49 protein-coding genes and 2 pseudogenes (1 of these 51 only partly in view) are annotated in these 57671 nt (G+C 73.2%); 24 read left to right on the forward strand and 27 right to left on the reverse strand.

Features of this window, described 5'->3' with window-relative positions; translation table 11 throughout:
• Positions 1-497 precede the first annotated feature (497 nt).
• Entirely contained in the window at positions 498-1013 is a 516-nt protein-coding gene (locus STBA_RS34295; protein WP_077062883.1) for a hypothetical protein, read from the forward strand.
• 30 nt (positions 1014-1043) lie between these two features.
• Here STBA_RS34295 and STBA_RS34300 read toward each other — a convergent pair whose 3' ends face one another.
• The 3 genes from STBA_RS34300 to STBA_RS34310 all read right to left on the reverse strand — a co-directional run bounded on the left by STBA_RS34300 (position 1044) and on the right by STBA_RS34310 (position 4981).
• A complete protein-coding gene (locus tag STBA_RS34300; RefSeq protein WP_077062884.1) occupies positions 1044-3083 on the reverse strand; it encodes a serine/threonine-protein kinase in 2040 nt (679 codons plus the stop codon).
• Positions 3084-3493: 410 nt separating this feature from the next.
• Positions 3494-4339, reverse strand: a complete 846-nt coding sequence (locus tag STBA_RS34305) for a hypothetical protein (protein ID WP_077062885.1) — start codon at positions 4337-4339, stop codon at positions 3494-3496.
• A 66-nt stretch (positions 4340-4405) separates the two neighbouring features.
• Positions 4406-4981, reverse strand: a complete 576-nt coding sequence (locus tag STBA_RS34310; RefSeq protein ID WP_216356006.1) for a TetR/AcrR family transcriptional regulator — start codon at positions 4979-4981, stop codon at positions 4406-4408.
• 222 nt (positions 4982-5203) lie between these two features.
• Between STBA_RS34310 and STBA_RS34315 the strand changes: the two genes are divergently transcribed.
• The gene (locus STBA_RS34315) at positions 5204-6340 is read left to right on the forward strand and encodes a choice-of-anchor M domain-containing protein (protein WP_143659608.1); all 1137 of its coding nucleotides are present in this window, start codon (positions 5204-5206) and stop codon (positions 6338-6340) included.
• Between the two features lie 45 nt (positions 6341-6385).
• On the opposite strand, the gene STBA_RS34320 is transcribed toward STBA_RS34315, so the two are convergent.
• From STBA_RS34320 to STBA_RS34375, 12 genes and pseudogenes are all read right to left on the reverse strand, one after another.
• On the reverse strand, positions 6386-7072 hold the full coding sequence (locus STBA_RS34320; protein WP_077062888.1) for a GntR family transcriptional regulator: 687 nt from the start codon (positions 7070-7072) through the stop codon (positions 6386-6388).
• Positions 7073-7126: 54 nt separating this feature from the next.
• Positions 7127-7408 (reverse strand): annotated as a pseudogene (locus STBA_RS34325) (proline racemase family protein); the annotation flags it as partial.
• A 95-nt stretch (positions 7409-7503) separates the two neighbouring features.
• Positions 7504-8415, reverse strand: coding sequence for a dihydrodipicolinate synthase family protein (locus STBA_RS34330; RefSeq protein ID WP_077062889.1), 912 nt, complete (start codon positions 8413-8415; stop codon positions 7504-7506).
• Between the two features lie 62 nt (positions 8416-8477).
• Positions 8478-9935 carry an aminopeptidase P family protein gene (locus STBA_RS34335; RefSeq protein WP_077062890.1) on the reverse strand — a complete coding sequence of 486 codons (1458 nt, stop codon included), beginning with the start codon at positions 9933-9935 and terminating at the stop codon, positions 8478-8480.
• Positions 9932-11221 (reverse strand): alpha/beta fold hydrolase, encoded by a 1290-nt coding sequence (locus STBA_RS34340; RefSeq protein ID WP_077062891.1) that lies wholly within the window; start codon positions 11219-11221, stop codon positions 9932-9934. Before STBA_RS34340 ends, STBA_RS34335 begins: the two co-directional genes overlap by 4 nt.
• Positions 11218-12102, reverse strand: a complete 885-nt coding sequence (locus STBA_RS34345; RefSeq protein WP_077062892.1) for an ATP-binding cassette domain-containing protein — start codon at positions 12100-12102, stop codon at positions 11218-11220. Before STBA_RS34345 ends, STBA_RS34340 begins: the two co-directional genes overlap by 4 nt.
• Entirely contained in the window at positions 12099-12983 is an 885-nt protein-coding gene (locus STBA_RS34350; protein WP_077062893.1) for an ABC transporter ATP-binding protein, read from the reverse strand. Before STBA_RS34350 ends, STBA_RS34345 begins: the two co-directional genes overlap by 4 nt.
• Positions 12980-13975, reverse strand: a complete 996-nt coding sequence (locus tag STBA_RS34355) for an ABC transporter permease (protein ID WP_077062894.1) — start codon at positions 13973-13975, stop codon at positions 12980-12982. The genes STBA_RS34350 and STBA_RS34355 overlap by 4 nt, the downstream gene beginning before the upstream one ends.
• The gene (locus tag STBA_RS34360; RefSeq protein ID WP_077062895.1) at positions 13975-14937 is read right to left on the reverse strand and encodes an ABC transporter permease; all 963 of its coding nucleotides are present in this window, start codon (positions 14935-14937) and stop codon (positions 13975-13977) included. The genes STBA_RS34355 and STBA_RS34360 overlap by 1 nt, the downstream gene beginning before the upstream one ends.
• 3 nt (positions 14938-14940) lie before the next feature.
• The gene (locus STBA_RS34365; RefSeq protein WP_077062896.1) at positions 14941-16662 is read right to left on the reverse strand and encodes an ABC transporter substrate-binding protein; all 1722 of its coding nucleotides are present in this window, start codon (positions 16660-16662) and stop codon (positions 14941-14943) included.
• A 38-nt stretch (positions 16663-16700) separates the two neighbouring features.
• Positions 16701-18647: a beta-L-arabinofuranosidase domain-containing protein gene (locus STBA_RS34370; protein WP_077062897.1), complete on the reverse strand. Its 1947-nt coding sequence runs from the start codon at positions 18645-18647 to the stop codon at positions 16701-16703.
• Between the two features lie 161 nt (positions 18648-18808).
• Positions 18809-19237, reverse strand: coding sequence for an arsenate reductase ArsC (locus STBA_RS34375; RefSeq protein WP_077062898.1), 429 nt, complete (start codon positions 19235-19237; stop codon positions 18809-18811).
• Positions 19238-19317: 80 nt separating this feature from the next.
• On the opposite strand from STBA_RS34375, the gene STBA_RS34380 reads away from it, so the two are divergent.
• Positions 19318-19632, forward strand: coding sequence for a metalloregulator ArsR/SmtB family transcription factor (locus STBA_RS34380; protein WP_077062899.1), 315 nt, complete (start codon positions 19318-19320; stop codon positions 19630-19632).
• Complete coding sequence (arsB, locus tag STBA_RS34385) at positions 19629-20747, forward strand: ACR3 family arsenite efflux transporter (protein ID WP_077062900.1); 1119 nt, start codon at positions 19629-19631, stop codon at positions 20745-20747. The genes STBA_RS34380 and arsB overlap by 4 nt, the downstream gene beginning before the upstream one ends.
• Before the next feature lie 15 nt (positions 20748-20762).
• Here arsB and STBA_RS34390 read toward each other — a convergent pair whose 3' ends face one another.
• Positions 20763-21125 (reverse strand): metalloregulator ArsR/SmtB family transcription factor, encoded by a 363-nt coding sequence (locus STBA_RS34390; protein WP_077062901.1) that lies wholly within the window; start codon positions 21123-21125, stop codon positions 20763-20765.
• A gap of 156 nt (positions 21126-21281) precedes the next feature.
• Here STBA_RS34390 and STBA_RS34395 point away from each other — a divergent pair, with 156 nt between their 5' ends.
• The gene (locus STBA_RS34395; protein WP_077062902.1) at positions 21282-22679 is read left to right on the forward strand and encodes an NAD(P)-binding domain-containing protein; all 1398 of its coding nucleotides are present in this window, start codon (positions 21282-21284) and stop codon (positions 22677-22679) included.
• Between the two features lie 74 nt (positions 22680-22753).
• Positions 22754-23596, forward strand: a complete 843-nt coding sequence (locus STBA_RS34400; RefSeq protein ID WP_077062903.1) for an aldo/keto reductase — start codon at positions 22754-22756, stop codon at positions 23594-23596.
• Between the two features lie 183 nt (positions 23597-23779).
• Here the strand turns inward: STBA_RS34400 and STBA_RS34405 are convergent, their stop codons facing one another.
• The 3 genes from STBA_RS34405 to STBA_RS34415 form a co-directional block, all read right to left on the reverse strand.
• Positions 23780-25123 (reverse strand): OFA family MFS transporter, encoded by a 1344-nt coding sequence (locus STBA_RS34405; protein WP_077062904.1) that lies wholly within the window; start codon positions 25121-25123, stop codon positions 23780-23782.
• Positions 25124-25248: 125 nt separating this feature from the next.
• Positions 25249-25632 (reverse strand): hypothetical protein, encoded by a 384-nt coding sequence (locus STBA_RS34410; RefSeq protein ID WP_077062905.1) that lies wholly within the window; start codon positions 25630-25632, stop codon positions 25249-25251.
• A 66-nt stretch (positions 25633-25698) separates the two neighbouring features.
• Positions 25699-25950 carry a GntR family transcriptional regulator gene (locus tag STBA_RS34415; RefSeq protein ID WP_077062906.1) on the reverse strand — a complete coding sequence of 84 codons (252 nt, stop codon included), beginning with the start codon at positions 25948-25950 and terminating at the stop codon, positions 25699-25701.
• A gap of 52 nt (positions 25951-26002) precedes the next feature.
• Here STBA_RS34415 and STBA_RS34420 point away from each other — a divergent pair, with 52 nt between their 5' ends.
• The 5 genes and pseudogenes from STBA_RS34420 to STBA_RS34440 all read left to right on the forward strand — a co-directional run bounded on the left by STBA_RS34420 (position 26003) and on the right by STBA_RS34440 (position 30419).
• Positions 26003-26728 (forward strand): hypothetical protein, encoded by a 726-nt coding sequence (locus STBA_RS34420; RefSeq protein ID WP_077062907.1) that lies wholly within the window; start codon positions 26003-26005, stop codon positions 26726-26728.
• A 319-nt stretch (positions 26729-27047) separates the two neighbouring features.
• Positions 27048-27677, forward strand: a pseudogene (locus STBA_RS34425) (lytic polysaccharide monooxygenase); the annotation flags it as partial.
• Positions 27678-28217: 540 nt separating this feature from the next.
• Complete coding sequence (locus tag STBA_RS34430; protein ID WP_077062908.1) at positions 28218-29405, forward strand: glycoside hydrolase family 64 protein; 1188 nt, start codon at positions 28218-28220, stop codon at positions 29403-29405.
• A gap of 178 nt (positions 29406-29583) precedes the next feature.
• Positions 29584-29901, forward strand: coding sequence for a metalloregulator ArsR/SmtB family transcription factor (locus tag STBA_RS34435; protein WP_077062909.1), 318 nt, complete (start codon positions 29584-29586; stop codon positions 29899-29901).
• Positions 29902-29903: 2 nt separating this feature from the next.
• Positions 29904-30419: an SRPBCC family protein gene (locus STBA_RS34440; RefSeq protein WP_171987846.1), complete on the forward strand. Its 516-nt coding sequence runs from the start codon at positions 29904-29906 to the stop codon at positions 30417-30419.
• A 40-nt stretch (positions 30420-30459) separates the two neighbouring features.
• Here STBA_RS34440 and STBA_RS38180 read toward each other — a convergent pair whose 3' ends face one another.
• Positions 30460-30609 carry a hypothetical protein gene (locus STBA_RS38180; protein WP_171987847.1) on the reverse strand — a complete coding sequence of 50 codons (150 nt, stop codon included), beginning with the start codon at positions 30607-30609 and terminating at the stop codon, positions 30460-30462.
• A 53-nt stretch (positions 30610-30662) separates the two neighbouring features.
• Between STBA_RS38180 and STBA_RS34445 the strand changes: the two genes are divergently transcribed.
• Together STBA_RS34445 and STBA_RS34450 are read left to right on the forward strand one after the other, a co-directional pair.
• Complete coding sequence (locus tag STBA_RS34445; RefSeq protein ID WP_077062910.1) at positions 30663-31211, forward strand: GNAT family N-acetyltransferase; 549 nt, start codon at positions 30663-30665, stop codon at positions 31209-31211.
• A gap of 156 nt (positions 31212-31367) precedes the next feature.
• Positions 31368-32780 (forward strand): glycoside hydrolase family 6 protein, encoded by a 1413-nt coding sequence (locus tag STBA_RS34450; protein ID WP_077062911.1) that lies wholly within the window; start codon positions 31368-31370, stop codon positions 32778-32780.
• Between the two features lie 43 nt (positions 32781-32823).
• On the opposite strand, the gene STBA_RS34455 is transcribed toward STBA_RS34450, so the two are convergent.
• On the reverse strand, positions 32824-33501 hold the full coding sequence (locus STBA_RS34455; RefSeq protein WP_077062912.1) for an NAD(P)-binding domain-containing protein: 678 nt from the start codon (positions 33499-33501) through the stop codon (positions 32824-32826).
• Between the two features lie 119 nt (positions 33502-33620).
• On the opposite strand from STBA_RS34455, the gene STBA_RS34460 reads away from it, so the two are divergent.
• Entirely contained in the window at positions 33621-34205 is a 585-nt protein-coding gene (locus STBA_RS34460; protein WP_077062913.1) for a helix-turn-helix domain-containing protein, read from the forward strand.
• A gap of 90 nt (positions 34206-34295) precedes the next feature.
• Here STBA_RS34460 and STBA_RS34465 read toward each other — a convergent pair whose 3' ends face one another.
• Positions 34296-36872 (reverse strand): polysaccharide lyase family 8 super-sandwich domain-containing protein, encoded by a 2577-nt coding sequence (locus tag STBA_RS34465; RefSeq protein WP_077062914.1) that lies wholly within the window; start codon positions 36870-36872, stop codon positions 34296-34298.
• Between the two features lie 294 nt (positions 36873-37166).
• Between STBA_RS34465 and STBA_RS34470 the strand changes: the two genes are divergently transcribed.
• Complete coding sequence (locus tag STBA_RS34470) at positions 37167-37937, forward strand: hypothetical protein (RefSeq protein WP_143659609.1); 771 nt, start codon at positions 37167-37169, stop codon at positions 37935-37937.
• A gap of 37 nt (positions 37938-37974) precedes the next feature.
• Here the strand turns inward: STBA_RS34470 and STBA_RS34475 are convergent, their stop codons facing one another.
• Together STBA_RS34475 and STBA_RS34480 are read right to left on the reverse strand one after the other, a co-directional pair.
• Positions 37975-38406 carry a protein-tyrosine phosphatase family protein gene (locus STBA_RS34475; RefSeq protein WP_077062916.1) on the reverse strand — a complete coding sequence of 144 codons (432 nt, stop codon included), beginning with the start codon at positions 38404-38406 and terminating at the stop codon, positions 37975-37977.
• A gap of 37 nt (positions 38407-38443) precedes the next feature.
• On the reverse strand, positions 38444-39211 hold the full coding sequence (locus STBA_RS34480) for an SDR family oxidoreductase (RefSeq protein ID WP_077062917.1): 768 nt from the start codon (positions 39209-39211) through the stop codon (positions 38444-38446).
• Between the two features lie 54 nt (positions 39212-39265).
• Between STBA_RS34480 and STBA_RS34485 the strand changes: the two genes are divergently transcribed.
• Entirely contained in the window at positions 39266-39625 is a 360-nt protein-coding gene (locus tag STBA_RS34485) for a metalloregulator ArsR/SmtB family transcription factor (RefSeq protein ID WP_216356008.1), read from the forward strand.
• A 122-nt stretch (positions 39626-39747) separates the two neighbouring features.
• Here the strand turns inward: STBA_RS34485 and STBA_RS34490 are convergent, their stop codons facing one another.
• On the reverse strand, positions 39748-40800 hold the full coding sequence (locus STBA_RS34490; protein WP_077062918.1) for a porin PorA family protein: 1053 nt from the start codon (positions 40798-40800) through the stop codon (positions 39748-39750).
• Positions 40801-41228: 428 nt separating this feature from the next.
• On the opposite strand from STBA_RS34490, the gene STBA_RS34495 reads away from it, so the two are divergent.
• The 6 genes from STBA_RS34495 (at position 41229) to STBA_RS34520 (ending at position 49296) form a co-directional block, all read left to right on the forward strand.
• Positions 41229-42296 (forward strand): LacI family DNA-binding transcriptional regulator, encoded by a 1068-nt coding sequence (locus tag STBA_RS34495; RefSeq protein ID WP_253195190.1) that lies wholly within the window; start codon positions 41229-41231, stop codon positions 42294-42296.
• A gap of 53 nt (positions 42297-42349) precedes the next feature.
• The gene (locus tag STBA_RS34500; RefSeq protein WP_077062920.1) at positions 42350-43978 is read left to right on the forward strand and encodes an FAD-dependent oxidoreductase; all 1629 of its coding nucleotides are present in this window, start codon (positions 42350-42352) and stop codon (positions 43976-43978) included.
• 132 nt (positions 43979-44110) lie between these two features.
• On the forward strand, positions 44111-46252 hold the full coding sequence (locus STBA_RS34505; RefSeq protein ID WP_077062921.1) for a hydantoinase/oxoprolinase family protein: 2142 nt from the start codon (positions 44111-44113) through the stop codon (positions 46250-46252).
• Positions 46249-46902: a hypothetical protein gene (locus STBA_RS34510; protein ID WP_253195191.1), complete on the forward strand. Its 654-nt coding sequence runs from the start codon at positions 46249-46251 to the stop codon at positions 46900-46902. The genes STBA_RS34505 and STBA_RS34510 overlap by 4 nt, the downstream gene beginning before the upstream one ends.
• 8 nt (positions 46903-46910) lie before the next feature.
• The gene (locus STBA_RS34515; protein ID WP_077062922.1) at positions 46911-48200 is read left to right on the forward strand and encodes a TRAP transporter large permease subunit; all 1290 of its coding nucleotides are present in this window, start codon (positions 46911-46913) and stop codon (positions 48198-48200) included.
• Between the two features lie 106 nt (positions 48201-48306).
• Positions 48307-49296 (forward strand): hypothetical protein, encoded by a 990-nt coding sequence (locus STBA_RS34520; RefSeq protein ID WP_077062923.1) that lies wholly within the window; start codon positions 48307-48309, stop codon positions 49294-49296.
• 61 nt (positions 49297-49357) lie between these two features.
• Here the strand turns inward: STBA_RS34520 and STBA_RS34525 are convergent, their stop codons facing one another.
• The gene (locus STBA_RS34525) at positions 49358-52237 is read right to left on the reverse strand and encodes a LuxR C-terminal-related transcriptional regulator (RefSeq protein WP_366510916.1); all 2880 of its coding nucleotides are present in this window, start codon (positions 52235-52237) and stop codon (positions 49358-49360) included.
• A gap of 196 nt (positions 52238-52433) precedes the next feature.
• Positions 52434-54047, reverse strand: coding sequence for an ABC transporter ATP-binding protein (locus STBA_RS34530; RefSeq protein ID WP_077062925.1), 1614 nt, complete (start codon positions 54045-54047; stop codon positions 52434-52436).
• A 283-nt stretch (positions 54048-54330) separates the two neighbouring features.
• Here STBA_RS34530 and STBA_RS34535 point away from each other — a divergent pair, with 283 nt between their 5' ends.
• Together STBA_RS34535 and STBA_RS34540 are read left to right on the forward strand one after the other, a co-directional pair.
• Complete coding sequence (locus STBA_RS34535; RefSeq protein ID WP_077062926.1) at positions 54331-55791, forward strand: NAD(P)/FAD-dependent oxidoreductase; 1461 nt, start codon at positions 54331-54333, stop codon at positions 55789-55791.
• Positions 55788-57671, forward strand: the 5' portion of a protein-coding gene (locus tag STBA_RS34540; RefSeq protein ID WP_077062927.1) for a ferritin-like domain-containing protein. The gene runs 1410 nt beyond the window's last position; the window shows 1884 of its 3294 coding nt (coding positions 1-1884); the start codon lies at positions 55788-55790; its stop codon lies beyond the right edge, outside the window. Before STBA_RS34535 ends, STBA_RS34540 begins: the two co-directional genes overlap by 4 nt.

A 57671-nucleotide genomic window follows, 5' to 3' on the forward strand; every position in this document is an offset into this window, starting at 1 on the left:
CGGTCGTCGTGGGGGGCCTGCCCCGGATGGGCCTTCGGGGCAGGTCTGTTGATGCCGAACAGTGTTGGACCGGCCCGACGAGTTGTCAATAACTTCCGCAAGTATTCCGGAAGTTCGCATCCCGGTGCTGCCGCTCGGAGGTGATGTTGTCCCTGGTGAGTGGCCCAAGTCCCATCGTGCGGGCGGGGGTAAGGTGCGGGAACGTCGGTATCGGGCGCGGTTGCCTGAATGTAAGGCCGAAAATTATCGGAGTCATTCCGGTTGGCTGTGTGCGGATGGCCGCATGGGCCGGGCCGGTGGGAGCGTCGTTCGCCATGTTTCTGCCGGGACGGGCGGGGGTGTCCGGTTCAGGAGTATGGGGGCGCTGCTCGGCGCCGCCGCGCCGTTCTCAGGAAATTCTCAGCCCGGCCCCAGAGTGCTCTCAGAGTCGCCGCCCATGCTGCCGGTGCCGCCCGGCGCGGGTCGGCGAAGCACACCGAGCACACGAGGTAACGGACATGGCCTCCGCCGCCGAACGCGCACTGGGCAGACTCCTGAGCAAGCACCGCACGGACCACAGGCGGCGGGGCCGGATCGCCCTGCGGGACCTGGCTCTCGGCGCGGCCGGTGCGGCGGCGGCCGGGGGCATGGTGTCCGCGGGGCTCCCCGGCCCTGCCGCCGTTCCGGTGCTCGCCGCGGCCCTGCTCGCACTGTGGCGCGGCGCCGCGCGCGGCCACCACCACCGGCGCCGTGGCACCGAGGCGTTCCTGGTGCGCGAACGGGGCCTGGCCCACCGCCGCGCCGGGGCCGTGCGGACCATTCCCTGGCAGGACATCGACGCGGTGACGGTGCGCCGTGGCACCGCGCTGCGCCGCCTGCTCGCCTCGGACGTCACGTGCACCATCAGAACCGCCCGCGGTGAGGTGCTGCGGGTCACCTCGTTCACGCACGAGGCGCAGGCCCTGGCGCGGGCGGTCGCCGACCGGGCCGGGCAGCAGCGGCCCGTCACCTCGGTGAACGCCGCGGGCACCTGAGGCCCGCGGGTCCGTCTCCGTGCGCCCGGTTCAGTCGGTGCCCAGGTTCACCGTCGGCTCGTCGATAGCCGCGGCGGGAAAGTGCCACCGCTCCAGCAACTCCTCGTAGGTGCCGTCCTCCAGCAGCGCGCCCACCGCCGCGCGCAGGGCATCGCGCAGCTCCTCCTGCCCACGGGGGACCGCGATGCCACGGGCACTCCTTTTCTCCTGGGCGAGGACGGCCCGCAGCCCGGTTTCCGGGTGCTCGCCCGCGTAGTAGGCCGCCTGGGAGTAGAGCAGCACCGCCGCTTCCGCCTCCCCGTCCCGGATCGCCGCCGCCATGTTGTCCCGGCTGGCGAAGGGAACGACCTCGACCGGGTCGGGGCACGCCTCGGTGTTGTCCGCCACCACGCCCTCCATCATGTCGCCCTCGTAGGTGGTGACGGACAGGCCGCACAGCTCGCTCATGTGGCCCGAGTAGGCCGGGTCGTCGCTCATGACGCCCCAGCCGTCCATGAAGTGATTGACGAAGTCCACTTCCAGCTCTTCGCGATCGTCGGGCCTGTCGACGAATCCGGACATCGCGATGTGCGCGCCGGTATCGCGGCCGTGCCGGACAGCCGCCTCGGCAGCGTCGGTCTCGTCATCGGTCAGCACGAAGGTCATCTCCACGCCGAGCTGCTCCCCGATCGCGTGGGCGAGGTCCACCTCGAAACCGGTCAGGTTCTCCTCGCCCTCCTCCGCGTAGATGACGGGCCACGCTTCGGAGGAGCTGTGCACCGTGATTCCGCCCGCGTCCCACACCTCCTGCGGGACCAGGTGAGCCAGCGGCGCGTCCGACCCCTCCCCGCCGCCGCCGGTGTCCTGGGGGGAGTCGTCCTCCGGCGGGGCCTCCGCCCCGTCGCCCCCGTTCGTCACGACGAGCGGGATCACCACCGCGAGGGCCAACGCCCCGGCCAACGCCCCAATGACATAGGGGAGTCGGCGCCGCCCGGGCCCGGACGGCGCGGGCGGCGTCGACACGTCCCGGCCGAACTGCGGCGGCGGTGTCGAGCGTTCGAACTCGCGTGAGGCGTACGTGGTCTGGCTCCCGTGCACCGCCGGTGCGTAGGGCGACGGTCGTGGGAACGACGGCGTCCCTGGCGTGTCGAGGTCCCACGCCGGGTGCGGCCCGTCCGCCTGCGGCCCGTCCAGCGCCAGCAGATCCGCCGCGTCCCGCCCCAGCCGCGCCGTGAGCCCCGGCGGCAGCCAGAACTCGGCGCCCGCCCGCTCCTCCGCCAGCGGCGCGATCTCCGCCAGGGAGGGCCGCTCCTGCGCGTCCTTCGCCAGGCAGCGGGTCACGAGCTCCCGCAGCGCGCCACTCAACCGGCCGTTCTCCGGGCCCAGTTGAGGAGCCTCGTACATCACCCGGTACAGGATCGTGTGCATCTGCGCCCCGTCCCAGGAGAACGGGTCGAAGCCGGTCGCCGCATACGCGAGCACCGCGCCCAGCGCGAACACGTCCGCCGCGCCGGTCAGTTCCTCGCCCCTGATCTGCTCCGGCGGCATGTACCCGGGCGAGCCGATCATCGCCCCGGTCCGCGTCACCACGCTGGCGTCCACGGCCCGGGCGATGCCGAAGTCGATGACCTTCGGCCCCTCCAGCGTCACCATCACGTTCGACGGTTTCAGGTCACGGTGAATCAGCCCGCTGCCGTGGATCTCCGTCAGCGCCCGGGCGAGACCCAGCGCCAGCGCCCACACCGAGTGCTCCGCCAGCGGCCCGTTCAGTGAGTCCACCACCTGCCGCAGCGGCGGCCCGACCACGTACCCCGTGGCGACCCAGGGAACGGCCGACTCGGTGTCGCTGTCCAGTACCGGCGCCGTCCACATCCCGCTGACCCGCCGCGCCGCCTCGACCTCCGCACGGAACCGCCGTCTGAAGTCCGGTTCTCTGGCCAGCTCTCCGTGCACGATCTTGACCGCGACCATTCGCCCGCTGTGCGAACGCCCCAGGAAGACCTGCCCCATCCCGCCCGCACCCAGCCGCCCAAGCAGCCGGTACGGGCCGATGGCCGGTGGGTCCTCCGGGGTCAGCGCCTCGACTGTCATCGTCAATGCCCCATTCAGCGGCCGCGTCAGCGGCCGCCTCGTCAAGGGCCGCCTGGCCGATGTGCCACGCGGCCAGCAGCTCGCCGTCCCTGCCGTCGTGCGCCGGGCCCCGGGCCGCTCGGCGGCCGGTGTCCTCCCGCGCGGCGCCGCCCGGGCCGCCAGGCCGCAGCTCCTGCACAGCCGCCTCCTCAACACCGTAGCCGTCGTCGTCGACCGTCACGGGGACCCGCCATGGGCCCGGACGCCAGCGATCCTAGCGGCCGAACTACAGACCGCAGGCGGGTCGGTACAAAGCCGTGACCAGCAAGTGTCACGATCCCCGCTCCGCGGCCTCCGGCGGCGTCGCGACCCCGCCGCCGAAGGCCGCTGCCCGGTTCCGCGGCGGCTGTGGCCGTGGCCCGGGCGGCTCGTCAGTCCTTGATGACCTCGATCAGGCTGGCGAAGCTGTCGCGGCCGTGGCCGGCGTCGGTGCCTCGCCGGGTCAGGGTCCGGATCAGCAGGGGGAGGGCGGGGTCAAGGCCGCCGGCCTCGGTGGCCGTGACGAGGTGGTCCATCAGCGGCGCGTCGAGGTCGAGCCACTCCTCGTCCCCCGGGTAGACGCCGTCGTCGACCTGACCGGCGTAGTCGGCGATGACCTCGCTGACGGTGGTGGCGAGCCAGTGGGTGAGCAGCGGGGACACGGTCCTGGCTCGCACTCCGGCGGTGCCGAGCAGGGCGGCCGTCTGGAGGAAACCGAGCAGGGTCGCCCAGGCCAGATTGAGCAGCGCGACGTCGTACAGGGAGGCGGTGGCGGCGTCGGGGCCCAGATAGGTCGCGCCTCCGAGGCGTCGCAGCCGCTCCTCGTGCTGCCGGAACGCCTCGCCCGAGCCGCTGTAGACGAGCACCGTATCCGGGTGTCCGACGTGCTCCGGGTGGGCCATCAGGGCGCCGTGGAGGTACGGGTTGCCGCGCTCGGCCGCCACGGCGGACGCCTCGCGGGCCTGCTCGCCCGTGCCGGAGGTGAAGTTGACGAGGGGGCAGGATGCCGCGAGCGGCGACGCGGCCAGGTGTCGCAGGGCCCGGGCGGCTTCCGCGGGGTCCTCGGCGCACAGCAGGACGAACGAGGCCGAGGCCAGCACCGCGTCGTCATCGCGGTCGGGGTGCCACGCGGTCACGGGGCGGCGCGGCTCCGCGAGGGCACCGGCCAGGGCGGCGCCCCGCGGGCTTGATCCGGTGATGGCGATGGTCGAACCGGGGGAGTGGTCAGGCGAGTTCAAGGCGTCTCCGTCCTCAGGGGGTAGGCACGGAGAGGACCCTACATGATGTAACTTACGTTTTGTAGGTTACGGTCGCGCCGCCCGTCCCAGCGCTGCCGCCGCCGCCGACACGGCCGCCGTCCGCGAAAGGCGTTCCTCCGCCGCGGCCTGCGCGAGCGCCTCGGTGGCGCCGAGCGCGCCGATCAGCGGTGCCGGGCCGGGCGCCTGGCCCGTGGGGGTGAAGGGGGCGAGCGCCCTGCCGAACGTGTCGACGTAGAACTCCCGCGAGGCGCGCCGGAAGTCGCTCGTCTCCCGGCTCCCCGACAGCGCGGCGCTGATCCGTTCGCACTCGGGCCCGGCGGCCAGTACGCCGTCCACGTACGCCGCGGCGAGGATCGCCGCCACATCCTCCAGTGTCTCGGCGCGCTCGCGCACGGCGTCGCGGATGGCCTGCCCGAGTTGTTCGTCGTAGGCCCGGTAGAGAGCGAGGAGCAGCCCGCCGCGCGTCGTGAAGTGCTCGTAGGTGACCGGGCGCGAGACCCCGGCCCGCTCGGCCAGGCTGACCAGGGTCAGTGCGTCGGTGCCCTCGGTGCGAACGATGTCATGGGCCGTGTCCAGGAGTTGGCGGCGTCGCTCCTCGCGCGTCATCCGCTGGGCTGCCATGCGGGTGGGCTCCTTCGGGTGGCTGCGGGGCGTCGTCGCCGGATCTTACGTGCTCCGCGGGAGGTGCGGCTCCAGCACGGCATGCGCCATAGACATGGAAATCATTTTCATATACGGTCCTGTCGTCACATCGGCGGTTCATACCCAGGACGGCCGTGCCGGGGCGGGGTCCACGAGGCAGCGGCCGCCCCCGGCACGGTCCTCGTGTCGAGGAGTCGATTCATGCGAGAGCACGCGAGGCGTGCCGGACGTACTGGACGTGCCGGACGTGCTCTGGTCGGTGCGGTGGCCGCCTGCCTGGCCGTGCCGGTCCTCGTCACCCCGGCGCGGGCCGGTGAGGAGCCGGTGCGGGAGCGGGCCGTGCTCACCGGTGGCCACCTGGATCTGGCGGCGCGGCTGGACGGCGGTGCGCTGGAGTTCCACCTCAAGGACGGCACCGTGCCGGGCCGGACGGTATGGCGGGAGCCGAACGATGTCATCCTGCACTTCGACGCCCGGCACGAGTGGGAGATACCGGAAACCGCGCCCGGAGTGGTGCCGGAGCAACTCGGGCGCGCCGGTGACACGGTATGGGTCGACCACAGCGTGACCTACGGTGACGGGCTGCTGTGGCCCGGCTGGAACACGGAGGAGGTGGCCGCCGAGGCGGTCCGTTCCCCGGTCACCGCCACGTTCACCGGCATCGACGGTCCCGAGGGCTTCTTCCTCGGCCAGTGGCGGGACGACCCGGAACGCGGGACGGTCGTCGGCATCGACATCGACTCCACCCGGCCGGAGCCCGGAAGCGTCGAGTTGCGGCCGGGGGTGCACGCGCATCCCCTGTGGTTCTTCACCGAGGAGGGGGTGTACCGGATTCGTCTGGAGATGAGCGCCGTGCTGGCCTCGGGCGAACGCGTGGACGACGCCGCCACGTTCACCGCCGTGGTGGGCGACATCGATCCCGCCGACGTCGAACTGCCCGGACCGGAAACGCCGGACGAGCCCGCACCACCAGAGCTTCCCGAACCGCCCGAGGAGCCGGAGGAACCCGAGGAGCCGGAGGAACCCGAGAAGCCGGAAGAAGCGGAGGAGCCCGGGGAGTCCGAGGAGCCGGAGGAGCCCGGAGTCCCGCGGGAGCCGGACGGCACCGGCGGCCCCGGGCAGACCGGTGGGGCGGGGAGTCCGGAGGCTCCCGCCGGGGCCGACGGCTCCACCGCGGCGGGCCGGGGGCCCGGGACACCGAACCCCGCCGGCGGCCAGGCCGCCCACGACGCGCTCGCCGCCACCGGCGCCGCCGCCGTTCCCGCCCTCGCGACCGCCGCGCTCCTCGCCGCGGCGGCGGGCACCCTGCTCATCCGGCTCGCCCGCCACGCCCGCTGACCACGGCACGCGCTCGGCCGTGCGCGCGGCCGGCCGGGGGCGTGGTCATGGCTTCGGCGAGGTCCCCTTGCCCGCCCATTTGCCCCGCACGTGCCCGATGTGACGTTCCATCAGCGCCTGCGCGCCGACCGCGTCGCCCGCTTCGACGAGGTCGAGCAGCTCGTGGTGTTCGCGGGCCGACTCCTCCAGGCGGCCGGATTCCAGCAGCGGGGTGAGCCCGAGGAGGCGGGTGCGGGCGCGCAGGTCGGACACGATGAGGGAGAGCTGGCGGTTGCCGGCGTAGGCGATCAGCGCCAGGTGGAATTCCCGGTCCGCGTGGATGTAGGCGACCAGGTCGTTGCCACGTACGGCCGTGACGATGGCCTCCGCCAGCTCGCGCAGCCGGGGGAAGTCCTCGGGCGGGACGAGGGGAACGATGTCGCGCACCGTGGGTGGTTCGAGCAGCAGCCGGATGTGGGTGGTCTGGTCCAGCTCCTCCTCCGGCACGGTCCTGACCTGGTACCCCTTGTTGGGCAGGGGCTCGACCATGCCCTCGCGTACGAGGTCGAGCATCGCCTCGCGCACCGGGGTGGCCGAGACGCCGAACATCGTGCCGAGCGTGGGCGCCGAGTACACGGCGCCCGGCCTCATCTCGCCCGAGATGACCGCCGCCCGCAGCGCGTCCGCGACTATCTCCCGCAGCCGCTCGCGCTTCGTCAGCGGCTGTAGTCCAGCGATCGGCGCTGTTTCCATCTTGCCCTCCGCAAGTACGTGGTGGTGCTTCCCGACGTCGTGCCGCAGCCGTTCCTACAGCAGGAAGCCCGTGGGGAACGGGTCGGTCGGGTCGAGGAGGTGCTGACCCGTCGCGGTGATCCACGCCCGGCCGGTGATGGCGGGCACCACGGCCCGGGCACCGGCGACGGTGGTCTCCGCGATGAGCCGGCCGGTGAACCGCGTGCCGATGAACGACTCGTTGACGAAGTCGCTGCGCAGCGGAAGCTCCCCGCGGGCGTGCAACTGCGCCATTCTGGCACTGGTTCCGGTGCCGCACGGCGAGCGGTCGAACCAGCCGGGGTGGTGGATGGCCATGGTGTCGCCCGGCAGCACGCCGACGCCGCCGGTCACGACGCGCGTCGGCATGCCCTCCGTATGCGAGTCGACCACGTGCAGGACGCGGCTGCTTTTCACCGGTACCCCCGGGCGAGTACCGCCTCGGTGTCGCGCACGATGCGTTCCGCGGTCCCGGGCGGCAGCGGGCCGCGCGGGGGCCGGCAGGCGCCGCCGCGCCGTCCGGCGACGTCCATCGACAGCTTGATGGCCTGCACGAATTCGGTTTTGGAGTCCCACCGCAGCAACGGGTGCAGGTCGCGGTAGAGCGGCAGGGCGCGGGCGACGTCCGCGGGGTCGCCCGAGGTCGCCAGCCGGTACAGCTCGACGGTGGTGGCCGGAACGACGTTGGGGTAGCCGGCGATCCAGCCGACCGCGCCGGCGAGGCCCAGTTCCAGCAGCACGTCGTCGGCGCCGACGATCAGGTCGAGGCCGGGGGCCAGCTCGCGCAGCTCGTAGGCCCGGCGCACATCGCCGGAGAACTCCTTCACTCCGACGATCAGTTCCTCCTCGTGGAGGCGGGCCAGCAGCGCGGGCGTGAGGTCGACCTTGGTGTCGATGGGGTTGTTGTAGGCGACGACGGGCAGGCCGACCGCCGCGACCTCGCGGTAGTGCTGCACGACCGACTCGGTGTCGGCGCGGTAGGTGTTGGGCGGCAGGAGCAGCACGGAGGTGGCGCCCGCCCGCATGGCCTGCTCCGCCCAGCGGGCGGCCTCCAGGGCGCCGTAGGCGGCGACGCCCGGCATGACGCCGAATCCCTCGGGTGCGGCGGCGACCGCCGTCTCCACGACGGCGGCGCGCTCGGCGTCGGTGAGCGTCTGGTACTCGCCGAGGGAGCCGTTGGGGCACACGCCGTCGCAGCCGTTCTCGGCGAGGAAGCGGACGTGTGCGGCGTACGCGTCGTGGTCGACGGCCCGGTCCGCGGTGAACGGCAGGGCGGCGGCGACGTAGACACCGCGCCAGACCGTCGGCGGGGCGGTGGTGGGCATGGGACTCCTGTCGGGTCGTGGAGCAACGCTCGTGGGGGACTGGGCCGTTGGGCGGTGCAATATCACATGATACTGTGCGGACGCCCGGTCAGCCCTGCCACCCAGGTCTCCAGCTCGCGGGCGGCGATCGGCAGCGCCGAGGACAGCACGTCCGAGCCCTCCCCGGTGACGAGCAGGTCATCCTCGAGACGGATGCCGATACCGCGCAGTTCCGGCGGCACGGTCAGGTCGTGGGCGTGGAAGTAGAGACCGGGCTCGACCGTGAGGACCATGCCGGTCTCCAGCGTGGCCCCCTGGTACGCCTCGTAGTCGGCGGAGGCGCAGTCGTGGACGTCGAGTCCCAGGTGGTGCCCGATACCGCACACGAGATAACGCCGGTGCTGCTGGCCCGCGGGGGACAGCGCCTCGTCCACGGACACGGGCAGCAGGCCCCAGTCGTGCAGGCCGCGGGCGATCACCTCCATCGCGGCGAAGTGGAAGTCGGAGTACCGGCGGCCGGGGCCCACCCGGGCCATCCCGGCCCGGTGCGCCGCCTCCACCAGGTCGTGGACCTGCCGCTGGGTCTCGGTGAACCGGCCGCCGGGCGGAACGGTGCGCGTGATGTCCGCCGTGTAGAGCGAACGTGTCTCCACGCCCATGTCGAGCAGCAGCGGCTCGTCGGGCAGCACGGGCCCGTCGCACCGCACCCAGTGCAGGGTCGGGGCATGCGGGCCGGAGCCGACGATCGTCGCGTACCCGGGGCCGTTGCCCACGGTGCGGGCGTGCCGGTCGAAGGTGCCCTGGAGCCAGCGCTCGCCGCCGCGCGCGACCGCGGCCGGGATCTCCGCGACCACGGCGGCGAAGCCGTCCACCGTGTGATCGACCGCGTGCCGCAACTGTTCGATCTCCCAGTCGTCCTTCACCATCCGCAGCCCGGACAGCTCCGCGGCGAGCCGCGGTTCGCCGTGCAGGCCGTGCCGCCGGACCAGTCCTGGGTCCGTGCCCGGCGTCGCCCAGGCACCGGCCGCCCCGGACAGCGCCTCGTCGAGCGCGGACAGCGGCCTGACCGCGATGCCCAGCGCGCGCGACCACGCGGCCGGGTCAGGGGAGGCGCCCACCCACAGCTCACCGTGGGCGGCGTCGGAGAAAAAGCCGGGGTCGCCCGGCCGGGCGGGGGGCGGCACGAACAGCGTCGCCTCGTGGTCCCCGTCCGGCCCGCCCCCGGCCCTGAGCACCAGGACGGCGTCCTCGACGGCGCAACCGGTGAGCCAGACGAAGTCGCTGTCCGCGCGGAAGTCGTAGGCGGTGTCGTTGCTGCGCACCGGCGCCCGGCCCGCGCCGGCGACCACGGTGCGCGCCCCCGTGCGTGCCGCCAGGCGCCTGCGGTGGGCGGCCGCGGCCGCGGCGGCCCCCGCGGGCAGCGGAACGGGTACCTCCACCGGCGCCCACCCCCGGGCGATGCCGTCCGTGAACGCGGGGACATCGGCCGGGCGCGGCGGCCGGGTGCCGGCGTACGGCGGCTGCGGAACGGACTGGCTCATCGTCGTTCCCCTCCCTCGTCGCGCACCATGTCCAGGAGCCGGGAGAGCACCCGGCCGCCGGCGATGCCGTCGTGTTCGTACTCGTTGGTGACCCAGACCTGCGCGTTGCCCAGCAGGTCGGCGGTCGCCAGTTGCAGGCCCGCGTCCACGTACATGTCGTCGTGGTAGACGGCGGCGGCGAGCGGCACCTCGTTCGCCGCCAGCCGGTCGAGGTCGTACAGGGGGCTCCACCGCTCCCTGGCCGCGAGCAGCTCGACGGCCGGGCGGAACGGGCGCAGTGCGCGGATCTCCTCGGTCATCCACGGGTAGGCCATCTCGCCGGTGAAGAACAGCGGCCTGGCGTCCTCGGCGAACTCCGGATGCCGGGCCCGCTCCCGCTGGGCCGCCCAGCCGGTCGGCCCATTGTCGACGTGGCCGTAGATCGACTCCTGCATCATCCAGAACAGCGGGTTCTCCGCCGCACAGGTGCGGGTCCACACGCGCGCAAGGAAGGCGTCCGACAGCCTCCCCGGCGCGGCGAACGCCTCGTCGAGCAGCCAGTGCAGGCGCTGCGCGCCTGGCTTCATTCCCAGGTCGACACCGAGCATCTGGAAACGGCGCACCGTCAGCCGGTCGCCGTCCGGGAGCCGCACGTCCCGCTCGGCGAGCAGGTCGGCCACCGCCGCGGTCCGCGCCACGTCCTGGGGGTAACGCCGCTGGAAGGCGCGGTTCTTGCGCGCCACCCGCGGATACGTGCGCCGGTACACCTCGCCCGCGTCCGGCGGCAGGCCGGGCAGCCCGCCGGTGACGTAGCAGGCGGTCAGCGCCTCCGGCGCCCTGGACAGGTAGGTGAGGGTGAGGAAGCCGCCGTAGCTCTGCCCCAGCGTCGCCCAACGCCGCCCGCCGTACACCGTTTTGCGCACATGCTCGGCATCGGCCACGATCGCGTCGGCCCGGAAGTGGCTCAGGTGGTCGGCGCCGCGCTCCGCCGAGCCGAGCTCGGTCATCACGGCGCCGTCCACCGGGCTGCTGCGGCCGGTGCCGCGCTGGTCGAGCAGCATTACGCGATAGTGGGCGAGTGCTTCCCCCAGCCAGCCGGAGGTGTCCAGCGGTCGGGGCCCGTGCCCGCCAGGACCGCCCTGGAGGAACAGCAGCAGCGGCAGGTCCTCGCTCCGGCGGGCGGGGTCGCCCACCTCGCGGACGAACACCTCGACGCGGCGTTCGTCCGGCGCCTCCCACACCAGCGGCACCGTCACCCGGTGCTCGCGTATCCACGCGCCGGGCAGCGCGTACTCGGTGACCGTCACGTCGTCTCCCGTTTTCCGTCGGCGGTTTCCCGTGTCCGGGCGCGCGCCCTGCGGGCCGCCTCCCACTCGGGCCTGATGCGGGGCACCGCGGCGAGCAGTGCCCGCGTGTAGTCGTGTGCGGGCGAGGCGAACAGCGCGTCGCGATCCCCCGTCTCCACCACGCGGCCCTGGTGCATCACGGCCACCCGGTGCGCGATCTGCCGGACCACCGCCAGGTCGTGGGCGATGAACAGGTAGCTGTACCCCTCCTCGCGCTGGAGGCGGCGCAGCAGATTGATCACCTGGGCCTGGACCGAGACGTCGAGGGCCGAGACCGCCTCGTCGCACACCACGACCTTCGGGCCCACGGCCAGCGCCCGCGCGATGCCGATGCGCTGCGCCTGTCCGCCGGAGAACTGCGCGGGGTGGCGTTCGCTGTGGTCCGGGTTGAGGCCGACCCGCTCCATCAGCGAGCGGGTGAAGGCCCGGGCGCCGCCCGGGACGGAGCGGCCCTGGTAGACCAGGGGCGCGGTGACGATGCGTTCGACGGTGTGCCGCGGGTTCAGCGAGGAGTAGGGGTCCTGGAAGACCACCTGCACCTCGGAACGGAACCGGTGCAGCGCCGCACCCGACAACCGGGTGACGTCGTCGCCCTGGAACTCCACCGTGCCCGACGTCACCTCCAGCAGCCGGGCCACCAGGCGGGCCGTGGTCGACTTCCCCGACCCGGACTCGCCCACGAGCGCCAGCGTCTGCCCCGCCCGCAGCTCCACGTCGACGCCGTCGACCGCCCGCAGGACGCGTTTGCGGGCGAACGCCCCGCCCTGCCCGCGCACCGAGAATTCCTTGACGAGCCCGCGGGCGGTGAGCAGCACCTGCGGTCCAGGAACGGCGGGGGTCATCGTTCGTCTCCCTCGGTTGCGCCCGCCGCCGGGGACGGGCCTCGGCCGTGCACCGTCCGCAGCTCGCCGACCTCGTCGTCGAGACGGGGGACCGCGTCGAGCAGGGCGCGGGTGTACGGGTGCCGCGGGTCGGAGAACAGCCGTTCGGCGCTTGCCCGTTCCACGCACGCCCCGGCGCGCATCACGAGGACCTCCTCCGTCATCTCGCTGACGACCGCCAGATCGTGCGTGATGAGGAGGAGCCCAGCGCCGGTCTCCTGCCGCACCTCGGTGAGCAGCCGCAGAATCTGCGCCTGCACGGTCACGTCGAGCGCGGTGGTCGGCTCGTCGGCGATGAGGAGGTCGGGCTCCGTGCACAGCGCCATGGCGATCATGACCCGCTGCCGCATGCCGCCGGAGAACTGGTGCGGGTAGTGGTCCACGCGCCGTGCGGCGTCCGCGATGTGGACCCGTTCCATGGCCTCCACGGCGACCCGGCGGGCCTGGCGCCGGGTGACGCGCTGCCGGTGGGCCCGGTACGCCTCCTCGATCTGCGTTCCGACGGTGTAGTACGGGTTCAGCGAGGACAACGGGTCCTGGAACACCATGGCGATCCGGTCGCCGCGCACGCGCCGCAGCTGCCGGTCGGTCAGCCCGGACAGCTCGCGGCCGGCCAGCCGCACCCGGCCGGACATCGTGGCGCGCGGCGGCAGCAGGCCCATGATGGCCAGGCTGGTCATCGACTTGCCCGATCCCGACTCGCCGACGATGCCGAGCGAGCCGCCGGGCTCCAGCGTGAAGCCGAGATCCCGCACCACGTCCACCGCGCCCTGCGGGGTCGGGAAGGTGACGTTCAGCTCTTCGACTTCAAGGAGCGGGGGGGTCTTTCCGATTGCGGTCATGCGGAGTTCACCCTCACCCTCGGATCGAGCGCCGTGTACAGCAGGTCGATGACGACGTTGCCGACCACGACGAAGAACGCCGCGAGCAGAGTGACGCCCATGATGACCGGCTGGTCGTTGCGGCTGATCGAGTCCGCCGTCATCTTGCCGACTCCGTTCAGGCCGAAGACCGTTTCGGTGATCAGTGCGCCGCCCAGCAGTCCCGCGAAATCCATGCCGAAGACCGTCGCGATCGGGGTCAGCGCGGGCCGCAGCGCGTGACGGCGGATCACCTGGTGACGTGGCAGCCCCTTGGCACGCGCGGTCCGCACATAGTTCTCCGACAGCGTGTCGATCACGTTGGCGCGGGTGAGCCGCGCGTAGACGGACGCGTAGGCGAAGGCGAGCACGATCCACGGCATCAGGTAGTTCTGGAACCAGCCGCCCGGGTCCTCAGCGAAGGTCACCGTTCCCGGGAACGGCAGCCACTCCAGCTCCACGACCAGGACGTACTGGAGCACCAGCGCGAACACGTAGTTGGGCACGGAGATCCCGGAAAGCGCCACGACCATGGCGCCCCTGTCCCACCAGGTGCCCTCCCTGAGCGCGCCGAGCAGCCCGCCCGCGACACCGGCGAGCAGCCACAGCACGGCCGCGCCGACGGCGAGCGTCGCCGTGACGGGCAGCCGGTCCATGATCATGTCCCACACCGGCTGGCTGGACTGGAACGAGTAGCCGAGGCACGGCGCCGCGCAGTGCGTCGCGCTCTCGCCGACGCCGTACGTCCGCCCGGCGAAGAGACCGCCCAGGAAACTGAAGAACTGGGCGAGCAGCGGCTCGTCGAGGCCGAGATTGGTGCGGATGCGCTCGATCAGCTCCGGCGTGCAGTTCTTCCCGCAGATCTGCACCGCGGGATCGGGGGACAGTACGAAGAACACGCCGAAGGTGAACAGGCACACCAGCAGCAGGATCAGCACGACCCCGGACAGCCGCGCGATGAGAAACCGGGCCATCAGCGCACCCCCTGCGGATCGAGGACGGCACGCAGACGGTCACCGAGCACGGTGAACGAGAGCACGAGCAGGAACAGGAACGCGCCCGGGATCGCGAAGTACGTCGGCACCACCGAATACCAGCTGACCGAGGAGGCGATCATCTGCCCCCAGGACGGCGTCGGCGGCACCACCCCGACGCCGAGGAACGAAAGACCGGCCTCCGTCCCGATGTAGCCGGGGACGGCCAGGGTGGTCATGACGATGATCGTCGAGCGCAGGTTCGGCAGGATTTCCCGGAAGACGATCGTCGCGCGTCCCGCTCCCGAGGCGCGCGCCGCCTCCACGAACTCGCGCCGCGCCAGCGACATCGTCTGGCCGCGCACGATGCGGGCCAGATAGGGCCAGCCGAAGAGGGAGATGACGACGACGAGCAGCACCGCGCGGTTGCCCGCGGGCAGCGCCGACAGAATCGCGATCATGAAGATGAGCGCCGGGAAGGCCATGAGGAAATCCATGACCCGCGAGATCACCCAGTCCACCTTGCCGCCGAAGAAGCCGGCCAGCAGGCCGAACACGACGCCGAGCAGCGTGGTCAGGGCCGTGGCGGCCAGGGCGATGAGCATGGACACCCGCGCGCCGTACACGATGCGCGCGAAGATGTCCCGGCCGCTGCCGGGCTCGACGCCGAACCAGTGCTCCCCGCCCGCGCCGCCCCAGCCGCCGAACGGCACGCCCCCGAGGTCGGGGTTCACCGCCGTCTGGTCGAACTCGTAGGGGCCCCACCCGCTCATCCGGACGATGAGCGGGGCGAAGACGGCCATGGCGACGACGAGCAGGATGTAGGCCGCGCTGAGCACGGCACCGGGGTCGCGGCCGAGCGCGCGCAGGACGCCCCGCCGGGGCGGCGGCGGCGCGCCGCCGGCCCCGGAAGGCGGCGCGCTCTCCTGCGCTGCCGCGGGCTGAGTCGGAAGGGCGGCCATCGGTCAGCCCCGCTCGGGGTCCCGCAGACCGACGAGCACCAGATCGATGCCGCCGGAGGCGGCGCCGGGGGATGAGTACAGGCCCGTCACGTTTTCGCCCGGCAGCGTGATGGTCGATTCGAACGCCAGCGGAACGACGGGGGCCAGTTCCATGATCTCCTCGTCCAGCAGGCCCCACTGCTCATTGGCCGCCTCCAGGTCCGTCATCGCGCGGATCTCGTCGATCCTCGCGTTGATGCCCTCGTCGTTGATCTGCGCCAGGTTGGAGTTGCCCTGGTCCGTGATGTTGCGGCCGTCGAACAGCGGCGGCAGGAATGTGGAGGCCGACGAGGCCCAGTCCGGGCACCAGCCGGTGATCGCCGCGTCGTGCTGAAGCGCCGGGGTGCCGATGGTCTCGTAGTACGTCGAGGTGTCGATGACGTTCAGTTCGACGTCGATGCCGACGCGGTCCAGCGCCTGCTGAACGGCCTCCGCCTGTGCCTGCATCTTCGGCTGCGACCTGATGTCCAGGGTCATGTCGAAGCCGTCGGGCAGCCCGGCCTCTTCCAGCAGCGCACGCGCGGCCTCCACGTCGCCTTGGTGCTCCTCGCTGGGGTAGAGGTCGTACTCGCGGTACCCGCCGACCGCCGGGGGCAGGATCGTGGTGGCGATATCGGCGAGCTGCGTGCCGCCGCTCGCGTTCTGCACCGCGGCGCGGTCGACGGCCAGGTTGACGGCTTGGCGGACCCGGACGTCGTCGAAGGGCTCCTTGGTGGTGTTCAGTCCCATGTACGTGGTGCAGACCCCGGGCAGTTCGAGTTTGCGTTCCTGCAACTGCGGGGTCTGGATGCGGGCCAGGGTCGCGGGCTGGATCGTGAGGGCGATGGCATTCGCGTCCGCCCCCTGACCGGCGAGCATCCGCTCGTCGATGGTGGCGACGTCCAGGCCGATGACGAACTCCCAGGCATCCGGGTACGCCTCGCGCACGTCGTCCGTCTCCGGGTCCCACTCGTCGTTGCGGACCAGCTTGATGGAGCTGCCGGGCGAGTAGGAGTCCAGCGTGTAAGGCCCGGAGGCGATGATGTCGTTGATGAACGCGTCACCGGCGCCCGAACCCTCGGGGAACGGGACGAAGGAGTTCTGCGAGACCACGGAACCGAACTCGGGGAACGGTTCCTTGAGATGAAAGACGATGGTCCGCGCGTCCGGCGTCTCGATGGTGTCCAGCGGGCCGGACCGGTAGGGGCCCTCGTAGCCCTCGGGGGCGTCGATGACCTGGCGGGCGTAGGGCGACCCGATGCCGATCTCGGGGTCCCAGGACCTGGACACGCCGAACTTGACGTCCGCGGACGTGATCGGCGTCCCGTCCTCGAAGCGCACCCCTTCCTTCAGGGTGAACGTCCAGCTCAGACCGTCCTCGGAGGGGGTGCCGAGGTCGGTCGCCAGGTCGGGCACGATCTCGGACGGGTCGTCGGAGTTGCCGGGGGCCGGGGTCGTCAGCGTCCGGTAGACCAGCCGGTAGAAGTTGTTGACGCCACCGTCGAATCCGCGTGCCGGGTCCAGATAGGAGAAGTCGGCGTTCTGGAGCATGGTGACGGTGCCGCCGCGCTCGGGCGTGTCGGTGAACGCCCCGCCGCCGGCGTCGTTTCCGCCGTTGCCCGCGGCTCCGCCGCCGGAACACGCGCTCAGCGCGAGCGCGGCCGTGGCGGCGGCCACCGCGGCGCGTATGAGGACAGGTGATTTCACGGGACTCCTCGAAAGGTGGGTGGGCGGGGAGGGGAACTTCAGAAGCGGCGGAGCCACACACGCATGGCTCCGGCCCGCCTGTTGCCCCACAGGAAGTACGGGATCAGGCGCACGCCGGCGCGGCCGGGCGCCGCCCCGGCGGCAGCTTCGGCCTCGGCGCCGGTGAACTCGGGGTACAGCTCGTCCCCGGCGGGCGGGGCCACCGCCAGCTCCGTGTCGAGGGCGCGGACCGGCATGCCCCACGTCTCCCGGTCGGCGGTCACGCGCACCGCCTCCAGCCCGGCGGCGTCGAGCACGAGGTCGTCGACCTCGGCCGCCGTGTCCTGCTGCTCCACGCAGTACACGAGCGGTCCGCGCAGCAGCGCGAGAGCGCCGCGCGCCGCGTCGAGACGGGGGTGGGAACGCACCGCGCGGACCCGCAGCGGCAGGTCGAGCACCACGCGGTCCCCCGGTGACCAGACGCGTGTCAGCCGCAGCCACCCGGGCTCCGCGGGCACGGTCCGGCCGTCCACCTGCGCCTGCGCGCCGTCGGCCCAGCGGGGCACGCGCAGCGCCAGCGTCACCGGCCGGCCGGGAGCGGCGTCGACCTCGACGGTCACCCGCCCGTCCCACGGGTATTCGGTGCGCACGGTGACGCCGAGCGTCCCGGAGCGCACGCGGGCGTCCGCGTACAGCGCGAGGGTGAGCGTGTCCTCGGCGGCGACGGCGACGTGGTCCTGCAACTGGGAGACCCAGCGCACGATGTTGGGCGGGCAGCAGGGGCAGCCGAACCAGCCGCGCCGCAGCAGCTCGCCGCCCGTCTCCGCGCCGCTGCGCTGGTCGTGGTCGGGCCGGCGCTGCAAGGGGTTGTCGTAGAAGAAGGCCCGTCCGTCGAGGGAGGTGCCGACCGCGAAGGCGTTGAACTGCACCTGCTCGACGACGTCGAGCACGTCCGCCCGCCCGGTCGCGAGGAACAGCCGCCAGCCCCACTGCATCGTGCCGATCGCCGCGCAGGTCTCCGCGTAGGCGCGTTCCGCGGGCAGCTCGTACCGGTCGCCGATGGCCTCGTCGGAGTGGCGGCTGCCGAGGCCGCCGGTGAGGTACAGCTTCGTGGCGACCATGTCGTCCCACAGGGCCTCGACGTGCGCGAGCAGTTCGGCGTCCCCGGTCTCGACGGCCACGTCGGTGGCGCCGGCCGCCAGGTACACCATCCGCACCGCGTGCCCGGTGACCGAGTCGAGCGCGCGCAGCGGCACGTCGTCCTGGAAGTACGAGGGCGGAAGGAGCGTGGGTTGCAGCGCGCCAGAGCCGCGGCGTTCGACGAACAGCTCGGCCTGCCGCAGGTAGGTGCGGTCCCCGGTCTCGCGGTACAGCTCCACGAGCGCCATCTCCACCTCGGGGTGCCCGCAGTACCGTTGCTCGCCGCCGTCCCCGAACCGCTTCACGACGAGGTCCGCGAACCGCCGCGCCACAGCCAGCAGCCGGTCGTCCCCGAGCTGGCGCGCGGCGGCCACCGCGGCCTGGACGAGATGGCCGAGGTTGTACAGCTCGTGCCCCCACTCCAGGTCCTCCCAGGGGGACTTGACGGCATCCGCGCCCTGGAAACGGGTCGACAGGTAGCCGTCGGGGGCCTGGGCGCGCTCGATCAGCTCGACGCTCCGCGTCCAGAACCCCTCCGTCGCGGCGTCGGCCCGGCCGCGGGCGAGTTCGTAGACCAGGCCCTCCAGGGTCTTGTAGACGTCGGTGTCGAGGAACGGGTAGCGCCCCCGGTAGGGCGTCGTCGCGCCGTCGGCCACCCGCCGGAAGTTGTCCAGGTTGCCGGCCCGTTCCATCTCCCGCACCGCGTGGGGGAGCGTCGCGGCCTGGTTGCGTTCCTGCCACCGCGCCAGGAGCCCGTCGCGCAGTTCGACATCCCGCGCACCCAGCGGACGCCCGACGCCGGTGGCCGCATGGACCGCGGGAGCGCCGGTGGGCCGGGAATCGCGGGACTGATCGGAATGGCCCATGCCGGCCTCGCCGCCTCTCGCTGACTGAAATGTGGCGGGTGACATTGCACTGTCACAGGATCTCGGCCACATAAGGGACCGGTAACGTTCGCGTTACCTCGATGTGGTCCGCATGCCGCCAATCAGGACGGAACGGCGCGAAAGCGCGGCGCGGCCGGGGGTTACCGTGCGGCCGCGGCGTCGATCTCGGCGATCAACTCCTCGATGCGGGCCCTGATCTCGTCCCGGATCGGCCGGACGGCCGCCACGTCCCGGCCGGCGGGGTCCGCCAGTTGCCAGTCGAGGTACTTCTTGCCGGGGAAGAAGGGGCAGGCGTCGCCGCAGCCCATGGTGATGACGTAGTCGGACGCCCTGACGGCCTCGGGGTCAAGGGCCTTGGGCTGCTCGGCGGAGATGTCGACGCCGGCCTCCCGCATCGCCTCCACGGCCGCCGGGTTGACCTGCCCGGCCGGGAGGGAGCCGGCGGAGCGTACCTCGACGCGGTCGCCGGCGAGGTGGGTGAGGAAGCCGGCGGCCATCTGGGAGCGGCCGGCGTTGTGCACGCAGACGAACAGGACCGAGGCGATGGGGCCGGTCGGAGCGGGGGGCATGGCGGTGATCCCTTCGCGGGGCTGACGGTGACATCAGTCCGGGCTGGTGTCGGTATCGGGTGGTGTGAAAGTATCAGCTCATGCTGACTTCAGTCGATACTGATGTGATCCGGGTGCTGGCCGACCCGCTCCGCATGCGGATCGTGACCCTGCTCGCGCACGAAACCCTGTGCACCACGCATCTGGTGGCGGAGACCGGAGCGAAGCAGACCAACCTCTCCAATCACCTGCGGGTGCTGCGCGAGGCCGGCATCGTGGACACCGAGCCGTGCGGGCGGTTCACGTACTACCGCCTCAGGCCCGAGGTCGTCGCGGCGCTGGCCGGACAGTTCACGGAGCTGGCCGCCGAGGCGCGGGCCACCGCCGAGGCGGGCCGGAAGCGGGCCTGCCCGTGACCACCGCGAGGAAGCCGGCGCCGCCCGGCCCGCCCGGCACGCCCGCGGACGCCGCCGCGATCACGGCGAAGCTCTCCGCGCCGGACCGCTTCCTGCCGGTGTGGATTCTCGCGGCCATGGCGGTCGGCCTGCTGCTGGGCCGGGCTGTGGACGGGCTGGACGAAGCCCTCGCCGATCTGGAGGTCGGCGGGATCTCCCTGCCCATCGCACTCGGCCTGCTGGTGATGATGTACCCGGTGCTGGCCAAGGTCCGCTACGACGCCACCAGCCTGCGTACCGTCACCGGCGACCGCCGTCTGATGGCGTCGAGTCTCGTGCTCAACTGGCTGCTCGGGCCGGCCGTGATGTTCGCCCTCGCCTGGACCTTCCTGCCCGACCTGCCCGAGTACCGCACCGGGCTGATCGTCGTCGGCCTGGCACGCTGCATCGCCATGGTCGTCATCTGGAACGACCTGGCCTGCGGCGACCGCGAGGCCGCCGCCGTCCTGGTGGCGCTCAACTCCATCTTCCAGGTCCTGCTCTTCGGCGTGCTCGGCTGGTTCTACCTCGACCTCCTGCCCGGTTGGCTCGGCCTCGGGGCGGGCGAGCGCCTGGACGTCTCGGGGTGGGAGATCGCGCTGAACGTCGCGGTGTTCCTCGGTGTTCCGCTGCTCGCGGGCTTCGCCACGCGCCGGATCGGCGAGCGGCGCATGGGCCGGGAGCGTTACGAGGCGCGGCTGCTGCCCCGGATCGGCCCGTGGGCGCTGTACGGGCTGCTGTTCACCATCGTGCTGCTGTTCGCGCTCCAGGGCGACACCATCACCTCCCGGCCCTGGGACGTCGCGCGGATCGCGCTGCCGCTGCTGGTCTACTTCACCGTCGTGTGGTTCGGCTCCTACGCCCTGGGGCGCGCGATCGGCCTGCCCTACGACCGCACCGCGACGCTCGCCTTCACTGCGGCGGGGAACAATTTCGAGTTGGCCATCGCCGTGGCGATCGGCACCTTCGGTGTCACCTCGGGCCAGGCCCTCGCCGGGGTCGTCGGCCCGCTCATCGAGGTGCCGGTGCTCGTGGCACTGGTCTACGTCTCCCTGGCGCTCCGGCGCCGCGCCCCCGCCGGAGCCAAGGAGGGCTGACGCGACCGACGCGGGTCAGGCGGGGGCTGGAGCCCGCAGGAGCCGGCCCATCGCGGCCAGGACGGACGGCTCGACGCGGTAGAAGACCCAGGTGCCGCGCCGCTCGGACGTGAGGAGGCCGGCCTCTCTGAGCTTCTTCAGGTGATGCGACACGGTCGGCTGCGAAACGCCGACGTCGGAGATGTCGCACACGCAGGCTTCCCCGCCCTCGTGCGAGGCCACCGCGGTGAACAGCCGCAGGCGGACCGGGTCGCCGAGCGCCTTGAACATCCGCGCGGAGCGCTCGGCCTCCTCGGCGGTGAAAGGCCGTTCGGTCAGGGGCGGGCAGCACGGCTCGGCGTCCGGCTCCCGCACCTGCGGAACTCTGCTGTTCGGCATACGCCTATGTTGACACACGTCGAAGCAGCGCCCACAGGCTTCCTGGGCGCGCCCCTTGGTTCGATAACTGTCTATGTTGACGGCGGTCTAAGCAGATGGGATGCTGGCCGCGCAGTCATTGATATTCATCGAAGCAGTGAGAACGGAGCGCAGCTCATGCCGGACATCACCGCCCTGCCCGTCGCCGTCATCGGCGCGGGCCCCGTCGGTCTGGCCGCCGCGGCCCAGCTGATCCGCCGCGGGATCACCCCCCTGGTCCTGGAAGCCGGCCCGCGGGCCGGGACCGCCGTGCGGGACTGGGGACACGTGCAGCTGTTCTCGACCTGGAGCGAGCTGATCGACCCGGCCGCGGAGCGGCTGCTGGCGCCCACCGGCTGGGCCCCGCCCGACCCCGGCGCACACCCCACCGGCCGCGCGTGGGCCGAGCAGTACCTCCAGCCCCTGGCCGACGCCCTCGGCGGCCGAGTCCACTACGGGACGACCGTGACCGGCGTCGCCCGTTCCGGCCGCGACCGGGTGGTGGACTCCGGCCGCGCCGAGCAGCCGTTCACCGTGCACGTCACCCGCGCCGACCGCGCAGAGGAGCGGCACGCCGTGCGGGCCGTCATCGACGCCTCCGGCACCTGGTCCCGCCCCGGGCCGCTCGGCGCGGACGGCCTGCCCGCCGCGGGCGACCGGGCCCTCGCCGCCGAGGGCCGCCTCGGCCACCGCGTGCCGGACCTGGCCGACCCGGCCGTCCGTGAGCGCTTCGCGGGGAAGCGCATTGCCGTGGTCGGCACCGGCGCCTCCGCCTTCACCGCCCTCGCGCTGCTGTCGGAGCTGGCGCGGCAGGACCCGGCAACGCACGCCGTGTGGGTGCTGCGCCGGGGAGTCTCCGGCGCCACATTCGGCGGCGGCTCCGCCGACCAGCTGCCCGCCCGCGGCGCGCTCGGCCTGCGCGCGAAGGCCGCCGTGGAGGCCGGCCACGCCACCGCGCTGGCCGGCTTCCGGACCGCCGCCGTCGAACGCGCGGGCGGGCGGCTCGTCCTGGTCGCCGAGGACGGGCGGCGCTCCCAGCCCGTCGATCACATCCTCGTGCTCACCGGCTTCCGGCCCGACCTGTCGTTCCTCTCCGAAGTCCGCCTCCGCCTGGACGAACGGCTGTCCGCACCGGCGGCCCTCGCCCCGATGATCGACCCGAACGTCCACTCCTGCGGCACCGTCCGCCCCCACGGCGTCAAGGAGCTGGCCCAGCCGGAACAGGGCCTGTTCCTGGCCGGGATGAAGTCCTACGGCCGCGCCCCGACCTTCCTGGCCATGACCGGCTACGAACAGGTCCGTTCGCTCGCCGCCGCCCTCGCCGGCGACCGGGACGCCGCCGAACGCACCGAGCTGGTCCTGCCGGAGACCGGGGTGTGCGGCGGCACCGGGGTGTTCGACGCGGCGACGCCCGCTGCGGGGGAGACCGTCGGCGGCTGCTGCGCCCCGGAGCCGCAGCTCCTGCGGATCTCCGCCGGCGGCCCGGCCACCGCGGAGCCCGCGAGCCCCCCGGCGGCGGGTGGCTGCGGCTCATGACCGGCGCGGGCTTGCGAACGCCCGTGCTGCCCGGCGCTGTTAGCGTGGCCGCGACCGAAAGGCGACAACAGCGGATGATATCGACCACGTTCCCCATCGGCGGCGATCTGACCGTGGGACGGCTCGGATACGGCGCCATGCAGCTGCCCACCGGGCCCGCCCCCGACCGCGCCGACTCCGTCGCGGTCGCCAGGCGGGCCGTCGAACTGGGCATCACCCTGATCGACACGGCCCACCTGTACGGCGGCGGCGCCAACGAAGAGCTTCTCGCGGAGGCCCTGCACCCCTACCCGGACGGGCTCCACATCACCACCAAGGTCGGCGTCGCGCGCTCGGCCGACACGGGCGAATGGGGCCTGGACGGGCGGCCCGCCGTGCTGCGCGCCCAGGTCGACCAGGCCCTCCGGCGGCTCCGCGTCGAGCGGATCGAGCTGCTCCAGCTGCACCGCATCGACCCGGATACGCCCCTCACCGACCAGCTCGGCGCACTGCGGGAGCTCCGGGCGGAGGGCAAGATCGGCCGGATCGGGCTCTCCGAGGTCACCGCCGAGGAGCTCGCACGGGCGCGGGAGACCATCGACGTCGCCAGCGTGCAGAACCGCTACAACGTGCTCGACCGCGAGCACGAGCCCGTGCTCGCGGCGTGCGAGGCCGCGGGCATCGCGTTCCTGCCGTGGCGGCCGGTCGCGGCGGGGGAGTCCGGCGCCAGCGCGGACATCGCCGCCGTCGCGGCCGAGCTGGGCGTCACGCCCACCCAGGTCTCGCTCGCCTGGCTCCTGCACCGCTCGCCGGTCGTCATCCCCATCCCGGGAACCGCCCGGATCGACCACCTTGAGGAGAACGTCGCCGCCGCCCGGATCGGCCTGAGCGACGACCAGCGCAAGCGCCTTGACCGACTCGGGGGAAGCCCGGCGTAGTGCCTCCTCCCCCGAGCCCCCCGAGCCCCCGAGCCCGCTGACCCGCGGGGCCGGCGGGGCCCGCAGGGGCCGGCGTTCAGCCGGTGAACAACTGGGCCGCCTTGCGGACCAGTTCGACGAGGCCGTAGGCCAGTGGCAGGCCGACCCACAGCCAGCTGAGGACGAGCAGACGGCGATGGGCGTTCACACCGGGGCTCCTTCGGGCTCGTGATGTTTGGCGTGCACCGGCCGGACCATCTCGTTGGCGATGAAGCCGGTCACCAGCAGCGCGATCATGATGGTGAACGAGAGGGTGTACAGGTCGGGCCCCGTACGCCCTGCCGCCTCCTGATTGTCGGCGATGGCGTTCACGATCAGCGGGCCCAGCACCCCCGCCACCGACCAGGCCGTCAGCAGCCGGCCGTGGATCGCACCGACCTGGTAGGTGCCGAACAGGTCCCGCAGGTACGCCGGGATCGTCGCGAAGCCGCCGCCGTAGAACGACAGCAGAAGCAGCGCCGCCACGATGAACACCGGCTTGGCGGCGTTCCCGGCCAGGGCGAGCGCCAGATACAGCAGCGCGCCCGCGCCCAGGTAGAGCCGGTAGATGTTCTTGCGGCCCACCAGATCGGAGGTGGACGACCAGACGATGCGGCCGGCCATGTTGCACAGCGAAAGCAGCGCCACGAAACCGGCCGCGGCGCCCGCCGTGACCGGTGCGTCGGTGCCGGCGAAGAAGTCCTGGATCATCGGCGCGGCCTTCTCCAGAATGCCGATGCCCGCGGTCACGTTGCAGCACAGCACGATCCACAGGCACCAGAACTGCGGCGTGCGGATCGCGTTCCGCGCCGATACACGCACGGCCGGCGGCCCCGATCGCGCCGCCCGCGCCGCCGCACCGGGGGCGGCGGGCGGGCGCCAGTCGTCGGCCGGCACCCGGATCAGCCAGACGCCCAGCGACATGAACACCGCGTAGGCCGCCCCGTGCACCGCGAAGGCCGTCGCGATGCCGCCGGTGTCCGTGCCGAACGCGTCCAGCATCTCGCTCGACCACGGCGAGGCGATCAGCGCGCCGCCGCCGAAGCCCATGATCGCGATGCCGGTCGCCATGCCCGGCCGGTCGGGAAACCACTTGATCAGCGTCGACACCGGCGAGATGTAGCCGATGCCGAGCCCCACCCCGCCGATGCATCCGTAACCGAGGACCACCAGCCAGAACTGCTCGCTCAGCACGCCGAGCGCCGACACCAGGAAGCCGCTGGAGAAGCAGCAGGCCGACACGAACATCGCCCACCGCGGCCCGTTCCGCTCCACCAGCGTGCCGCCGAAGGCCGCCGACAGGCCGAGCATCACGATGCCGAGCTGGAACGGCAGCGCGCTCTGGGTGCCGCTGAGCCCCAGCGCCTCCTCCAGCGGCGGTTTGAAGACGCTCCACGCGTAGGCCTGCCCGATGGCCAGGTGCACCGACAGGGCGGCAGGCGGCACCAGCCACCTGCTCCAGCCGGGCGGGGCCACGGTCCGTCCGCGATCAAGGAAACCAACTGACATGTCCGCGAACTTATGTGAAGGTTCACACACAGGCGATGGTGCCGGCCAAGGAGATTCTCTGAAAGTTTCGTCCCGCGGCGGGCACGGCCGACCGGGTCAGCGGCCCACGGCGAGATAGCCGTCGATCAACGAGGGCCGGTCGAGGCGTCCCGGCAGGTGATGGCCGGCCGCCGCCCGCTGCGCAGGGCGAGCACCAGCCCGTTGCCGCTGCGCACCACGAACGCCGTGGTCCTGCCCCGCACCCGGTAGCCCCAGCCGCCCATCGACAGCGCGGAGATGTGCCCGGCCTCCACACCGACGATGTCGGCGAAGGGCACCCGCCGTTTCGGCCAACCCAGGTGGCCCATCCTGACCAGGACCCCCGACTCGCCCACCACGACGCGCAGCGAGCCGAACAGCCAGGCGATGACCGGCGCCGTCAGCAGGACCAGGATGCCCGTGCCGGCGGACGTCCACAGCGCGGCGGCCACCCCGCCCGCGATCACCAGGCTGAGCAGCGGGACCGCCACGCTCCTGGACGCCGCTCACCCAAGCGGTCCCGCGCCTCGGCTCCGGTCCCCTGCCCTCCGCGTCCTTCAGCCGAACCTCTCGATCATGTGAACCAACTCCGCCCGCCGGTAGCCGTGCCGGTCACCGGCCGTCACCAACCGCCGGACCAGCTCGGTCACCTCGGCCGCGCCGGGGGAAAGCGCGCTCACCCGGACACCGCGGCCCCGCCGGAACTCGAGCACCCCTTCGTTGCGCAGCTCGCGCATCGCGCGCAGCACCGTATTGGCGTTGATGCCGAGGGCTCCTGCCAACTCCTTGGCGGTCGGCCGCGGTGTCACCGCGCCTGGTTACGATGCGGAAGGGCGCAAGGTACGAGACGGGGGGGCGCACATGGTGAGCCGAGGTTCTGGCGGCGGGCGGCACCGGGCGTGGGGCACGGTCTGCGTGCTGCTCGGGTCGGTGCTGCTGCTCGGCGCGGTCGCCGGACTGGCCGGTATCCCCGAGCAGGTGCGCCAGGAGCGGGCGTTCCTCGCGGCGGAGCCCTGCCCCGACCACGCCGCCGGGCGCGAGGCGTGCCTGCGCACCCTCCCCGGGACGGTTTCCGCCACCGAGAGGCGCAGTTCGCGCAGCGGCGCTACCTACCGCGTCTCGCTGGAGGGGGCGGCCGGCTGGTCGGCCGTCGTGCGCCTCGGCGCCGAGCCCCTGGGGGAGCGGCTGCGGCCGGGCGACCCGGTGACGATCAGCCTGTGGGAGGGTGAGATCGCCGCGCTCGACCGAGACGGCGTCACCCAGCGCCTCTCCGGCGCCCCGGACTTCGGGCCCCAGGTCTACGCGGTGGTGGTGATGGAGGCGACGGTGTGCGGGGGGTGGCTCCTGTTCATCGGCCTGATCGCCGTGCGCCGGGCCGGCCTGATGGCCGCCCGCGGGGTGCGGGCGGCCCTTCCGCCGCTGCTGCTCCTGATACCCGTGACCGTGCTGCTGCCACTGCTGCCCGCCCTCCTGGCGAGGAACGGGGACGGCGCCGGGCCCGTGGGCGCCACCCTCGCCGCATGGGCGGCACTCGAAGCCCTCGCCCTGTGGCTCCTGCGCGGACGGCTGCGCCTGCCCCCGGCCTGACCGCCCCTCACCTTTCTCCGGATTCACTCGCGTCCGCGTTGGCCCCGGAAGCCTTAAGGCCGGAAGAAGTGCTTCCGGGGTGGGCGATTGGGCGCTACGGTGCCCGACGGGAGCGCTCCCATGCGCGGCTGTGGTACCGACGACGGGCCGTCGGTGCACCGATCAGACGTCCGAGGGCCGGTGCCGCCGGGTGCCCGTTTCGGGAGACGACTCTTCCTGAGGAGAACCCGTGTCCAATGAATCCACCGGCCGGAGACAGGCTCCGACCGGAAAACTCCGTTTGGCAGGCGTGGTCGGAGCCGGCCTGCTCGCTCTCCTGATGGCCTCCATCCCCTCCCCGGCATCGGCCCACGGGGCCAGCATGATGCCGGGCTCACGCACCTACCTGTGCTATCTGGACCTGCGCGAGAACAGCAGCACCCAGATGCCCGCCAACCCGGCCTGCGCCGCCGCGGTCCAGCAGGGCGGCACCGGTCCGCTGTACAACTGGTTCGCCGTACTGGACTCCAACGGCGGCGGACGCACCACCGGTTACATCCCGGACGGCACGCTGTGCAGCGGCGGCAACAGGGGCCCGTTCAACTTCTCCGCGTACAACGCGGCGCGCAGCGACTGGCCGAAGACGCACCTCACCTCCGGCTCGACCATCGAACTGCGGCACAGCAACTGGGCGCATCACCCCGGCAGGTTCGACGTCTACATCACCAAGAGCGGATGGTCGCCGAGCCAGTCGCTCGGCTGGGGCAACCTGGAGCGCATCAGCTCGGTGACCAACCCGCCGCAGCGCGGCGGCGTGGGCTCGGAGGGCGGCCACTACTACTGGGACGTCCAGCTGCCGAGCCGGTCCGGCCAGCACCTCCTCTTCGTGCACTGGATCCGCTCCGACAGCCAGGAGAACTTCTACTCCTGCTCGGACATCGTCTTCGACGGCGGCAACGGCCAGGTCACCTACGGGGACGGCCGGACGCTGGACGCGGAGGACGTCGCGGAAGCTGGTGAGGCGGCCCAGGCGTTCACCCCGGCGGCCGACGAGGTGCCGGCGGCCCACCAGGGACACCAGGGACACCAGGGACACGAGGGGCACGAGGGGCACCTCGGCGCACCGGCCGCGGCCGGTGCCGCCGCACCGGCCGGGGCGGTGCTGAGGGACGTGCGCGACGCGTTCTTCGGCTGGTTCGCCTGACCGGGGCCGGCTGAGAGAAAACGTCCGGCGGGTCCACCGGCCCGCCGGACGGGCACCAGAACCCTCTGTGTGCAGCGGTTCCACAAAACGCCCGCGGTCTGTGCGAAACCCGTCCTGCGGACGGACACCGAGTCCCCGCAAACGAGTTGGTGCCGAACGCATTGACAGTGGGCGGCGCTCACGCCACGGTGAGAGCGCTCTCAATTGAGAGCGCTCTCACAGCGCGCTCCACGGGAAGGGGTGCGAGCTGTCGGAGCAGTGCTGTGGGTGCCCGGCGACGGGACTGGCTGACACGAGGAGGACACGGTGTTCCGTTTGCGAAGAGTTCTGGCGGCCGCGGTCGCGACCCTGGTCGTCGCCACGGGCTTCACCGTCTCGGGCCCGGCGCCCGAGGCGGAAGCCGTACCCGACACCATCCCGCTCACGATCACGAACAACTCCGGGCGTGACGAGCCCGTTTACCTCTACAACCTGGGCACGCAGCTCAGCTCGGGCCAACAGGGCTGGGCCGATGCCGCGGGCACCTTCCATGCCTGGCCGCCCGGGGGCAGCCCGCCGACGCCCGCCCCTGACGCGTCGATCCCCGGTCCCGCCAACGGCGAGACGATGACGATCCAGCTGCCGAAGTTCTCCGGCCGGGTCTACTTCTCGGTCGGCGAGAAGCTGTCGTTCAGCCTCGCCACGGGCGGCCTGGTGCAGCCGGCCGTGCAGAACCCGGACGACCCGAACCGCAACATCCTGTTCAACTGGTCGGAGTACACGCTCAACGACTCCGGGCTGTGGATCAACAGCACGCAGGTCGACATGTTCTCCGCGCCCTACTCGGTGGGCGTGAGTGACGCGAACGGCGAGGTCCGGACGACCGGCACGCTCAAGCCCGGCGGCTATCAGGCAGTCTTCGACGGTCTGCGCTCGGCCGGGTGGGGCGGTCTCATCCTCGACGGCCCCGACGGCACCCCGCTGCGCGCCCTGTCACCGGGCCACGGCGTGGCCACCGGTGGTGTGCCGGCCGACGTCATGAACGACTACGTCGACCGGGTGTGGAGCCAGTACAGCTCGTCCACACTGACGGTGACGCCGTTCTCCCACGAGCCCGACACCAAGTACTACGGTCAGGTCTCTGGCGACGTCATGAACTTCACCGATGGCGCGGGCAACGTCGTCACCAGCTTCCAGAAGCCCGACTCGGACAGCATCTTCGGCTGCTACAAGCACCTCGACGCCCCCAACGACCAGGTCCGCGGGCCCATTTCGCGCACCCTGTGCGCGGGCTTCAACAGGACCACCCTGCTGACCAACCCCAACCAGCCCGACCCGGACAACTCCGGCTTCTACACGGACGACGTGACCAACCACTACGCCCGTCTCATCCACGAGCAGATGGTGGACGGCAAGGCGTACGCCTTCGCGTTCGACGACGTCGGCGCGCACGAGTCGCTCGTGCACGACGGGAACCCGAGCGAGGCGTTCATGACCTTCGCGCCGTACAACTGACAGGAGTTCCCGCCTGCGGCGGGCGTCCGGTGGGGCCGACGAGCCCCACCGGACGCCCGCCGTTTCACGTGGGGCGGCCGCGACGTCCGGGCCGCCGTCAGCTCGCCGCACCGGCCGGGAACGCCCACAACGACTGGGTAACTTGCTCGTTACGTAAGCCGCATGTTACAAAAGGGAGGTGTCAGAGAAGGTTTTCGAGGCGCTTGCCGACCCGACCCGCCGACGGCTGCTGGAGCTGGTCGCGTCGGGGGAGCGGACCGCGGGGGAGCTGGCCGCCGAGTTCGACGTGAGCCGTCCGGCCGTCTCCCGGCATCTGCGCGTGCTGGCCGAGGCGGGTCTCGTGACGTGGCGCGGGGAGGCCCAGCGCCGCCTCTACCGGCTCAGGCCCGCGGGGCTGGACGAGGCCGGGGCATGGATCGAGCGGACGCGTGACAACTGGGCAGCCCGGCTGGACTCCCTGGTACGGCACCTCGATGAACAAGGAAAGGACGAATGACGATGAGCGAAGCGGACATGGACCGGGCGCCCGCGGCGGACGGCCGCCGCGGCACCCTGGGGGTCGGCGCGGACGGCGCCTGGCAGATCCGGTTCGAGCGGCGGATCGGGCACCCTCCGCAGCGGGTCTGGGACGCCCTGGCCGACCCGGCGCAGCGGGCCCGATGGATGCCGGGCGTGACCCTGGCGACCAGCCCCGACGCCCCCGTACGCTTCGACTTCGGTGAGGAGGGCGGTGCCGAGGGGCGCGTGGTCGCCGCCGATCCGCCGCGCAGTCTGGAGCACACCTGGCAGTGGCCCGGGGAGCCGGCCGCCGTCGTGCGGTGGGAGATCACTCCCGAAGGGGACGGCTCGCTGCTGGTGCTGCTGCACCGCCCTCTCGCGGCCGAGCCCGCCGTGCACTACTGCACCGGATGGCACGCGATGCTGGACGGCCTCGAAGCGCACCTGGACGGCGTCGAGCCCGCCGAGCCGGACTACGCGGACCTCCACGCGCTGTACGCCGCGGCGATCCGGTAAGGGCGCCCGGGGCGCCGGTGAGGGAACGCCCCGACCGCCGTCACCGCTGAACGGACGAGGGCCGCGTGTGGTCGTCGTGGCTGTAGTAGTTGAGGGAGTCGGCGGGCGCGGTCCATACCGGGTCCGGACCTCGGCCTGGTGGCGGGCCGCCGGTCCCCGGCACCGTGGAGCCGACCTCGTGAGTCGGCACACCTGGGTCTTCTCTTCGGATGACTCCCACGGGCGTGCGATAGGTTGCCCACCATGGCTGAACTCGGGCCTGTCGCCTGGCCACCCGCCCCGCTGAGGACCGAACGGCTCGTGCTGCGCGAGTCCGGGGCCCGAGACCGTGCGGCGTTCATCGAGCTGTTCGCCTCGCCAGAAGTGCGTACCTACCTCGGTGGCCCTCGACCGCGCGACGAGCTCGAACGCGCGGTGCCCGAGGTGCCCGGGCGTCGCCCTGGCCTTTTCGTGATCGATCTCGACGGAGCGATGATCGGTACGGTCACGCTTGACCGGCGCGACGCGGAGCGTCCGGGGCACCTCCGTCCGGATGCCGGAGAGGCCGAGCTCGGCTACATGGTCCTGCCCGAGGCGTGGGGACGCGGGTACGCCGCCGAGGCGTGCGCAGCGGTACTCGGCTGGTTCGCCGACGCGTTCCCCGGCGAGCCGGTGGTGCTCTGCACCCAGACCGCCAACAACCGCTCGATGAGCCTCGCGGCCAGGCTCGGGTTCACCGAGGTGGCGCGGTTCGACGAGTACGGCGCCGAGCAGTGGTTCGGCGTGTGGTCCCCGGTCACGCCGTCCATGTGAGCCTTCTTCCGAATCACCGATGCCGGACGCGATCCGGCCTTCGAACGGTCACCGGCCACCGGCCACCGTCCCGTTCGTTCCGCTTGCGCGGTTGCGGTGCTACGTTCTGCGCGGGAGCGCTCCTGCCAGTCGATCGAAGCCATCGCGAGGAGCCGCATGATCACCCGTTCAGCCTCTGACGCAGGGGCTGCCGGCCCCGTGCGCCGTGCCTGGTGCCGCCGCGCACTGGTCGCCGTCGCAGCCGCGAGCGCGTGCGCCGCCGTGGCCGGTCTGCTCGCCACCGGTCCCGCGAACGCCGCCCCTCCCGTCCCCACCGCGCGCGGGGACAACCCGTACGAGGGCGCGACCGTCTACGTCAATCCCGAGTGGTCCGCGAATGCCGCCACCGTCCCGGGCGGCGCCGCCGTCGCCGACCAGCCGACGGCGATCTGGCTGGACTCCCTCGCCACCCTCCACGGGCCCGACGCCCAGACCGGCCGCACCATGAAGCTCGCCGACCACCTCGACGCCGCGCGGGCCCAGGGCGCGGACCTCGTACAGCTGGTGCTCAACAACCTGCCTGGCCGCTCCTGCGCCCGCGAGGCCGGGCAAGGCGAGCTTGCCCCGGGCGAACTGGACCGCTACCAGCGGGAGTACGTGGACACCATCGTGGACATCATCAGCGACCCGGCCTACGCCGAGCTACGGATCGTCACGGTGATCGAACCCGACTCCCTGCCCAACCTCGTCCTGCACACCGGCGACCGCCACGACGCCACCTGGCTCTGCCAACAGGTACTGGAATCCGGTGATTACGTGCGGGGCGTCGGCTACGCCCTCGCGCAGCTCGGCGAACTGCCGAACGTCTACAACTACCTCGATGCCGGCCACCACGGCCGGATCGGCTGGGACGAGGACTTCATGGCGGTCACCGACCTGATGTGGCGGGCGGCCAACACGGAAGGCGCCAGATCCGCCGACGTCCACGGCTTCGCCGTGAACGTCGCGAACTACAGCGTGCTGCACGAGGAGTACTTCACCGTCGACGACGTGATCAACGACCAACCGGTCCTGCAGTCGCGGTGGGTGGACTGGAACAGCTACGTCGACGAGCTGCCGTTCGCGGAGGCCGTGCGCAAGCGTTTCGTCCGGCTCGGCTTCGACTGGGACGTCGGCATGCTGATCGACACCTCCCGCAACGGGTGGGGAGGCCCCGAACGCCCGACCGGGCCGCCGGACCCGGACGAGCAGTGGTGGGGCGTCGACGACTACGTCGACAGCAACCGCATCGACCGTCGCAACAGCGCGGCGCACTGGTGCAATCAGACCGGTGCCGGCCTCGGCGAGCGTCCGACCGCGAGCCCCGAGCCGGGGGTCGACGCCTATGCCTGGATCAAGCCGCCCGGCGAATCGGACGGTTCGCCAGAGGAACTGCCGGACGCCGGGGGGCGGCAGCCGGACGCGATGTGCGACCTCTACGACGACTGGGACTTCGAGGAGACCGGCGCGCTGCAGGGCGGCGGGTTGTCCGGCGACTGGTTCCCCGCGCACTTCGAGCAGCTGCTGGCCAACGCCCACCCGCCACTGTGACGGCTCGTCATGGCGGTCATGGCGGTCATGGCGGTCATGACGGTCATGGCGTTCCGTATGCTGCCAGGAGCCTGGCGAGGTCGTCCGCGGACGCGGGCCGGCCGGGGGCGGCGAACATTCCGGCCGGATCGAGATAGGCGTGCTGGGCGGGCGTGCCCGGCGCGAACCGGCGGCTCTCGGCCAGGGGGCCCACGTCGTACGCGTCGTAGCCGAGCGAGTCGATCAGGGCGGTGACTGCCTTCTTGGCGGTGGCGTCGTTGCCGGCGATGGGCAGCGCACTGCGGTCCCAGGCGCCGGCCGGGCGTCCCAGGGTGGCCAGGTGTCTGAAGAAGATATTGCTGAACGCCTTGACGACGTGTGAGCCGGTCAGGTGCGTCTGCAGCAGGAGGTGGGCCTGGGCGCCCGCGGCCGCTATCCCGGGGACGCGGCCCTGGCGGGCGGGGTCGTAGTTGAGGGTGTCGATGACGACCTTGCCCCGAAGAGGGTCGGCGGGGACCTGACGGTAGGCCCTGATCGGAATGGTCACCACGACGAGGTCACCGGCGGTCGCGGCCTCGGCAGGGGGTGCCGCGCGGGCGTTCGGGCCGAGCCGCACGACCAGCTCGCGCAAGGTCTCCGGGCCGCGGCTGTTGCTGAGGATGACGGTGTGGCCGGCGTCGACCGCGAGGCGGGCGAGCGTGCTGCCGATATTGCCGCTGCCGATGAAGCCGATGGTGGTCATGGTCTCCTGCCGGTCCCGGGTAAAGTAAGGGGGCCCTTCACATAAATGAAGGCCTGCCTTGACTTTACCGCAGGACCCCCTTCGTTTGGCAAGCCCGGTTGGATCAGGAGGAATGTGCGATGGCCGCCAGCGAGTCCGGCCCGCGAGCCGAGCCCGGTTTCACCGTGAGGCGGCCGGCGCGCGCCGACGCCCGCCGCAACTTCGACGCCCTGCTCGACGCCGCTCGTGAGGTGTTCGCTGCCGACGGTGCCGATGCCTCGCTGGAGGGGATCGCCCGGCGGGCAGCGGTCAACATCGCGACGCTCTACCGCAACTTCCCCACGCGTCAGCATTTGTTCGAGGCCGTCTACCTGGACGAGGTCGAAGCCCTCGCCCTCATGGCGGCCGAGTTGGACAGCCTCGAACCGTGGGACGCCCTGGAGAGCTGGCTGCGCCAGTTCGTCAGCTACGCGACCACCAAGAAGGCCATCTACGACGCCATCGCGCACCGCGCGGAGATGTTCGTGACCGGCCGCGACATGATCCACGCGGCCGGTCGGCCGCTTCTCGAACGAGCCCAGGGCGCCGGCAAGGCCAGGGCCGACGTGAGCTTCGACGACGTGCTCTTCCTGGTCAACGGTGTCAGCGGGGCGAACTTCGTCCAGGAGGCACAGCAGGACCGGGTGCTCGCCATGGCCTTGGACGGCATCAAAGCTCATAAGTGAGCACGACGACCAAGTGGTGGGGCCGATGCCGCGGACCGCCGCTGCTTTCCTTCCCGTTCTCGGCCGGCGGCGGTCTGCGCGGCCAGGGCGCTACCGGAGCCTCGCCGTGAAGCTCCGGCCGTGGGCACGGTGGGTGGTGACGTCGATGCGGGTTCCGCCGGGCACGCGGCGGACTCTGACTCCTTCGTCCGCCGCGAGGGCTTCCCGCGCCCGGCCGCGGACCGTGACCGAGACCGTGTCCCTGTCCATCGTCGGGTCCGACACGGCGATCTCCGCGGTGCCGTCGTCCGCCTCCTGCCAGATCACCGAGGCCCGCCCGTCGATCCACAGCCGCTCCGCGCGGTGCGTGCCGGAGGTGAAGGAGTTCGCGGCGACGAGCCGGAGCCCGGAGTGCTTCACGGCCTGGAGGCGCGCGCTGTTCGCCAGCACGGACAGCGGGCCCTCCGCATACCCACCGAGCTGCCGTTCCGAGGCGCCGGGGACCAGGGCATAGGCCATCGCGACCGGGGCCGCGCCCGCCGCCTGCTCGACGCCGAGCGAGAACACCTGCTTGGTCACCGCCGTGTCGGGGTTCGTCAGCCGGACGGTCCGGCGGCTCCGCGTCACCGTGCCGAGGGCGACGGCAGGTTGCGGCCCGTCCAGGAAGACGTATCCGACGGCCGTGCCGCGGCCCGGTGCGGCGTACCGCAGCCAGGCCAGCGCCGCCGCACCGGTCCCCGACCAGCGGGTGCCGTCGCGGAGGCGGCCGGTCAGGTGGACCGCCTCCGAGGGATCGGCGATCCTCGTGTCAAGCGTCGTCGTCACCGCACGGCCCGCGGCGTCCCCCACATCGGCGGCCAGCACCACGATCTCCTCGTCGAGCATGAACCACGACTTCGTGGCGCGGGCGTTGCGGTACGCGACGAAGTCGCCCGGCAGCAGCCCGTCCTGGTGCGCGGCCCAGGCGGCGTCGTCGCCCTGCACCAGCCCGGCCGCGCCGTACGCGCCGAGCGCGGCGCCGCCGGAGAACGTGTTGGTGCCGCGCGGGAAGTAGACGTAGGTGTTCTGCGACTCCGAGGAGGAGGTGAACCCGCGCTCCGGGTTGTCGTACCACAGCCCCCCGTACAGTTCGGGAATCGTCCGGCGGGCCTCCGCCGGGGCGGTGACCCCGGCGAGGCGGTACGGCGAGACGGCGGTGTAGTAGTCCACGCCGAAGACCCGGGTCTGGTCCTCGCCGGACAGATAGAGGTAGTGCGCCCCGTCCCCCTGGAACCACGGCATCAGGTTCTCGCCGTTCATGTACTCGTACTTGCTGATCCGGTCCGAACTGCGCGCCAGGGCGAACGCGAAGCCGGGCCGCCGGTGGACGGTCCTGTCCATCGCGTTGAACGCCACGTTGCGCGCGGCCGGATTGAGGTCGGCGGGCGGCGCGGACGCGTCCGCGAGGATGTCGGCGTACCGTGCGATGCTCACGGGCGAGACGAACCCGGTGGGGTCGACGGCGACCCGCGAGGTCTCGTGCAGGAACTTCACGTAGCCCCGCAGCGCCGTCGCGTCCGCGCCCGTGGTGTGGGCCGACAGGTCGGCGACGGCCTCGACGACCGTGGCGACGGCGGCGTACCCGGAGGTGGTTCTCGACACCGCGCGGCCTCTGACCACCTCCATCATCCAGCCCTCGAAGATCAGCGGTGCGAAACCGTCGGCCACCCACGTCCGTACCACCGCGGCGAGCCCGTCGTCCGGCAGGTGGCCCGTGCCGTCCAGGACCTTGAGCGTCTGGACGACGCGGGAGAGCAGCGACGTTCCGTAGGAGCCGGTGTAGGCCACGGAGGCGTGCTGGATGAACGAGCCGTCCGCGTAGAAGCCGTCGGTGACGCCGTGCCGCGGCCGGTACGGGTCGACCGTTGCGTAGACCGTCCGCTGGTCGGCGACCGCCTTGCCGATGCGCGCGTCGTCGCCGAGCAGGGCGCCCTGGAGCATCCGGTTCGTGGTGATGTCCGCGAGGTTCGCACCGGTGTGGAAGCGCGAGTCGAGGTCGACGTCGCCGTCCTTGCCGTTGCGCAGGTAGGCGTCCATCGAGGCGACGTAGAGCGGCACGAGCCCGGGATCGTACTCCGCGACCGCGTCCGCGAGCAGCGCCAGGGTCCTGCTCACATGGGTGGAGATCCCGATCTCCCAGTGGAACCAGTTGCCGTAGTACCCCTGTGACTGGTCCCCGTAGTAGGTGCCGTGCACCCGCACGAGCCCGTCGAGGACCCGCCGCTGGACCGCGGCACTGCCGTGGAGGTCCGAGGCGGGGCCACCGGTCACCCGGGTGGCGAGCGCGATCTCCCACAGGTACTGGAACGTGGAGTTGAGGTTGCCGTCGCTCGTGCCGAGCGGGAGGCCCCGGAACAACTCGCCGGAGCCCGCCTCGTCCATCGCCGCCAGGTGGCTCCGCGCGGTGGCGTCGATCGCCGCGAGCTTCGCGCGGACCTCGGGGCGGGCATTCGACTCGGCGGTGCCGGCGAACATCGCGACCGTATTGCCGATCAGCCGGTCGTGGGCGCCCGGCGAGGCCCCGGCCGCCGTCCCCGGTCCGGCCGCTGTCCCCGGTCCGGCCGCCCCGGCGGATGCGGGCCCGGCGCCGGCGAACACGGCCGCCGCCGCGGGGAGTGCCGAGACGAGAGTACGACGGGAGATCTCCACGAGAACGCTCCAGGGCTCGACGGCACGGGATTTGTGGCATCCAACCAATGGTGCGTCGCCCTGTCACTAGGGTCCGTCCTCAAAGGGGGGTGTCCGATCAGTGAGCGGCGCCGCGGGCAACTACCGGGCGGCGCCCGCCAGGAGCCGCGGCGCGGGCAGTTCCCGCGTCGGCGGCGGCCCGGCTCCGGTGGGCATATGCCGGGCGCCGCGGGGGAGTTGTGCCGGTCCGCACGTCGGTGAGCCGGTCGGGGCAGCCGTCTGGAGTCCCGCGTGAGGGGCCGTTACGCTGGGGTCGTGGCATGGTTCCGTAGGCGACGCGGGCAGGCACCACGGGCCGGCGGCGCGGACCAGCCGCCCGCGGCGCGGGTGGGGCAGCGGCCCCACGGCCGGTGGCTCGGGGCCCGCGAGCTGCCGCCCGTCGCGGTTCCCAGCGAGACGGACCGGATCATCGACCGCAATGTCGCGCCCGCCCTGCTCGACGCCGGGCGCATCGTGCAGATCCGCGCCAGGTACGAGGACCTGCTCAGCCACCGCACGGATGCCCCGGTACACGTCGGCGTCGGTGGCAGGGCCGCGATCCTGCTGTGCCTCAGCGCCGCGCAGCGGCCCGATCTGCGCGGGCTCGACGAGCAGCTCACCGCCGAGGGCGCGGTGCTGTACGTGCAGGCCCACCGTCTCGACCCGTACGGCATGCTGCGCCTGGTCCTCGCGCTGGCTCCCGGCCTGGTCTTCAGGACGCCGCTGACCCTCGCGCACGGCGATGTGCAGGAGTTCCTCACCGCCGCCTACGCCGAAGAGGCCGTCGAGCTCCACGTGTCCCATCAGAACCGGCAGCGCCTGCCCGCATTCGTCTGTACGGCGAGCGGCCTGCGGGGCCGCGTGGACACCGCCCTGGACACCCTCGGCGGCCTCCACCACCCGGCCGGACCCGTCGAACAGGCAGTCCGGGTCGCGCGGTTGGAGGCAATGTTCCCCGGGGCCCTCGACGGCGTCGAGGACGGCAGCGCGGTGCCGCTGCGCGTCGGCCACCGCGGCGAGGACACCGTGCTGGTGACCGCGCCCTGACGGGCCCGGGCCCAGGCCCGATGCCCCGCGTGCCCGCTCAGCCGGGGAACCGTTCGACGTAACGGCGCTGCCACGGGGTCTCCACGGCGCGCGCCGCGTAGTGCCGCCGGACGTAGGCCACCGCCTCGTCACCAGGGACCCCGTCCAGCACGGCCAGGCACGCCAGCGCCGTGCCCGTTCGCCCGCGCCCGCCGCCGCAGGCGACCTCGACGCGCTCGCCTTCGGCGCGATCCCAGGCCGCCCGCAGCGCCTCGACGGCCGCCGAACGGTCGGTCGGCAGCCGGAAGTCGGGCCAGCGCAGCCAGTGCGCCTCCCACGGAACGGGCGGCGGCCGGCGGCCGAGCAGGTACAGGCCGAAACCGGGGTCGGGCCCGTCCGGGCGCGGGTGGCGCAGCCCGCGCCCGCGCACCAGCCGCCCGGATGGCAGGCGCAACACGCCGGCCGCAGTCGGCTCCCAGGTGGTGATCACGGACCGAGCGTAGCGGCCGGCTCGGGCGCCGCCGGACTCAGGTCAGTTCGAGCCCGCCGTCGAGGGTGAGGACCTGGCCGGTGAGCCAGGTGGCGCCCGGGTCGGCGAGGTGGAGAATCCACGGCGCGACCTCGTCCGGCAGGCCACGGCGGCCCAGCGGTATCCGGGCGGCCTCCTCCCGCTTGATGCTGTCGACGACGGCCCGCGGCAGCCCGGCGGCGTGCAGCGCCTCGCTCTCGGTCGGCCCGGGGGCCAGGGCATTGACCCGGACGCCGTCGCCGGCCAGCTCAAGTGCCCAGGTGCGGGTGAGCTGTTCGAGGGCGCTTTTCGAGGCGGCGTAGTGGGCCGCACCGGGCAGCGGCCGGTGCCCGTAGGTGCTGGAGATGTTGACGATGGCGCCGCGGGTCCGCCGCAGCCCGGGCAGCGCGGCCCGGGCGAGCAGACTGGGCGCGGTCACATTGAGCGCGAACAGTTCCGTGATCCGGGCGGCGCTGGTCTCGGCCAGCGGCATCAGGGCGGTGGCACCGGCGTTGTTGACCAGGACGTCGATGCGCCCCCAGCGGTCGAGGGCCGCGCCGGTCACCGCGTCCGCGGCATCCTCGCCGCGGAGGTCGGCGGGGAAGGCGGCGATGCCTGGGTGCGCGCGGGCGGTCTCCGCCAGCGGGCCGGGCCGGCGGCCGACGCCGAGGACGTGTGCCCCGGCCCCGGCGAACGCGACGGCGGTGGCTCTGCCGATGCCGGAGCCCGCGCCGGTGATGATCACGACGCGCTCCTCGAATCGGTCCGCGGCCGGCTCCGAGGCCATGGTCCACCCCTTCGTTCGATGTTCGTGGAACATCGAAACAGTATCATCGTCCCCATGAGGCAGGCACGGCATCCCGAGGTCGGCGAGATGGCCCTCACCGAGGTGATGGCCGCGCTGAGTGACCCGATCCGCGTGGGACTCGTGCGGCTGCTGTCCGACGGCCGCGAGCGGGGCTGGGGCGAGCTGCGCGCACCGGTGGCCAAGTCCACCCTCAGCCACCATCTGCGCGTGCTGCGCGACGCCGGCCTCACCCGCACCCGCCAGGAGGGCACGCGCTGCTTCGTCGAGTTGCGCAGCGGTGACCTCGACGCCCGGTTCCCCGGCCTCCTGGCCGCGGTGCTCGGCGCGGCCGAGCAGGAGGACGTCGGGCACCAGGTGGGCCTGGCCGCGTCTCCCGCCGGGCAGCGCAGGTAGCGCGGCCGGGCGCCCGCCCGAGCCACGGGCGCGGGCCGGACAGCGGAACGCCGCTGCCGCGACCGGTCGGGCCGGCCGCGGCAGCGGCGTCGTTCCTGCGGGGCATGCCCCGGTGCGGGTGGTCAGCCGGTGGCGGCTCCGCTCGCGGCCGGCGCAGGCGGCGAGTCGGGGTCAGGACCGGAGTTGGCACGTCTGCTGCGCAGCTCGCCCCAGATGGCGAAGCCCGCCAGCAGCACCCCGATGACCAGCAGCCCCAGCGGGATGACCATGCGGATCAGCCACAGCAGGTTGGCCATCGACTCGGCGTCGTCCGCCCGTTCCGCGGTGCCCTCGGGCGTGCCCTCGACCGCCATGGAGTTGACCGGGGCGAGCGTCACGGGGCCCTCGGGGCCCTCGGTCTGGGCCACGATGGTCTGTTCCAGGGTGCCGTTGAGGACCGTGCCCGTGTCCTTGTCGATCCAGGCCACGCGTTCGGTCGTGGCCGCGTACGTCAGCGGCACGGGATCGGGCAGGGCGCCGAGGAGGGCGGGGTCGGGCAGCTGCTCGGCGGGCAGTTGCTCGGCGAGACCCGCCACCACGTCCCTGGGCAGGGCCGGCGGCAGACCCTCGGCGATGGACGGGTCGGCCAGCTCGCCCGCGGCCTGGATCACGTAGACGTAGGTCTCGCGGCCCTCGACGTCCTCGGTGCGGTCGTACACGGCCGGCGCCTCGGTGCCGGTGGTCGGGTCCCAGAAGGTGTAGTCGCGCTCCTCGGGCTCGAGCGGCCAGGAAATGACCAGGCCCTGGTGCTCCTCGGCCTCGCTGCCCTCGGGGGCCGGGCGGTCCTCCAGATCGCTGCGGTCGACGGCCCAGCGGTGGCTGGTGGCCGACAGTTCCGTGTCGTCCTGCCCGGTCACGACCACATCGTCGGTGACCACGGCCGTGCTGCCGTCCGTCTCCACGACCTGGACCCTGCGGTCCAGCGAGATCGGTATGTCCGTGAGGAAGGCGTTGGCCAGGTCACCGGTCTCCAGGGCCGCCGCGTTGAGCAGCGAGGCCGTGCCGGTGTACTCGAAAGTGGTGTCCGTGTCGGACGGGACCTGATGCACGGCCGGATAGACCGCGAGCCGGGTCACGGCCGAGGCGGCCACCAGCACGGCGGCCGTTCCGGACAGAATCCAGGTACTTCTTCGCATGGTGTCTCCCGACTGCGGGCGCACGGCTGTGTGCGCGGCTGGGCCAACTTATGATCGGCCGGGTGGCCGGTCAATAAGCACCGGTGAACGCAACGTAGTTGAGACCTCGCCTGCGTGTTCGACAGTTGCGCGACCCGATCCGTTCCGGTCCGGGAACGTTCATCGGCGGTCCCCGGCAGCGCACCGCCGGGCACGTCGCGCCCCCGCACGCCGCCGCGGCGCGTGCCGTCCCGCGCCCGCCGCCGGCCTGTTCCGTCGCCCGCGCCGGTCCGGGCCGGGGCGGCTGGATTTGGCCGTCACAGATCGATGCCGCCCGGCTCTTGACGTGCGTGGGGCGCAGGAGGCACAGTTCCCCCTAATCCGCATTAGTTCAGGTGGGATCTCTTCTTGCTCGCCAGCTAATGCGCATTAGTCGGGAGGGTGGAGAAGTGGCGGAAAAGGAGCCGAAGGCGGCCCGGCGCGGGCGCCCGCGGCAGGCCGAGGTGGCGCGCCTCGCGGGCGTCTCGCAGACGACCGTGTCGCTCGTCCTGGGCGGCAACAAGCAGGGCATCGTCATCCAGGAGGCCACCCGGGAACGCGTGCTCCTCGCCGCGCGAACGCTCGGCTACGTTCCGGACCCCGCCGCCAGGCGGCTGGCCGCGGCGCGCAACAACCTGCTGGGCGTGTTCAGCTTCACCGCGACCTTCCCGACGGCGGTCGAGCACTCCTACTACCGCTTCCTCGTCGGCATCGAGCAGGAGGCCGCCGCCCGCGGCTACGACCTGGTGCTGTTCACCGGATCGAGCACCGGGGGCGCGGGCGCCGGGGCGCCCGGCGCGCTGGACCGTGTCCGCCTCGCGGACGGCTGCCTGCTGCTGGGCCGCCACGTGCCCGCCGAGCAGTTGCGGCGGCTGGTGGACGACGGCTTCCCGCTGGTGCACCTCGGCCGGCGGGACGAGCCGGAGGGACTGGCCTGGGCGGGCGCCGACTACGCCGCGGCCAGTGCCGAGGTCGTCGGCCACCTGGCCGGGCTCGGCCACCGCCGCATCGTCCTGGTCCGCGAGGACGACGATGCGCCCGCGTCGAGCGACCGGCAGCGCGGCTTCCTCGCCGGACTGGCCGCCGCCGGACTGCCGGGGCGGGACGGAGCCGTGGTCCGCACCGCCCGCCCGGCGGCCGACATCACGGCGGCGTGGGTGCGCGCCCGGCACGCCGAGGGAGTCACCGCGTTCGTCGCCGAGGAGACCGACACCGGGGACGCCTGGCGGGCGCTCCGGGCCGCGGTCGCCGCGGCCGGGCTCGCGGTACCGGAGGCCGTGTCCCTGGCCCTGCTCGGCTCCCCGCCCGCCGACCTGTCCGACCAGCCCGTGCCCACCGGCTTCGACATCCCCCGCGCCGAGCTGGGCGCCGCCGCCGTGCGCCTGCTCACCGGCCTGCTGGCCGGGGCGGAGCAGCGGTCCGGCTCGCTGGTCGCCTGCACGTTCCGCCCCGGCACGACCGCGGCGCCGCCGCCGTGAGGCGGCGCCCGCCACCGCACAGAACCGCACCGTCCCGCAAGGAGAACCCGCACATGCCGGAACCCACCAGCCCACCCGCCGCGACCGACGTCCTCATCGTGGGCGGCGGGCTCGGCGGGGTGGCCGCCGCCCTCGCCGTCTGCCGGGCGGGCCGGCGCGCCGTCCTGACCGAGGAGACCGACTGGATCGGCGGCCAGCTCACCTCGCAGGCCGTGCCCCCGGACGAGCACCCGTGGGTCGAGCAGTTCGGCACCACCGCCACCTACCGGGCGCTGCGCGGGCACATCCGCGACTACTACCGCAGGTGGTACCCGCTGCGGGCCGAGGCCCTGGCGCTCACCGAGCTGAACCCGGGCGCGGGCCGCGTGAGCAAGCTGTGCCACGAGCCGCGCGTCGCGCTGGCCGTGCTGGAGGCCATGCTGGCGCCGCACCGCGCGGCCGGGCGGCTCACGGTGCTCACCGAGCACCGCCCGGTCGCCGCCGAGACGGACGGCGACTCCGTCCGCGCGGTCACGCTGCTCGACACGCGGGTCGGCGCACGGCGCACGGTGAGCGCGCCGTACGTGCTGGACGCAACGGAAACCGGTGAACTGCTGCACCTCGCGGGCGTGGAACACGGCCTGGGCGCCGAATCACGCGCCGAGTTCGACGAACCGCACGCCCCCGAGGAGGCGCAGCCGCTCAACCAGCAAGGCATCACGGTCTGCTTCGCCGTCTCCCATCATGAAGGCGAGGACCACACCGGACAGCGGCCTGCCGACTACGACTTCTGGCGCTCCTACCGGCCGGACTTCTGGCCGGGCCCGCTGCTCGGGTTCACCGCCCCCGACCCGCGCACGCTCGAGCCGGTCGGCCGCAGCTTCCGGCCGAACCCGGTCGAGGACCCGCTGGCCGTTGCCGCCGACCAGAGCGCTGACGCGGGGGACAAGGAGCTGTGGGGCTTCCGCCGCATCCTGGCCCGCGGCCTGCACCGGCCCGGCGCGTTCGACTCCGACATCACGCTGGTGAACTGGCCCCTGAACGACTACTGGCTCAAGCCCCTGGTCGGGGCGGGGGAGGAAGCGGCGGCCGCGGCCCTCGCGGGCGCCCGCGAACTGTCCCGCTCGGTGCTCTACTGGCTCCAGACCGAGGCGCCGCGCGCCGACGGCGGCACCGGCTTCCCCGGGCTGCGCATCCGCCCCGACGTGACGGGCACGCCCGACGGCCTGGCCAAGGCCCCCTACGTGCGGGAGGCGCGGCGCATCAAGGCCGTCACCACCGTCACCGAGCACGACGTGGCCATCGACCTGGTCGGCCCCTACGGCGGCACCCGGCACCGCGATTCCATCGGCGTCGGCGGCTACCGCATCGACCTGCACCCGTCCACCGGCGGCGACGACTACATCGACATCGGCTCGGTGCCGTTCGAGATCCCGCTCGGCGCCCTGCTGCCGCGCCGGGTGCGCAACCTGCTGCCGGCCGGCAAGAACATCGGGACCACCCACATCACCAACGGCTGCTACCGGCTCCACCCGGTGGAGTGGAACGTGGGCGAGGCCGCGGGCGCGCTGGCCGCGCACTGCCTCGACGAGAACGTGACCCCGCATCAGGTGCGGGAGGAGGACAAGCGCTTCGCCGAGTTCGCGCGCGTCCTCGACCGGGCCGGCGTCCAGCGCCACTGGCCCGACGTCCGGGGCTACTGAGCGCGGCCCCGCGGCGGCGGACGGCGAGCCCGGACGGCAAAACCGGACGGCGAACCCGGGCGGGACAGCTCCACCTGTCCCGCCCGGCACCGCGCGCACCCCGACACGGCACACAAGGAGGTGTCCCAGAACATGACCGCTCAACGGACCACTCATCGCCTGCGCGTCGGCATCGACGTGGGCGGAACCTTCACCGACGCGGTGGCCGTCGACGCCACCACCCTGGAGCTGATCGGCCAGGTGAAGGTACCGACCAGCCATCACCACCCGGACGGTGTGGCGCACGGCATCGTGGAGGCGCTCGACCGGCTCCTCACCGAGGTCGGCCGCGCCCCCGAGGACGTGGCGTTCCTCGCGCACGGCACGACCCAGGCTACCAACGCCCTGCTGGAGGGCGACGTCGCCCCCGTGGGCCTGCTCGGCATCGGCTCCGGCCCCTCCGCGGTGCTCACCCGCCGCCTCGCCGGCCTGGCCAAGCTGGAGCTGACCCCGGGCCGCACCCTGCCGCTGCACTACGCGCACGTCCCCGACGCCGCCGACACCGCAGAGGTCCGCGCGGCGATCGACCGCGTGCGGGCCGCGGGCTCGGAAGTCGTCGTCGCCACCGAGCCGTTCAGCGTGGACTCGCCCGAGGGCGAGCAGGCGGTGGCCGACCAGGCGCGCGCCGCCGGGCTGCCGGTCACCGCGGCCCACGAGATCACCTCGCTGTACGGGCTGAACAAGCGCACCCGCACCGCCGTGGTCAACGCCGCGATCCTGCCGAGGATGCTGGCCACGGCCGACCTCGTCGACGAGTCCGTGGTCAAGGCGGGGGTGCGCGCGCCGCTGATGGTGATGCGCTGCGACGGCGGCGTCATGTCGCTGGACGAGATGCGCCGCCGCCCGCTGCTCACCGTGCTGTCCGGCCCGGCCGCCGGGGTGGCGGGCGCCCTGATGCAGGAACGGGTCAGCGAGGGCGTCTTCCTCGAAACCGGCGGCACCTCCACCGACATCAGCGTCATCCACCGCGGCAAGGTCGCCGTCCGGCACGCGGTCATCCTGGGGCGCGGCTCCTACCTGCCGGCCCTCGACGTCAGGACGGTCGGCGTCGGCGGCGGGTCGATGGTCCGCGTCTCAGGCGGCAAGGTCGTCGCCGCCGGGCCGCGCAGCGCTCACATCGCCGGCCTGCCCTACGCCTGCTTCGCCGAGCCCGGGGACCTCGCGGACGCGCGGCTCGCGGCACTGCGCCCGATGCCGGGCGACCCCGACGACTACGCGGTGATCGACGCGGCGGGCGGCCGGTTCGCCGTCACCATGACCTGCGCGGCCAACGCGCTCGGCCGGGTGCCCGAGGGCGACTTCGCGCGCGCCGACCCCGCGGTCGCCGCGCTGGCCCTCGCGCCGCTCGCCGAGGCACTGGGCACGGACGTGGCCGGTGCGGCAACGGCCGTGCTGGACGCGGGAGCCGGGCAGGTACGCGAGGTCGTCGACCGGATGATCCGTGACTACCGGCTCGACCGGGACGCCGTGGTGCTGGTGGGCGGCGGGGGCGGTGCCGCCTCGGTCACCCCGCACCTGGCCGCCGCCGCGGGCCTCACCGGGAGGATCGCCAGGAACAGCGAGGTGATCAGCCCGATCGGCGTGGCGCTCGCGCTGGTCCGCGAGCAGATCGAACGGATCATCCCCGGCGCCACGCAGGAGCAGATCCTCGGCGTGCGCAACGACGCGGAGCTGGCCGTCGTCGAGCAGGGCGCGGCGCCGGGCGCCGTGGAGGTCGAGGTGACCGTCGACCCGCAGACCAACACCGTGCGGGCCATCGCCACCGGCGCCACCGAGCTGCGCACCCAGGACCGGGCCCACCGGGCGGACGAGGCCGAACGCCTCCGCGCCGCCGCGGCCAGCCTGAAGGTGCCGCCCGCACAGGTCGACGTGCTCGCGGGCACGCCCGCGCACACCGTGTACGGAACGGTCCGCCGCCGGCGGCTGCGGCGCCCGCTGCACCCGGTGCGGGTCATCGACGCGGACGGCGTGGTGCGCCTCCACGCGGCCGACGCGCGCGTCGCCACCACCACCGTGGCCGAGGCGTCCGGCGTGCTGGCCGAGCTGGTGCGCGAGACCACCTCGTACGGCGACGGCGGCGTGCGCGCCCCCGCGCTGCGGCTGCTCCTCGGCTCGCGCATCGCGGACCTGTCGGGCGTGCTGGACGCGGAGCCGCTGCTCGCGCTGGCCCGCAGCGAGCTGCGCTCGCGGACCGGCGACGAGCCGGTGATCGCCGTTCTGGAGGTGCGCGCATGAGCGCCGTCCGCGCCGGAACGCTGGAAGGGCTGCGCCCGGCGCGGCTGCGGAGCCTGCGGTCGGCCTGCGCGGAGCTCGCCGAGCGCGAGGACACGGAGTTCGCGGCCACACTGCTCGGCAACACCGCCACCCACGAGGGCCGTTCGCCCGAGCAGCTGCGCCGCTGGGCCGAGGCGGCGGCCGCGTTCGGCACCGAGCTGGCCGGGCAGGAGACCGGGGAGCTCCCGGTCGGCGCCCGGATCGTCGAACGGCCGGACGGCCTCGCCGACGACCGGCTGCTGCTCGCGCGTTACCGCTCCCGTCCGCAGCCCGCCGTCGAGCTGTACACGGACACCCTCGCACTGGCCGAGGAGCTGACCGGACTGCTCGGCTGGCGCGGCTGGTTCCCCGCCGGGTCGGTCCGCCCCGCCGCCGTCGCGCACGAGGCCGCCCACCACCGGCTGCACGACCCCGCCGTGAAGCGGCGGCTGCGCCGGTGCCTCGACCACCCCGTGCTGAGCCTGGGCCGCCACCGGCTGCTCGGCCATGTCGCGGGTGCCGACGAGATCGCCGCGCACGCGTTCACCCGCACCGCGCTCGGCCTCGGCCGCAGCCCGCTGCTGCTGACCGCCGCGCTCGCCCGCGCGGTCGGTGCCCTGAGAGAGAACTGAGGTCCGCCATGGGAATCGTCATTCTGCTGATCATGCTGGTCGGCGTCGTGCTGATGCTGACCCGCAAGCTCCCCACGGCGTTCGCCCTCGTCGTCCTCGGCGTCGTCATCGCCCTCGTGGTGGGCGCGCCGCTGACCGGCGAGGCCAGCGTGTTCGACACCGTGCTCCAGGAGGGCGCGGCCAAACTCGCGGCCACCATGATCGCCATTCTGCTGGGCTCCTGGCTGGGCAAGCTGCTGGACGAGACCGGCATCGCGGGCACGCTGGTCCGCAAGATCGTCGAGTTCGGCGGGGACCGCCCCACCGTGGTCGCGCTCGGCGTGCTCGCGATCTCCGCGCTCGTCGGCACCGTCACCGGCTCGGCGCCCGCCGCGATGCTCGCCGGCATCATCGGCATCCCCGCGATGATCGCGGTCGGCGTGCCCAAGGTGACGGCGGCCGGCACGATCCTGATGGGCATCGCCGCGGGCATGCCGTTCGAACTGCCGATCTGGCAGTTCTTCTCCACCGCCCTCGACCTGCCGGTCGACACCGTGCGCGGCTTCATGATGAAGCTGTTCCCGTTCGCCGCGTTCTTCGCCGTGCTGTTCGTCCTGGTGGAGACCCGGCGCCGCGGTGTGGAGCACACCTGGTCGCTGCGGTCGGTCGGGGCAGGCCAGGAGGAACGGCCCTCGCGGCGCCGCCGGCTCGGTGACGCGCCGTGGTACGCGCTGTTCACGCCCGCCGTCCCGCTCGTGCTGGCCCTGGGCTTCGAGGTCGCGATCATCCCGTCGCTGCTCGCCGGCGTGCTGTACGCACTGGTGACCACGACCCGCCCGCGCGACATGAACACCCGGCTGCTGCGCACGCTCTACGCCGGGTTCGAGGTGGCGGCCCCGCCGATCGCCCTGTTCATCGCCATCGGCGTGCTGCTGGCCGCCGTGCAGCTGCCGGACTCCATCGCCGCGCTCGAACCGCTGGTCGAGGCCGTCAGCCCGCAGAACCCGGTGCTCTTCGTGCTGATCTTCACCGCGCTCGCGCCGCTGTGCCTGTACCGGGGCCCGCTGAACGTCTACGGCCTCGGCGCCGGCATCGCGGGCGTGCTGATCGCGTCCGGCATCTACCCGGCCGTCGCGGTCCTCGGCCTGATGGCCTCCTACAACCAGGTGTTCGGGGTCGCCGACCCCACCAGCACCCAGACGGTGTGGAGCGCGCAGTACTCCGGCGTCAGCCCGCAGCAGGTGATGATCCGCACCCTGCCGTACGTGTGGTGCGTGGCGCTCGGCGGCCTGTGCGTCACCGCCGTGCAACACCTGTGAGCAAGCGCCCCGTTCACCGCCGACCCCCAGCCGGCCGGCGTCCGCCGGCCGGCCACCCACCCGACGTGACTCGACTCGACCGCACACCGACGTAACGGAGTCAGTGATGACCGTGAACCGCCGCACCTTTCTCTCCGGAGCCGCCGCGACCGGCGGGCTGCTCGCCCTCGGCCACGCCACCGCCCCGGCCGCGGCCGCCGCGCCCGGCGGCTTCCCCGACTACACCCACCTCGGCACCCTGCTCACCCCCGGCCGGCTGTCCTACAACCCGACCGGCGAGATCATCTTCCCGACCATCCGCGGCGTGTACGACCGGCTGTCCTCGCCGCTGGGCCGCTACTACCTCTACTACGCGCCGCACGACGCGCCCGGCGGCATCTGCCTCGCCTACGGCGACTCCATCGCCGGCCCGTTCACCGAGTACCCGCACAACCCGATCGTCTCCAACGACTGGGCGCCGCACTACTCGGTCAGCCACGTCTCCTCCCCGCACGTCATGTGGCACGAGGAGGAGCGCGAGATGTGGCTGTACTTCCACGGTGAGAACACCACGACGCGGCTCGCCCGTTCGGCGAACGGCGTGGACTTCACCTACGACCGGGTCGTCCTCACCACCGCCATGCTGCCCGCCGGCACCACAGAGGCGTCCTATGCGCGGGTGTTCCGGCACGACCTGCCCGGCCGCGGGGCGCGCTACGTCATGCTGTTCATGCTCAACACCGCGGCCAACCACCGCTCGATCGGGTGGGGCTGGTCGCCGGACGGGCGGAGTTGGACGTTCGCCCAGCAGCCGCTGATCCGGTACTCCGACGTCGGCGTGAACGACCTCAGCGGCCCGCACCTGCTGACCCGCAACGGCTCGGCGTACGTCGTCTACCACACCGACAAGGCGCACGGGGGCACCATGCGCATCACCGAGGTCGGCAACGACTTCGGCCTGCGCAACCATCTGGGCGTCTTCTACCGCCCGTTGTCCGGCGCGCCCGACAACGGGCGGGCCGCGGCCCCGTCGTTCGGCACCGACCGCGGCGTGCCGTACATGGTCTACGAGGCGGGCGACCGGCTGGCCGGCAGCATCGCCGTCGCGCGCGGCTGACCGCCGGTGCCCCCGGCCGCGGCGGAACGCGTCCCGCCGCGGCCGGGCCGCATCCGGCCGCTCACGACCTGAGCCGGATCAGGTCCACCCGCGAACGCAGGCCCAGCTTCCGGTAGACCTGCCGCAGATGGAAGCCGACGGTGTGCGGCGAGACGAACAACTGGCTGGCGACCTGCCGGTTGGTGAGACCGCCGGCCACCAGCTCGGCCACCCGCCGCTCCGCCTTCGTCAGACTGTCCCAGCCGGACATCGGGCGCTTGGCGTGCTTCCAGTGCCGGCGCCGCACGCCGAGGTGGCGCAACTCCCGCCGGACGCGGGCGCCGTCCCGCTCCCCGTCCAGGGCGCCGTAGCCGTTCATCGAGCGCTCCAGCTCGCAGATCGCGGCCTCGCGGTCGCCGTGGGCCAGCAGCAGCCGGGCCCGGTCCTCCGCCGCCGCCGCACGCGCCCACGGGTCCTGGTGCGCCCGGCTGACCTGCGCCAGGGCCTCGACATCGCTTTCGAACAGCGCCCTGGCGTGGACCGCCGCGGTGCCCAGCGCGCGCAACTCCCTGCTGTGCCGCCGCAGTGACTCCACCGTGTCCACGGCCGAGCGGGCCATGTCCTGGCGGCGCGCCTCCAGCGCCCAGCGCACGCAACTCGCCGCGGCCGACAGGTCTTCGAGCAGCAATTCGTGCCGCGCCTCAGGGCTGGCCCACACCCCGGACAGGTGGTCGATCGCCGCCGCGGGGCCGCTCCTGGCCTCGGCGATCTGCGCGCCGAGCAGCTGGCGCATCGCGCGCCACGGCCGGGCCGAGTCCTCCGGGCAGCACTCCTGGAGGGCGCCCAGGTGGGCCTCGGCCTCGCCGAGCAGGCCGCGCCGCAGCGCGACGAGCGCGCGCACCCGCCACGCCTGGGGCGCGAGCATCGGCAGGCAGAGCCCGCCGCCCGCGGCGAGCCCGGCCCGTGCGTCCTCGTCGGCCTCGCCGAGGCGGCCGTACGCGAGGTGAACGGGCGCCCGCAGCAAGGCCGCCACGGCCGGCGCGGTGGCCGCGGGGCCGAGTCGCGCCGCGGTCCTCGCCACGTCCAGCGCCTCCTCGAACTCGCCGGCTCTGGTGAGCATCGGCACCAGCAGCCAGCGCGGATCGAGCAGTCTGATCCCCTGCGGCAGCTGATCCAGCTCGCCGGCCTCCCGCAGCAGCCGGATCGCCTCGCCCGCCTGCCCGTCCCGCCACCGCTTGAGGGCCCGCACGGTCAGCGCGCCCGCCTGCACCGCGCGCGGGTGCCCGGCGCGGCTGCCGAGCAGCCGCTCGGCGTGCTCGGTGGCCGCCGGGCCGTCGGTCAGGCAGTGCGCGGCGAGCCGCGAGACCTCGGCGCGTTCCTGGTGCTCGGACGCCTCGGGCGCCACGGCCAGGGCGTCGCCCGCGGCCCGACCCGCCTCGTGCGCCTTCCCGTTGAGCAGCAGGGCGACCGAGAGCCAGGTGCGGAACGCGGCCACGGAGTCGGCGTGTCCCGCGGCGGCAGGCTCCCCGGCGAACGCCGCCACCTCACCCATGGCACCCTGCGCGAACTCGACGGCCCGGTCGGCCGCCCCCGCCCTGACGAACGCCTCGGTCGCCGTCGCGGCGAGGCCGGTCCACTCCGGCTGCTGGGACGACAGCAGCTTCATGCCCTGCCGCGCCAGGGAGGCCGCGGTCAGGGGCTCGGTGGCGAGCATCCGGCCGACGGCGCGGGCGATGATCAGTACGGCCTCCGTGTCCCCCGGCTGCGCGACGTGCGCGACGTGCAGCGCCGCCGCCTCGACCCCGTCCGGCCGCGACAGCAGCATCGTCGCGGCCTGCCGGTGCAGCAGGGCCCGCATCGGCGGCGGCACCGAGTCGAGGACGACCCGCCACAGCGCGTCGCTGCGGAACGCGAAGTCGGTCACGCGGCAGATCAGCAGCCCGCGGGCGATCGCCTCGTCCAGGGCCGTGAGCAGGTCGGCGGGCGACTCGTCGAGCAGGGCCAGCAGGTCGGTCGGTGTGAAGGGTGAGCCGAGCACGGCCGCCAGCTTCAGGACCTTGGTGGTGAAGGGGGACAGCGAACGCAGGTCCTGCCGGACGATCGCCGCGAAGCTTTCGGGAACCGGGTCGGGAGTGCGCACGCCCTCCGGCTGCCGGGGCGCGGGCACGGGGGCGCCCGTGACGCGGGCGACGCCGTCGGTGATCTGGACGTCCCCCTCGGCCAGGAGCGCGCGGGCCAGCTCGATCACCGCGCGGGGCCGGGCACCGACACTCTCGGCGAGCAGCGTGATCGACGTGTGGGGGGTGGCGCCGAGGTGGTCGGCGACGACGTCGGCCGCGGCCTTTCCGGAGAGCGGCCCCAGCACGGGCACGCGCTCGACGGCCAGTTTGCCCAGGCCGACCTCCGTCAGCCCGCGGTGCGCGCCGGGTCCTTCGGTGCCCGAGGCCAGCAGCCACAGCACGGGGCGCGCGCCGAGCTGGCCGATGAGGTCGCCGAGGCCGACCAGGGCCGACAGGTCGGCCAGATGCAGGTCGTCCAGCACCACGAGCACGTGGCCGTGCTCCAGCGCCTCGCGCAGGCGTGCGCGGATCTCCCTGGCGAACGAGGGGCCGACGGGCGCGGGGGAGCCGCTGTCCGCCGAGCCGAGCCGGTGCACCTGGCCGGTGAGGGAGGCGGGGACGGCGCCGAGGAGGGCGTCGGAGGTCGCGGAGATGCCGCTCACGACGGCGAGGCCGCTGCGCACGGCCATGCCGACCGACTCGATCAGCAGCCGGGTCTTGCCCGTCCCCTGGCCGGATTCGAGCAGCAGCACCCTGCCGTGGCCGGTGCGGCCGACCGCCTGGAAGCCGGCCGCGATGTGTGCCATCTGCTTTTCCCGTCCCCGCAACGGGCGCAATGGCGACCGCCTGTTCGGTCCGCTTACCTTGTGATTGCCTCGATCATATGATTTCGACGTGTTCACCAAGGCCCCTTATGCTCGCCGGGACTTGCGGGTCCGGCGAGCGACAACCCTATCAAATGAAGCGCCGACGAAACAATGAGTTCCCCGGTGGGCAGGGGCGGAAAACCGTATAACGACACTGGTCCGGGGGATGCCCGGCGAGCTGGTGCTGAGGTGCGGTTCCGTGGCCTGTTGTTCTCTTTTCTTTGCGGGCTTTCTATTTCCTGCTGTGGTCGTTCGTTGAGATGTCCCTATCGTATGCAGAATTATTTTCTTCGTCCGTAGTTCCGGGTCCGGCCGCCAGCCCGGGACCGCTCAGAAAACCGAGCAGCCGTTCGGCCGATTCCAGCGGCACCCGCAGTCCGCGGCAGGCCGCAGCCGACCTGGCCACCGGATCGGCGCACCACAGCCCGAACGCCGCCGCCGCGAGCAGTCCGGCCGGATCGCTCGCGTCGGCCAGCACCAGACCCGCCCCGCAGCACAGCACCGCCGTCCCCGCGGCCTGCGCAAGCCCCGGCACCAGCCGGCGGCGGCGCACGGCGCGCGGGTCGGTCCGCAGCGCCCGCAGAGCGGGCCCCGCCGAGGGCGCGAGGCACAGCGCCGCCAGGGCGATCCGCCAGTCGAGGAACAGCAGCGCTCCGATCGCCGCCACCGGCATCAGCACCGCGCCCACCATCGACCGCAGGTGATGGACGAACAGCCCGGACGTCGCCACCACATCCACCGTGCCGACCCGCGACAGCGCCGTGACGCGCTCCCCGTCCGGCCGGATCTCCGGCCCCGCCAGCAACCGGTCGAGGAAGCGGTGGGACAGCAGGCGGGCGATCCCCACCCCCGTCGACTGGTAGATGCCGAGCGTCAGACGCAGCGACACCAGATGGACGACGACCAGGGCGGCCAGCGCCCACAGCCACGGGCGCGCGGCGGCGCCGTCACCGTCGAGCAGCCGGGACAGGCCGGCCGCGGCCGGCACCAGGGCCGCCACCTCGGTGAGCACCGTGACGGCCGCACAGGCGCTCATCCGGCCCAGCGGTCCCGAGGTCAGCGGCCCCGTCACCGCCCGGGCCCGCGGCAGCACCTGGCCGTCGCCCCGCCGCGAGCCGACCGCCCGCTCCTCCCGGTCCGGCGTTCCCGGAGCCCCGCGAGCCGACTCGCTCAGCTTGGCGGCGCAGGCCCCGGCCAGCGGCGCGAACAGCGCGCAGGCGAGCACCTGTTCGCCTGGCGTGTCCAGGGCCGCCCCGGCCACCAGGACCACGGTGATCAGGGTCAGCGGGGAGAACGCCCCCTCGGTGATCCAGGCCCGCGGAACCATGCGCCGGGTCTGGGCGAAGAACACGTCGTGGAAGCGGTCCACCGTCGCAAGCTGCTGGAGCCGCACGATCCCGGTCCTGCCGGAGGAACGGATGACCGGCAGCGAACGGGCCGTGTGCACGATGCCGCGTGTCACGTGGACCATCACCGCGTTCGCCGTGGCCGCGCCCCGCGTGTGCAGCCCTGCCGCATGCCAGGCGGTGACGCCGCCGATCAGCAGCGGAACCGTTGCGCAGGCGGCGAGTGCGGGATCGGCCCACAGCAGACCGGCCACGGCCACGCACCCGGCGGCCGCGGTCTCCGGCGCCTCCGGCCGCCCGACCCGCGGAACGGAGGGCACCAGCAGCCGGCACGCCAGGGCCAGGACGGCGAGTGCCGCGGCCCACCGGACGGCGGACGAGTCGGGCCCGCCGTCCGCGAACACCAGGAACCCGAGGACCGCGAGACCGGTCGGCGGGGCAAGACGGGCGAGAGCGGCGGCCGTTCCGTCGGCCAGCCGGGGCAGGAGTGCGTTGGCCATACCGGTTGATCAACTCCCGTGTGCGGTGGTGGTGGTACGCGGAGGCGGTGACCGCACGACGCCCGGAGCGTAGCGGTGCGGACACGTACGGCACAGGGCGGGCCGGGGCCGCGCGCAGGAACCTGCACGGCCGCGTGGGGTGGAGCTCCGCACCGCGCCCGGCGGGCCCCCGGCGACCTGCGGAAGCCCGCCGTGTGCCGCCCCCGGCGAGGGATGTGGCCGCCGTCCGCGGATCAGCAGAATCGGGATGCGCTGGGCAGGGCAGGGAAGGGGGCGCAACCGCGTGGACAGGTTCGACGTGACGCCGACGGGACGGAACGGCAGGGCGACGGTCGCGGTACTCGGGGCCGGGATCAGCGGCCTCGTGGCCGCCTACGAATTACAGCGGCTCGGCCACGAGGTCGACGTGCTGGAGGCCGACGAGCGGATCGGCGGGCGGGTGTTCACCCACCGGTTCGCCGGACAGGACGGGCCGTTCGCGGAGCTGGGGGCCATGCGCATCCCCGTGGACCACCACCTGACACTGCGCTACGTCGACACCCTGGGGCTGCGCGGCAGGCTGCGGCCGTTCCGCAATGTGCTGAGCGATCCGGACAACCTGCTGCGCGTGGGGGACGAACTGGTCCGGGTGCGGAACGCCGCGAAGCCGCTCATCCGGTACACCGAGGAGCTGGCGGGCGGCCGTTCGCACCGGCCCGAGGCGCTGCTGCTCGTCGGCTGGCTGCACGCGACCGTGCGGGCGCTCGCCCCGCGCGAGCTGCGCGAACTCGTCCGCCGCGACACCGGCAAGCTGCTCGCCGCGGCCGGGCGCCTCGACCTGACGCCCTACCTGAAGGACGACCGGCCCGACCTCGGCGCCGCGCTGCGCCGCCACCCCGAGCTGTGGGGGGCGTGCAGCGGCAGGCTCCAGAGCTTCCTCGACGACCTGATCCGCGAATCGGGCACCGGCATGTGCCACCTGGCGGGCGGCATGGACCAGCTGACCGAGGGCCTGGCCGCGCGGCTGCGCCGGCCGGTGCTCACCGGCCACGCGATCTCCGGTATCGACGTGCGGCGCGACGAGGTGCGCGTGCGGCTCGGCCGGCAAGGCCGCGCCGTCGGCTACCCCGTGGTGCTGTGCACCATTCCCTTCGCCGTGCTGCGCCATCTGCCGCTGACCGGCGTCGAGGCGGACAAGCTCGACGTCATAAGTACCCTCGACTACAGCCCGGCCACCAAGGTGGGGGTGCACTGCCGGCGCGCCTTCTGGGCCGACCAGGGCATCACCGGCGGCGGCTCGGCCCCCGGTGGGCGGGTGCGCCAGACCTACTACGGGACGACGGGCAAGGACCCGTCGCGCGGCGCCGCACTGCTGGGCAGCTACACCATCGCCGAGGACGCCGACCTCCTCGGCCGGCTGTCCGAGCCCGCCCGCCACGCCGCGGTCCTTCAAGAACTGCGCGATCTGCACCCCGAGTTCGGGCGACCAGGGATGGTGCGCGACGTCGTCAGCGTGGCGTGGGGCGAACGCCCCTGGCACCGCGGCTGCGCCGCCCGCCGCTGGGGCATGTCGGCGACGGCCCTCGCCCGCGAGGTGGAGCGGGCCGCACGTCCCCAGGGCCGCCTGTTCTTCGCGGGCGAGCACTGCTCACCGGCACCCGCGTGGCTCAACGCGGGCATCGCATCCACCCTGGAGGCGGTGCCGCGCATCGACGACCTCGCCCGGCGCACCGGTGCCTGGTACGACGCGGGGAGGTCGGCGTGAGCGTTTTCGACCTGCCCAGGGTCCACTTCGCCGGCATCGGCGTCACCCGGCTGCCCACGGGCCCCAGATCGGGTCTCTTCGACCTGGCCGCCAACGCCGCGGTCGCCGACGGTCACCACGTCCCCGCCGACCGGCCGGCCGCCGAGCACCACGCCTACCTCGACCGTCAGGGCTTCCGTTTCGAGCCCGACGGCACCCGCGCCCGCGAGGGCCGGTTCGGCTCGGTCAAGGGCTGGAACTTCGGAGGCAACGGCCACTTCTGGGTCGACGCCTCGGTCACCTCCTGCGAACGCGAACCCGGCCTCGCCGACACCGCCGACCCGCTCGTCGGCAGGCAGCTCGACCTGTGGGGCCACTACAACGAGGCCATCGGCACCACGGCCAACCGCGGCCGGGTCTTCGACGTGGACCCGGCCTCCAGCTGGACCACGGCCGTGCTGGTCGGCCAGTTCGCCCTCGGCAGGCTCGGCCGTTCCCACGACGTCGGCTACCTCGCCATCGGCGACGTCCACGGCATCTCGCCGCCGCGGTGGCACAACGCCCGCCACGTACTGCGCGAGAGCGCCCACCCGCTGGCACGCGCATTCCGCCGGTCGGTGGTCCACCAGTTCGTCGTGCGCGCCTCGGACCGGCTGTTCTGGTCGGCGGACGGCGGCACTTCCCCCGCGCTGTCCGCGCTGCGGGAGGCCGTCGCCGCCGAGGAGTTCGGCGGCCTCGTGGTCCAGCTCGCCCTGTTCAACATGGCCACCCCGGTCGCCAACGACGCCCCCGACCGCTGGCAGCTGCGCGGCACCATCGCACCCTGGCGCCCCGACGAACTGCGCACCTACCCGGCCGGACGGCTGCTGACCGGCAGGCGGCGGCGCCTGGCCGGGCGTTCCGCACCCGTGCACAACCTCACGATCCACATCGCCCCCGACCGAGTGACCGCCAACCTGATCACGGCCCTGCCCGCCGTCAGCCGCGACCCGCGCCCCGGCACCGGCCCCCTGCACCGGCTCGGGCCGCCCCCCGACCTCGGCGACCTCGAACTGCGGACCGCGTCCGGCCGCCTGATCGCCGTGCTCCCGGCCGCCGCCTACCTCGGCGGCGCGCTCGACACGACCGCGGGCGTCCTGACCGTCCCGCGCGCGGACGGACGGCGCGACGACCCGCAGGAGGAGCTGCACCTGCTGGCCGGGGACGGCACGCTCCTGGTCACCGAGGAGGAGGTCAACGTCCAGTCCGACGACGCGAGTCTCTTCGTCGAGTACCCGGACGCCAGGACCGGCCGCGACTTCGCCACGGACGTGACGGTGCGCTCGTTCCTGCGGGGCCGGCCCGCAGCCGTCGAGGGCATCGAGGTGCACCAGTTCTTCAACCCCCGCGCCCTGCCGCTCGATCCGCGGGCCACCGCGCCCACCGCACGGCCGGGCGACATCCGCATCGCCGACCTCGCCCCGGCCGGCACCCCGGCGGACGAGCAGCCCGCGTACGCCGCCCGCTGCACCCTCGCGACCGACGGCGCCGGCCGGGCCGTGCTGCGGATCAGGGGCGCGGCCGCGGGCGCCGCCCAGCTCCTGCTGCTGCCGCCGGGCAGGCCGCTGCCCTGCAACCCGGACGTCCCCGGCTCGGCCGCCGTCGCCTACGACGACGAGGACCGCCTCGGCTACTGGCCCACCGCGGGCACGCTGTCCGTGCGGGTCCTGCCCGACCACTGGCACCTCACCGAACTTGACCCGGACGAGATCACCTTCGACGTGCTCTACCGCGAAGTGCTCGCCCCCTACGAGCTGATGTATTCGTTCATGAAGGACGAGGTATTCAGCTTCGAGGACGCGGCCAAGGTCGTCACCTACGCCAGGCTCATGTGGCTGATGGCCGACCCGCGGCACCGCGAC

It is taken from the genome of Streptomyces sp. MP131-18, from assembly GCF_001984575.1.
GTDB lineage: Bacteria > Actinomycetota > Actinomycetes > Streptomycetales > Streptomycetaceae > Streptomyces > Streptomyces johnsoniae.

Coding starts and splice junctions, on each gene's coding strand:
- STBA_RS34440 (WP_171987846.1), top strand. CDS start 29,904: ATGAGCGAAGCGGACATGGACCGGGCGCCCGCGGCGGACGGCCGCCGC.
- STBA_RS34455 (WP_077062912.1), bottom strand. CDS start 33,501: ATGACCACCATCGGCTTCATCGGCAGCGGCAATATCGGCAGCACGCTC.
- STBA_RS34510 (WP_253195191.1), top strand. CDS start 46,249: ATGAGCGCCGTCCGCGCCGGAACGCTGGAAGGGCTGCGCCCGGCGCGG.
- STBA_RS34380 (WP_077062899.1), top strand. CDS start 19,318: ATGCTGACTTCAGTCGATACTGATGTGATCCGGGTGCTGGCCGACCCG.
- STBA_RS34370 (WP_077062897.1), bottom strand. CDS start 18,647: ATGGGCCATTCCGATCAGTCCCGCGATTCCCGGCCCACCGGCGCTCCC.
- STBA_RS34355 (WP_077062894.1), bottom strand. CDS start 13,975: ATGGCCCGGTTTCTCATCGCGCGGCTGTCCGGGGTCGTGCTGATCCTG.
- STBA_RS34320 (WP_077062888.1), bottom strand. CDS start 7,072: ATGGAAACAGCGCCGATCGCTGGACTACAGCCGCTGACGAAGCGCGAG.
- STBA_RS34490 (WP_077062918.1), bottom strand. CDS start 40,800: ATGCGAAGAAGTACCTGGATTCTGTCCGGAACGGCCGCCGTGCTGGTG.
- STBA_RS34405 (WP_077062904.1), bottom strand. CDS start 25,123: ATGTCAGTTGGTTTCCTTGATCGCGGACGGACCGTGGCCCCGCCCGGC.
- STBA_RS34500 (WP_077062920.1), top strand. CDS start 42,350: ATGCCGGAACCCACCAGCCCACCCGCCGCGACCGACGTCCTCATCGTG.
- STBA_RS34400 (WP_077062903.1), top strand. CDS start 22,754: ATGATATCGACCACGTTCCCCATCGGCGGCGATCTGACCGTGGGACGG.
- STBA_RS34335 (WP_077062890.1), bottom strand. CDS start 9,935: ATGAGCCAGTCCGTTCCGCAGCCGCCGTACGCCGGCACCCGGCCGCCG.
- STBA_RS34450 (WP_077062911.1), top strand. CDS start 31,368: ATGATCACCCGTTCAGCCTCTGACGCAGGGGCTGCCGGCCCCGTGCGC.
- STBA_RS34295 (WP_077062883.1), top strand. CDS start 498: ATGGCCTCCGCCGCCGAACGCGCACTGGGCAGACTCCTGAGCAAGCAC.
- STBA_RS34345 (WP_077062892.1), bottom strand. CDS start 12,102: ATGACCCCCGCCGTTCCTGGACCGCAGGTGCTGCTCACCGCCCGCGGG.
- STBA_RS34360 (WP_077062895.1), bottom strand. CDS start 14,937: ATGGCCGCCCTTCCGACTCAGCCCGCGGCAGCGCAGGAGAGCGCGCCG.
- STBA_RS34530 (WP_077062925.1), bottom strand. CDS start 54,047: ATGGCCAACGCACTCCTGCCCCGGCTGGCCGACGGAACGGCCGCCGCT.
- STBA_RS34460 (WP_077062913.1), top strand. CDS start 33,621: ATGGCCGCCAGCGAGTCCGGCCCGCGAGCCGAGCCCGGTTTCACCGTG.
- STBA_RS34505 (WP_077062921.1), top strand. CDS start 44,111: ATGACCGCTCAACGGACCACTCATCGCCTGCGCGTCGGCATCGACGTG.
- STBA_RS34315 (WP_143659608.1), top strand. CDS start 5,204: ATGCGAGAGCACGCGAGGCGTGCCGGACGTACTGGACGTGCCGGACGT.
- STBA_RS34515 (WP_077062922.1), top strand. CDS start 46,911: ATGGGAATCGTCATTCTGCTGATCATGCTGGTCGGCGTCGTGCTGATG.
- STBA_RS34300 (WP_077062884.1), bottom strand. CDS start 3,083: ATGACAGTCGAGGCGCTGACCCCGGAGGACCCACCGGCCATCGGCCCG.
- STBA_RS34395 (WP_077062902.1), top strand. CDS start 21,282: ATGCCGGACATCACCGCCCTGCCCGTCGCCGTCATCGGCGCGGGCCCC.
- STBA_RS34330 (WP_077062889.1), bottom strand. CDS start 8,415: ATGCCCACCACCGCCCCGCCGACGGTCTGGCGCGGTGTCTACGTCGCC.
- STBA_RS34445 (WP_077062910.1), top strand. CDS start 30,663: ATGGCTGAACTCGGGCCTGTCGCCTGGCCACCCGCCCCGCTGAGGACC.
- STBA_RS34420 (WP_077062907.1), top strand. CDS start 26,003: ATGGTGAGCCGAGGTTCTGGCGGCGGGCGGCACCGGGCGTGGGGCACG.
- STBA_RS34485 (WP_216356008.1), top strand. CDS start 39,266: ATGAGGCAGGCACGGCATCCCGAGGTCGGCGAGATGGCCCTCACCGAG.
- STBA_RS34520 (WP_077062923.1), top strand. CDS start 48,307: ATGACCGTGAACCGCCGCACCTTTCTCTCCGGAGCCGCCGCGACCGGC.
- STBA_RS34310 (WP_216356006.1), bottom strand. CDS start 4,981: ATGGCAGCCCAGCGGATGACGCGCGAGGAGCGACGCCGCCAACTCCTG.
- STBA_RS34480 (WP_077062917.1), bottom strand. CDS start 39,211: ATGGCCTCGGAGCCGGCCGCGGACCGATTCGAGGAGCGCGTCGTGATC.
- STBA_RS34375 (WP_077062898.1), bottom strand. CDS start 19,237: ATGCCCCCCGCTCCGACCGGCCCCATCGCCTCGGTCCTGTTCGTCTGC.
- STBA_RS34350 (WP_077062893.1), bottom strand. CDS start 12,983: ATGACCGCAATCGGAAAGACCCCCCCGCTCCTTGAAGTCGAAGAGCTG.
- STBA_RS34390 (WP_077062901.1), bottom strand. CDS start 21,125: ATGCCGAACAGCAGAGTTCCGCAGGTGCGGGAGCCGGACGCCGAGCCG.